Source organism: Gilvimarinus agarilyticus, from assembly GCF_000832015.1.
GTDB classification, from domain to species: domain Bacteria; phylum Pseudomonadota; class Gammaproteobacteria; order Pseudomonadales; family Cellvibrionaceae; genus Gilvimarinus; species Gilvimarinus agarilyticus.
In genome coordinates, this window is sequence record NZ_JXCJ01000001.1 from 630,703 (window position 1) to 688,373 (window position 57,671).

48 protein-coding genes and 1 riboswitch (2 of these 49 only partly in view) are annotated in these 57,671 nt (G+C 52.5%); of the genes, 28 read left to right on the forward strand and 20 right to left on the reverse strand.

Annotated features, from left to right (window positions below; genetic code table 11):
* From SD69_RS02845 to acnA, 5 genes are all read left to right on the forward strand, one after another.
* Positions 1-149, forward strand: partial view of an SCO family protein gene (locus SD69_RS02845; RefSeq protein WP_041522000.1) — the 3' portion only. Its footprint begins 514 nt before the window's first position; the window shows 149 of its 663 coding nt (coding positions 515-663); its start codon lies off the left edge, out of view; the stop codon is at positions 147-149.
* A gap of 275 nt (positions 150-424) precedes the next feature.
* Positions 425-2,731: a glycosyl hydrolase family 95 catalytic domain-containing protein gene (locus SD69_RS02850; RefSeq protein ID WP_232301144.1), complete on the forward strand. Its 2,307-nt coding sequence runs from the start codon at positions 425-427 to the stop codon at positions 2,729-2,731.
* A 293-nt stretch (positions 2,732-3,024) separates the two neighbouring features.
* Complete coding sequence (locus tag SD69_RS02855) at positions 3,025-5,988, forward strand: TonB-dependent receptor (protein WP_041522002.1); 2,964 nt, start codon at positions 3,025-3,027, stop codon at positions 5,986-5,988.
* An 86-nt stretch (positions 5,989-6,074) separates the two neighbouring features.
* Entirely contained in the window at positions 6,075-7,595 is a 1,521-nt protein-coding gene (locus tag SD69_RS02860) for a tryptophan halogenase family protein (RefSeq protein ID WP_041522003.1), read from the forward strand.
* Between the two features lie 344 nt (positions 7,596-7,939).
* Positions 7,940-10,675 (forward strand): aconitate hydratase AcnA, encoded by a 2,736-nt coding sequence (acnA, locus tag SD69_RS02865; RefSeq protein ID WP_041522004.1) that lies wholly within the window; start codon positions 7,940-7,942, stop codon positions 10,673-10,675.
* 30 nt (positions 10,676-10,705) lie between these two features.
* Here the strand turns inward: acnA and SD69_RS02870 are convergent, their stop codons facing one another.
* The gene (locus SD69_RS02870) at positions 10,706-11,725 is read right to left on the reverse strand and encodes an integron integrase (RefSeq protein WP_041522005.1); all 1,020 of its coding nucleotides are present in this window, start codon (positions 11,723-11,725) and stop codon (positions 10,706-10,708) included.
* Between the two features lie 769 nt (positions 11,726-12,494).
* Here SD69_RS02870 and SD69_RS02880 point away from each other — a divergent pair.
* From SD69_RS02880 to SD69_RS02890, 3 genes are all read left to right on the forward strand, one after another.
* Positions 12,495-12,803, forward strand: coding sequence for a hypothetical protein (locus tag SD69_RS02880; RefSeq protein ID WP_041522007.1), 309 nt, complete (start codon positions 12,495-12,497; stop codon positions 12,801-12,803).
* Between the two features lie 150 nt (positions 12,804-12,953).
* Entirely contained in the window at positions 12,954-13,358 is a 405-nt protein-coding gene (locus SD69_RS02885) for a hypothetical protein (RefSeq protein ID WP_041522008.1), read from the forward strand.
* A 46-nt stretch (positions 13,359-13,404) separates the two neighbouring features.
* Positions 13,405-13,839 carry a hypothetical protein gene (locus SD69_RS02890; protein WP_041522009.1) on the forward strand — a complete coding sequence of 145 codons (435 nt, stop codon included), beginning with the start codon at positions 13,405-13,407 and terminating at the stop codon, positions 13,837-13,839.
* Positions 13,840-14,449: 610 nt separating this feature from the next.
* Here the strand turns inward: SD69_RS02890 and SD69_RS02895 are convergent.
* Positions 14,450-14,857: a hypothetical protein gene (locus SD69_RS02895; RefSeq protein WP_041524373.1), complete on the reverse strand. Its 408-nt coding sequence runs from the start codon at positions 14,855-14,857 to the stop codon at positions 14,450-14,452.
* 488 nt (positions 14,858-15,345) lie between these two features.
* On the opposite strand from SD69_RS02895, the gene SD69_RS02900 reads away from it, so the two are divergent.
* Both SD69_RS02900 and SD69_RS02905 read left to right on the forward strand, forming a co-directional pair.
* Positions 15,346-16,248, forward strand: a complete 903-nt coding sequence (locus tag SD69_RS02900; RefSeq protein WP_041522010.1) for a diguanylate cyclase domain-containing protein — start codon at positions 15,346-15,348, stop codon at positions 16,246-16,248.
* Positions 16,249-16,365: 117 nt separating this feature from the next.
* Entirely contained in the window at positions 16,366-17,061 is a 696-nt protein-coding gene (locus tag SD69_RS02905; protein WP_041522011.1) for an alpha/beta hydrolase, read from the forward strand.
* Here SD69_RS02905 and SD69_RS02910 read toward each other — a convergent pair.
* Entirely contained in the window at positions 17,058-17,270 is a 213-nt protein-coding gene (locus tag SD69_RS02910; RefSeq protein WP_041522012.1) for a DUF3622 domain-containing protein, read from the reverse strand. The two genes, SD69_RS02905 and SD69_RS02910, sit on opposite strands and share 4 nt — an antisense overlap.
* 277 nt (positions 17,271-17,547) lie before the next feature.
* Between SD69_RS02910 and SD69_RS02915 the strand changes: the two genes are divergently transcribed.
* On the forward strand, positions 17,548-17,976 hold the full coding sequence (locus tag SD69_RS02915; RefSeq protein ID WP_232301145.1) for a DUF3010 family protein: 429 nt from the start codon (positions 17,548-17,550) through the stop codon (positions 17,974-17,976).
* A gap of 29 nt (positions 17,977-18,005) precedes the next feature.
* The gene (locus SD69_RS02920) at positions 18,006-18,233 is read left to right on the forward strand and encodes a VF530 family protein (protein WP_041522014.1); all 228 of its coding nucleotides are present in this window, start codon (positions 18,006-18,008) and stop codon (positions 18,231-18,233) included.
* A gap of 15 nt (positions 18,234-18,248) precedes the next feature.
* Here the strand turns inward: SD69_RS02920 and SD69_RS02925 are convergent, their stop codons facing one another.
* Entirely contained in the window at positions 18,249-19,682 is a 1,434-nt protein-coding gene (locus tag SD69_RS02925) for a DUF6895 family protein (protein WP_041522015.1), read from the reverse strand.
* A 51-nt stretch (positions 19,683-19,733) separates the two neighbouring features.
* Positions 19,734-20,165, reverse strand: a complete 432-nt coding sequence (locus SD69_RS02930) for a hypothetical protein (protein ID WP_041522016.1) — start codon at positions 20,163-20,165, stop codon at positions 19,734-19,736.
* Positions 20,166-20,734: 569 nt separating this feature from the next.
* On the opposite strand from SD69_RS02930, the gene SD69_RS02935 reads away from it, so the two are divergent.
* On the forward strand, positions 20,735-21,259 hold the full coding sequence (locus SD69_RS02935) for a lipocalin family protein (protein ID WP_332307907.1): 525 nt from the start codon (positions 20,735-20,737) through the stop codon (positions 21,257-21,259).
* A 67-nt stretch (positions 21,260-21,326) separates the two neighbouring features.
* On the opposite strand, the gene SD69_RS02940 is transcribed toward SD69_RS02935, so the two are convergent.
* Complete coding sequence (locus SD69_RS02940) at positions 21,327-24,686, reverse strand: ExeM/NucH family extracellular endonuclease (protein WP_041522017.1); 3,360 nt, start codon at positions 24,684-24,686, stop codon at positions 21,327-21,329.
* Positions 24,687-24,908: 222 nt separating this feature from the next.
* Here SD69_RS02940 and SD69_RS02945 point away from each other — a divergent pair, with 222 nt between their 5' ends.
* Complete coding sequence (locus tag SD69_RS02945; protein WP_041522018.1) at positions 24,909-25,421, forward strand: GNAT family N-acetyltransferase; 513 nt, start codon at positions 24,909-24,911, stop codon at positions 25,419-25,421.
* Here SD69_RS02945 and SD69_RS02950 read toward each other — a convergent pair.
* The gene (locus SD69_RS02950; RefSeq protein ID WP_041522019.1) at positions 25,391-26,401 is read right to left on the reverse strand and encodes an AraC family transcriptional regulator; all 1,011 of its coding nucleotides are present in this window, start codon (positions 26,399-26,401) and stop codon (positions 25,391-25,393) included. The two genes, SD69_RS02945 and SD69_RS02950, sit on opposite strands and share 31 nt — an antisense overlap.
* A 143-nt stretch (positions 26,402-26,544) precedes the next feature.
* Here SD69_RS02950 and lpxC point away from each other — a divergent pair, with 143 nt between their 5' ends.
* Positions 26,545-27,471: a UDP-3-O-acyl-N-acetylglucosamine deacetylase gene (lpxC, locus tag SD69_RS02955; RefSeq protein ID WP_041522020.1), complete on the forward strand. Its 927-nt coding sequence runs from the start codon at positions 26,545-26,547 to the stop codon at positions 27,469-27,471.
* Positions 27,472-27,493: 22 nt separating this feature from the next.
* Here lpxC and SD69_RS02960 read toward each other — a convergent pair whose 3' ends face one another.
* Positions 27,494-30,517, reverse strand: a complete 3,024-nt coding sequence (locus SD69_RS02960; protein ID WP_041522021.1) for a DUF748 domain-containing protein — start codon at positions 30,515-30,517, stop codon at positions 27,494-27,496.
* 182 nt (positions 30,518-30,699) lie between these two features.
* On the opposite strand from SD69_RS02960, the gene SD69_RS02970 reads away from it, so the two are divergent.
* From SD69_RS02970 to uxuA, 10 genes are all read left to right on the forward strand, one after another.
* Positions 30,700-32,055, forward strand: a complete 1,356-nt coding sequence (locus SD69_RS02970; RefSeq protein ID WP_041522023.1) for an MATE family efflux transporter — start codon at positions 30,700-30,702, stop codon at positions 32,053-32,055.
* 93 nt (positions 32,056-32,148) lie between these two features.
* Positions 32,149-33,978 carry a hypothetical protein gene (locus SD69_RS02975; protein ID WP_041522024.1) on the forward strand — a complete coding sequence of 610 codons (1,830 nt, stop codon included), beginning with the start codon at positions 32,149-32,151 and terminating at the stop codon, positions 33,976-33,978.
* 170 nt (positions 33,979-34,148) lie between these two features.
* On the forward strand, positions 34,149-35,447 hold the full coding sequence (fucP, locus tag SD69_RS02980; protein WP_041522025.1) for an L-fucose:H+ symporter permease: 1,299 nt from the start codon (positions 34,149-34,151) through the stop codon (positions 35,445-35,447).
* A gap of 345 nt (positions 35,448-35,792) precedes the next feature.
* Entirely contained in the window at positions 35,793-36,578 is a 786-nt protein-coding gene (locus SD69_RS02985; RefSeq protein ID WP_041522026.1) for an IclR family transcriptional regulator, read from the forward strand.
* Between the two features lie 269 nt (positions 36,579-36,847).
* Positions 36,848-37,177 (forward strand): UxaA family hydrolase, encoded by a 330-nt coding sequence (locus SD69_RS02990; RefSeq protein ID WP_041522027.1) that lies wholly within the window; start codon positions 36,848-36,850, stop codon positions 37,175-37,177.
* Positions 37,170-38,390 (forward strand): UxaA family hydrolase, encoded by a 1,221-nt coding sequence (locus SD69_RS02995; protein WP_198144048.1) that lies wholly within the window; start codon positions 37,170-37,172, stop codon positions 38,388-38,390. The genes SD69_RS02990 and SD69_RS02995 overlap by 8 nt, the downstream gene beginning before the upstream one ends.
* 83 nt (positions 38,391-38,473) lie before the next feature.
* Positions 38,474-39,712 carry a GDSL-type esterase/lipase family protein gene (locus SD69_RS03000; protein ID WP_052480839.1) on the forward strand — a complete coding sequence of 413 codons (1,239 nt, stop codon included), beginning with the start codon at positions 38,474-38,476 and terminating at the stop codon, positions 39,710-39,712.
* 604 nt (positions 39,713-40,316) lie between these two features.
* Entirely contained in the window at positions 40,317-41,216 is a 900-nt protein-coding gene (locus SD69_RS03005) for a VOC family protein (RefSeq protein ID WP_041522029.1), read from the forward strand.
* The gene (locus SD69_RS03010; protein ID WP_157471598.1) at positions 41,213-41,461 is read left to right on the forward strand and encodes a hypothetical protein; all 249 of its coding nucleotides are present in this window, start codon (positions 41,213-41,215) and stop codon (positions 41,459-41,461) included. The genes SD69_RS03005 and SD69_RS03010 overlap by 4 nt, the downstream gene beginning before the upstream one ends.
* Positions 41,462-41,581: 120 nt before the next feature.
* Positions 41,582-42,763 carry a mannonate dehydratase gene (gene uxuA / locus SD69_RS03015; protein WP_041522031.1) on the forward strand — a complete coding sequence of 394 codons (1,182 nt, stop codon included), beginning with the start codon at positions 41,582-41,584 and terminating at the stop codon, positions 42,761-42,763.
* A 76-nt stretch (positions 42,764-42,839) separates the two neighbouring features.
* On the opposite strand, the gene SD69_RS03020 is transcribed toward uxuA, so the two are convergent.
* The 8 genes from SD69_RS03020 to SD69_RS03055 form a co-directional block, all read right to left on the reverse strand.
* The gene (locus SD69_RS03020; protein WP_084591469.1) at positions 42,840-45,062 is read right to left on the reverse strand and encodes an alpha-glucuronidase family glycosyl hydrolase; all 2,223 of its coding nucleotides are present in this window, start codon (positions 45,060-45,062) and stop codon (positions 42,840-42,842) included.
* Positions 45,063-45,190: 128 nt separating this feature from the next.
* Complete coding sequence (locus tag SD69_RS03025; protein WP_041522032.1) at positions 45,191-45,964, reverse strand: phosphotransferase; 774 nt, start codon at positions 45,962-45,964, stop codon at positions 45,191-45,193.
* A complete protein-coding gene (gene pnuC, locus SD69_RS03030; RefSeq protein WP_041522033.1) occupies positions 45,957-46,592 on the reverse strand; it encodes a nicotinamide riboside transporter PnuC in 636 nt (211 codons plus the stop codon). The genes SD69_RS03025 and pnuC overlap by 8 nt, the downstream gene beginning before the upstream one ends.
* The gene (locus SD69_RS03035; RefSeq protein WP_041522034.1) at positions 46,589-46,852 is read right to left on the reverse strand and encodes a YkoF family thiamine/hydroxymethylpyrimidine-binding protein; all 264 of its coding nucleotides are present in this window, start codon (positions 46,850-46,852) and stop codon (positions 46,589-46,591) included. The genes pnuC and SD69_RS03035 overlap by 4 nt, the downstream gene beginning before the upstream one ends.
* Positions 46,853-46,888: 36 nt before the next feature.
* Positions 46,889-48,994, reverse strand: a complete 2,106-nt coding sequence (locus tag SD69_RS03040; RefSeq protein WP_041522035.1) for a TonB-dependent receptor — start codon at positions 48,992-48,994, stop codon at positions 46,889-46,891.
* A gap of 110 nt (positions 48,995-49,104) precedes the next feature.
* Positions 49,105-49,218: riboswitch (TPP riboswitch) on the reverse strand.
* Positions 49,219-49,263: 45 nt separating this feature from the next.
* On the reverse strand, positions 49,264-49,968 hold the full coding sequence (locus SD69_RS03045; RefSeq protein WP_041522036.1) for a cytochrome c biogenesis CcdA family protein: 705 nt from the start codon (positions 49,966-49,968) through the stop codon (positions 49,264-49,266).
* A gap of 1 nt (position 49,969) precedes the next feature.
* Complete coding sequence (locus tag SD69_RS03050) at positions 49,970-50,368, reverse strand: thioredoxin family protein (protein ID WP_041522037.1); 399 nt, start codon at positions 50,366-50,368, stop codon at positions 49,970-49,972.
* Positions 50,369-50,575: 207 nt separating this feature from the next.
* On the reverse strand, positions 50,576-50,902 hold the full coding sequence (locus tag SD69_RS03055; protein WP_041522038.1) for a hypothetical protein: 327 nt from the start codon (positions 50,900-50,902) through the stop codon (positions 50,576-50,578).
* Positions 50,903-51,349: 447 nt separating this feature from the next.
* Here SD69_RS03055 and SD69_RS03060 point away from each other — a divergent pair, with 447 nt between their 5' ends.
* The 3 genes from SD69_RS03060 (at position 51,350) to SD69_RS03070 (ending at position 53,133) form a co-directional block, all read left to right on the forward strand.
* The gene (locus tag SD69_RS03060) at positions 51,350-51,700 is read left to right on the forward strand and encodes a HopJ type III effector protein (protein ID WP_041522039.1); all 351 of its coding nucleotides are present in this window, start codon (positions 51,350-51,352) and stop codon (positions 51,698-51,700) included.
* Between the two features lie 126 nt (positions 51,701-51,826).
* Positions 51,827-52,645 (forward strand): alpha/beta hydrolase, encoded by an 819-nt coding sequence (locus SD69_RS03065; protein ID WP_052480840.1) that lies wholly within the window; start codon positions 51,827-51,829, stop codon positions 52,643-52,645.
* Between the two features lie 290 nt (positions 52,646-52,935).
* Positions 52,936-53,133, forward strand: coding sequence for a CsbD family protein (locus tag SD69_RS03070; RefSeq protein WP_041522041.1), 198 nt, complete (start codon positions 52,936-52,938; stop codon positions 53,131-53,133).
* 76 nt (positions 53,134-53,209) lie between these two features.
* Here the strand turns inward: SD69_RS03070 and SD69_RS03075 are convergent, their stop codons facing one another.
* From SD69_RS03075 to SD69_RS03090, 4 genes are all read right to left on the reverse strand, one after another.
* Positions 53,210-54,217: a family 43 glycosylhydrolase gene (locus SD69_RS03075; protein ID WP_041522042.1), complete on the reverse strand. Its 1,008-nt coding sequence runs from the start codon at positions 54,215-54,217 to the stop codon at positions 53,210-53,212.
* A 204-nt stretch (positions 54,218-54,421) separates the two neighbouring features.
* Positions 54,422-55,285, reverse strand: a complete 864-nt coding sequence (locus SD69_RS03080) for a hypothetical protein (RefSeq protein WP_041522043.1) — start codon at positions 55,283-55,285, stop codon at positions 54,422-54,424.
* Between the two features lie 389 nt (positions 55,286-55,674).
* Positions 55,675-57,135, reverse strand: coding sequence for an RICIN domain-containing protein (locus SD69_RS17955; protein ID WP_052480841.1), 1,461 nt, complete (start codon positions 57,133-57,135; stop codon positions 55,675-55,677).
* Between the two features lie 280 nt (positions 57,136-57,415).
* Positions 57,416-57,671, reverse strand: partial view of a UDP-2,3-diacylglucosamine diphosphatase gene (locus tag SD69_RS03090; protein ID WP_084591471.1) — the end only. Its footprint extends 620 nt past the window's final position; only the last 256 of its 876 coding nucleotides appear in the window; the start codon falls outside the window, past its right edge — the gene reads right to left on this strand; the stop codon is at positions 57,416-57,418.

Here is a 57,671-nt window from a genome sequence, read left to right on the forward strand (position 1 = left end):
CTATTGGCGACGACTATACGGTCGATCACTCGGGTAATATTGTCTTGATCAACCCGCGTGGCGATTACCACGGATTTTTTAAACCGCCCTTTGAGCTCGCCAAGCTTAAAGCCACTTATAGCTCTATCCAGCAGAGCTTTGAGCACTGATTGCATACCCCGCTATAAACTTCACCGCTTTTTGAACGTAATGTCTGGCCGGCTACTATAACGCCGGCGGGCGTCCTCGTGTTTACAATAAGCCTTTTTATATGGAAAATGCTTTGTGCTAGTAAAAATTAGCGCTTTGGCGAAGCCTCTGGCCGATAACACCGACATAAATAGCGAGGAGGCGGACTTTCCGTCACAACATCATGGCTCTAAGTACACGACGTAAAGCGGCACTCACTTGTCTTGCATTACTAGCGCTGTCTTTGGTCGGGCGCGTGGCTTTTGCTGCCCCCGTGCTTTGGTTCAACAGCCCGGCTCATGGCTGGGAGCGCGAGGGCATGCCCATTGGCAATGGCGCCATGGGGGCGGTTATCTTTGGCGGTGTCGAGCAAGAAGTGCTGCAGCTGAACGAAAAGACCCTGTGGGAGGGTGGGCCAGGCTCCAAACAGGGTTATGACTTTGGCGTGCCCCCCAAAGGTGACCAAGTCGCGGCACTGAAAAAAGTGCAGGGCATACTGGCAAAACAAGGTCGCATGTCACCGGAGGCTGCGGCTGAGCTGATGGGCCGTGACATCAAAGGGTATGGTAATTACCAGAATTTTGGTGAGCTGGAAATTGACATCGCCGGCCAAGGGGAGGTGAGCCAATACCGCCGCGAACTGGATTTGACCCGCGGTATTGCCCGCGTTAGTTATGCTCGGGGCGGTATCCGCTATAACCGCGAGTACTTTTACAGTTATCCCGATCAAACGTTGGTGGTAAACCTGAGCGCCGACCGAGCTGGTGCCATCAGTGTGAAAGCGGCTTTGGATATACCCGACAATCGCAGCGTCACTTTTAGCCGCCAGGATGGCTTGTTAACGGTGCAGGGCGCGCTGCATGATAACGGCCTTATCTATGAGGGGCAGTTGGTTGTGCGGGCTACAGGCGCCGAGGTAGGGCAAGGCAAAGGCAACAATAGCCTCAGCGTACAAAACGCCGACAGCGTGACCTTACTGTTTAGCGCTGCCACCAATTACCGCCAGCAATATCCGGATTATCGCGGGGAGCACCCGCACCGCGCGCTCAGCCAAACGGTAAATGCCGCGCTAAGCAAAACCTTGACGCAGTTGCGCGACGCCCACCTTGAAGATTATCAGGCGCTGTTTAGCCGCGTTAGTTTGGATATTGGCCAGATAGCGCCCAATGTCCCGACGCCGGAGTTGCTCGCCCAGTACGGTAAAGGCGATGCCGCGTTAGACCGGACGCTGGAGGCGCTGTATTTTCAGTTTGGCCGCTATTTGTTGATCAGCTCCTCGCGCGCCGGCAGTTTACCGGCCAATTTGCAGGGGGTTTGGAATCACTCCAACACGCCGCCCTGGAACGCGGACTATCACGTCAACATTAACCTGCAAATGAATTACTGGCCGGCGTTGGTGACTAATCTCGCTGAAACCGCGACGCCGTTGTATGACTTTGTCGATTCGTTAGTCGAGCCGGGCCGGGTGTCGGCGCAAAAGCTGGTAGGCGCCAAGGGCTGGACGCTATTTCTGAACACCAATATTTACGGTTTTACTGGCGTCATCGCCTGGCCTACGGCGTTTTGGCAGCCCGAGTCGGCCGCCTGGCTGATGCAGCACTACTACGAGCACTACCTGTTTACCGGTGATGAGGCGTTTCTCGCCGAGCGCGCCTACCCAATTATGAAGCAAGCCGCGCAGTTTTGGCTCGATGCGCTGGTGCAGGACGACGACTCGTTGGTCGTAAGCCCGAGCTTCTCTCCCGAGCACGGCGATTTTACCGTAGCCGCCGCCATGAGCCAGCAAATCGTGACCGAGTTATTTAGCAACACCCGCGCCGCGGCGCTCAAGTTAGATGACGGCGGGTTTGCCGGCAAGTTAACAGCGGCTCTGGCCAAGCTCGAGCCCGGCCTGCGTATTGGTAGCTGGGGTCAGCTGCAAGAATGGCGTGTGGATCTGGACGATAAAACCAGCCAGCACCGGCATGTTTCGCAGCTTTACGCGCTGCATCCGGGGCGAGTGATTAGCCCCGCGCAAACGCCCACGCTGGCCGAGGCCGCCAAAGTAACCCTTAATGCCCGTGGCGATGGCGGTACTGGTTGGTCGCAAGCCTGGAAGATCAACTTTTGGGCGCGCCTGCTGGATGGCGATCGCGCTCATAAAGTGCTGGGTGAACAATTTAAGCGCAGCACACTGCCTAACTTGTGGGACAACCACCCACCGTTTCAAATTGATGGCAACTTTGGCGCTACCGCCGGTATCGCCGAGATGCTGCTACAAAGTCACGCCGGTCATATAGCCTTGTTGCCGGCACTGCCAAACCACTGGCCCAAGGGCCGGGTAAAAGGTTTGCGTGCGCGTGGCGGTTTAACGGTGGATATACATTGGCGCGACGGCGCGTTAACCCAAGCAACGCTACGGGCTGATCAAACCGGTGAGTTTGCCTTGCCGGCCGGCAATTACCAACTTACCCGCGCGGATACCGGCCAGGCATTAGCGCTTAAGCCGCGCGATGGCCTCGTGCATTTTGTGCTGGCAGGCGGGCAGCGGTATCACCTGACGCCAATCTCATCTAAGCCCTAATCGCCTTCCGCTGGCTTAAGGGGGCCGCAAAGCTCCCGCCATTTGCCACCTAAGCCCATTGGGTGGCAATCGTTTTAATGACTGACGCCACCTGGTTTTTACATAGAAAAATATTTGCGCTTGTAAAAATAATGGGTTATAAAGCAATCATATATAAAAGTAGTTTTGGTGTTATGCGTGCGGTGGGCAAAGCCCTATTGTTCACCGCTTGTCATTGTTTTGCATAACGCCAATCGCAACAGTCTGATAAATGGCGGCGGCCAGCCGCACGATAATAAAAGAGGAGTGCTCACGTGATAGATGCTAACCCACAGCAAATTTTTGGTGCCCAGCGATTTGTTAAAACCAGTGTTTCGGCGGCGGTATTAACCGCGCTCGGTGTAGTTGCCCCGGTTATGGCGCAAACGGATGACAATAGCGCCGAGCAAGCAGCACTGGAAGAAATCGTCGTCACCGGCCAGCGCGCCAGTATTGAATCTGCCCAGGCGATAAAACGCGACTCTGAAGTGGTGATGGACTCTATCACCGCCGTTGATATTGGCGCATTGCCTGATCGCTCGGTGGCCGAGGCACTGCAGCGCGTACCGGGTGTGCAATTGCAGCGCACCAACGACGCCCGCGATCCGGCCCGTCTGGCGGCCGAGGGGGGCGATGTATTTGTACGTGGTCTCAACTGGGTGCGCACAGAACTTAACGGGCGCGATATTTTCTCGGCGTCCAATGGTCGCTCACTGGGGTTTGAAGATGTATCGGCCGATCTGATGGCGGGCGTGGATGTCTATAAAGCCCCCACCGCCGATATGATCGAAGGCGGTATTGGTGGCACGGTTAACCTGCGCACGCGCAAGCCCTTTGACTCCGACGATATGGTGGCAGCGGCCTCGGCTGACTACAACTACGCCGAGCTATACGAAGAGGGCTTCCCTTCATTTAACGGTTTATTTAGCAATCGCTGGGACACCGCCATTGGTGAAGTCGGGTTTTTAGTGTCGGCCAGTGTCGCCGAGATTGGTAACCGCACTGACAGTGTTCAAACCAGTCGATACATAGGCTACGACGCTGATGGCAATGCAACCAGTGCCGATGGCAACCCGGCCCAATACTATATGCCCAACGTGCTCGGTTTCCGGCGCATCGACTGGGAGCAAGATCGTGACTCTTATTCGGCTGCCTTGCAGTGGGCGCCAAGTGACAAGCTGGAAGTCACTTTACAAGCTATTCAATCATCTACCTACGCAGAAGACATCGAGCGCAATACAGGTATAGGCGGAGATTTTGGTGGTGATATAACACCAAACACGGGCGATTATAACTACGATGATAAAGGTTTCATAACGGGCGGCACCCTCTACAACGCCGGTATTAGCAACAACACCCGTCTTGGTAAGCGCGATGCAGAGACCACTGACTACTCGTTAGCGTTTGAGTATGCGCCCAATGAAAACTGGACTGTGTCGGGGGATTTGCAATATGTCGAGTCCGCTACCGATGTGGAAAGCAGTACCTTCTTTACCCAGTTAGCGGGTGAAGAACGCGGGCCTTCTTCTAACTCCAATGTCGAAGTTGATTTTGCTTTTGGAGGTGTTCCTAGTATCGACATTAGCGCCGATGAACGTCAGGCGATGCAAGGCGCTTATTGGTGGGGCGCCGCCATGGATCATATTCAGGATAATGATGCTGATTCACTGGCGGGGCGTGTGGACGTAGATTACCACTTCACCGACAGCGATTTTATGCGCAGCGTCTCGGTTGGGGTGCGCCGCTCAGACCGTGAGGCCATCACCCGTCAGTCGGGTTATAACTGGTCGTTGCTCAACAACCAGTTCTGGGGTGGGGCACCTACACCAGAAGATATTGTTTATCTGGACCAAGACACACAAGATGGTACTGAGCTTTACACCTTTGATAACTTTTACGGTGGCGATGTCACCGTACCTGGTGTGGGTTGGTTTCCGACATACGGATTAGTTTCAGATCGTGACGCTGCTTATGAGCAGCTCGCAGATGTGCAAAGAGCCGGTTGGGGTTGGGTGCCGTTGGACCCAGAAACCGCGTACGACTTAGATCCTCGTGGGGATAATGTGAGCGCCGGGATTAACAACCAGAACGAAGTTAACACGGCCGCTTATGTGATGGCGCGTTTTGGCGACGATGCCGGAGATTTGTTCGGCATCCCGTTTGACGGCAACGTCGGTGTGCGCTTTGTAGAGACTGAGCTCACTGCGCGTGGACGCTCGGCAGCCGGTGGGGCGGGTGACGCCTGTACAACAACCTCCCCTGATTGCGAAGGCACCCAAGCTTTTGCGGACGCTTACAACGCCTTGTACGGTGAATACGCCGATTACGAACACAGCTATACTAATGTGTTGCCTAGCTTAAACTTACGTTTCTCGTTAACGGATGAGTTGCAAATGCGTTTTGGCTTGTCGCGTGCAATGGTGCGCCCGAGCTTTACTCAAACGCAGCCCTACACCACTCTGGGCTTTGATTTCTTGGGTAACACCCTCAACCCTGAAACCACTTACGATGGCACGGGTACGGGGGGTAACTATCAGCTGGAGCCCACGATTTCAGATCAGATTGACCTAAGCTTGGAGTACTACTTCGGCAATGCCAACAGTATTACTCTGGCACTGTTCCATAAAGACATTGAAGACTATATTGGCACTACCACGCAGCTTGAAAGCATCAGTGAGGGTGGGCAAACCTACGACTTTGAAGTGACCCGCCAGGTGAATGCCGCCGAAGGCAAGCTGCAGGGCGCCGAGCTTGCCTACCAGCAGTTCTTTGATATGTTGCCAAGCCCCTTTGACGGCCTTGGTTTTCAAGCTAATTACACCTTCATCGACAACGAAGGCGGTATGAATCAGGCGGTGAACATCTTTGAAGCTCCACAGGTAGAAGGCTCTACTGACGAGTCGCTGCCCATCGAAGGTATTTCGGACAACAGCTACAACCTTACCCTGATGTACGAAAAGTACGATGTCTCGGCCCGTTTAGCCTACAACTGGCGCGAGCGCTATTTGTTGACCACCTCGGCCGCCAATATCAATCGCCCGGTTTGGTTTGACGACTACGGTCAGTTAGATGGCTCGGTGTTTTACAACATTAATGACAACGTCAAAGTGGGCATGCAAGTGACCAACTTAACGGCCGAGTCTACCAAGCTGGAGGTCGGTGATACACAAATCGCCGGTGACTACAGCTGGACTCAGGGCGATCGCCGCGTTGCCTTGGTGTTGCGCACTCAGTTTTAAGTGGCCTTTGGGTGCTCCTGGCTTGTGCCGGGGGCACCTTTTTTGGTTCACTTAAGCGGTGTTTCGAATTCCACTCTGCGGCCTTCATGACAACATCCGATTGCAAAACCTGGGTAATACTTGGCGGTGGCACCGCCGGTTGGATGGCGGCGGCCGCTCTTGCCCGCTTTTTTGGCTCGCACCCCACGTCTATTGTTTTACTTGAATCCGAGCAGCTGGGCTCCGTCGGCGTGGGCGAGGCAACGGTACCGGTGTTGCGCAAGTTTAACGACTACCTAGGCATTAACGAGCACGATTTTGTTCGCCAAACGGCGGGCAGCTTTAAACTTGGCATCGAGTTTTGCGATTGGCTTACACCCGGTAGCCGGTACTTTCATGGGTTTGGTGATTTTGGTGCGCCTCACGCGGGTGTTGCCGCACACCAACTGTGGTTGCGGCTGCGCGCTACCGGTGATCCATCGGCGCTACTGGATTACTCCTTCCCGGCCCAGGCCGCTTGGGCCAACCGTTTTGCGCCGCCGCCCGAGGATGATCGGCTAGCGGCGGTCGCCGCGTTTGATTACGCCTACCACTTTGATGCTGCACGCTACGCCGCCGTGCTGCGAGACTATGCGCAAGCGCGCGGGGCAACGCGCATTGAGGGGGTGGTCGATCAGGTAAAGCTTGCGCCAGGCGGCAATATTCAAACTCTACACTTGGCGGACGGCCGCACAGTAGACGGCGATTTTTTTATCGATTGTTCGGGCTTTGCCAGCCGTTTGCTGGGCGATGCGTTGGGGGTGGCTTATCGGGATTGGAGCGAGTGGTTGCCCTGCGATCGCGCGCTTGCCGTGGGCTGTAAGCGCCGCGAGCCGCTTACCCCTTATACCCGCGCCACGGCGCGCGAGGCCGGCTGGCAGTGGCGCCTCCCGTTACAACACCGGGTGGGCAATGGTTATGTGTACGCCAGTGCTTTTACCGATGATGCCAGCGCCGAGCGCCTGCTGCTGCAAAACCTGGAGTCCGAGCCTTTACATGAGGCGCGCAAACTGCGCTTTACCACCGGTCATCGCCAGGTGTTTTGGCAAAATAATTGTGTGGCGCTAGGGTTGGCGGCCGGCTTTTTAGAGCCGCTTGAATCCACCAGCATTCAGCTGATACAAACCGGTTTGCTGCGCTTTTTGCAGTTTCTTCCGGCGGGGCCGGACAACTCGGTGCGCGCCGCCGAGTACAATCGCATAACCGCCAATGAGTACGCCCGCTTACGGGATTTTTTAATACTGCATTACTGCACCACTGCCCGGAGTGACACCGAGTTTTGGCGCTACTGCCAGCGGCAACTGCCGCCCGACTCTTTGGCCCATAAAATAGAGGTGTTTAAAGCTACCGGCCAAGTGCCCATGTACGCTGAGGAGTCTTACTCCGAGGCGAGTTGGGTGTCGATTTTTATCGGCCAGCAGGTGTTACCCACGAGCTACTCGGCCGCGGCCGACTTTTTACCGTTAGAATCCGTTCGCCAGCTTATGCAGCAGCGCAAACAAGCCATTGCCCAGGTGGTAAAACGCATGCCTGAGCATCAGCAGTATTTATCACACACCTGCCCGGCACCGCCCGACAGCTCTCTGTAAAACTAGTTACCCGGGTAAAAGCCGTGCCATTGCCTGTCGGCGTCGTACCTAAAAGGCTTGGGCGGTATGAGCACGCGGATACGGTGATATTAACCCGGTGCTGTTAGCGTTTGCCGCTGCCAGCGCAGTGTAATGCTTGCCACCGCTTTGTACCTTTTTGCGCTTACCGGCGTAATTTACAAATCCTATCGGTGCCAATAGCTCTCTATTTATTCAATGTCGGCGTAATTTGGCCTACTCTAACTAAGTAAATGACAATCAGGAGCGATTTCGGGCCATCGCAGCCCGTAGGCGTAATCCTTGCTTAATCAATCGTGAGACAAACCAGTGACTTGGAGGTTGCAGTGAGCGACAGCTTTAAATCACGCAGTACGCTGCGCGTAAATGACACAGACTACACCTACTACCGGTTAGGTGCGCTAGCCGATCAGTACGACTTAAAGCGCCTGCCGTACTGCCTAAAAATCTTGCTTGAGAATCTACTGCGCAAAGAGGACGGTAAAAACGTAACGCGCCAGGATATCGAAACCCTGTGCCGCTGGAAGGGCTCGGATGAAGCCACCGAGCAGGTCAACTTTACCCCCGCCCGAGTGGTGCTGCAGGACTTTACGGGGGTGCCGGCGGTGGTCGATTTAGCCGCGATGCGCGCCGCCATGCGCGATTTAAAAGGCGACCCGGCCAAAATCAACCCGCTGGGGGCCGTGGATTTGGTCATCGACCACTCGGTGATGGTCGATTATTTTGGCAACCCCGACTCTCTGCAAAAAAACACCGAGAAAGAGTTTGAGCGCAACAACGAGCGCTACCAGTTTTTGCGCTGGGGCCAGCAGGCGTTTTCTAATTTTCGCGTGGTGCCACCGGGCACAGGCATTGTGCATCAGGTAAACCTCGAGTACTTGGCCAAAGTAGTATTGCTCGAGGAGCACGGCGACGAGCGCGTGGCATTGCCCGATACCTTAGTTGGCACAGACTCCCACACCACCATGATCAACGGCCTGGGCGTGCTCGGCTGGGGTGTGGGCGGCATCGAGGCCGAGGCCGCTATGTTGGGCCAGCCCATTACCATGCTAATTCCCGAGGTAGTCGGGTTTGAGCTAAAAGGCGAGTTGCCGCCCTCGGCCACCGCCACCGACTTGGTGCTTACGGTTACCCAAATGCTGCGCGAGCGCGGTGTGGTAGGTAAGTTTGTCGAATTTTACGGCCCAGGCTTGGCCAAGTTGCCGCTGGCCGATCGCGCCACCATCGCCAACATGGCACCCGAATACGGCGCCACCTGCGGTATCTTTCCGGTTGATGGCGAAACCCTGCGCTACATGGAGCTTACCGGGCGCGACCAAGAGCAAATCGATTTGGTCGAGGCCTACGCCAAAGAGCAAGACTTATGGCGTTATGATGACGACCCGGTAGCCGACTACAGCGATACCCTGCATCTTGATTTGGGCGACGTGGTACCTAGCCTGGCCGGCCCCAAGCGCCCGCAAGATCGCATCGCTTTAACCGACGCCAAATCGGCGTTTGACGCCTTGCTGCAAAGCGAGTTTGACGAGGCCGACGAGGTGATTACCACAGATGCCGATTCACGCTTTGTCGGCGAGGGCGGCCAAACCGCCATCGACAACACCAACCTGCACGAGCGTGGCGCGGTACCGGTCGAGATGAACGGCCAGGAGTTTATGCTCAATCACGGCGCCGTGGTGATTGCCGCTATTACCTCGTGTACCAACACCTCCAACCCCGCCGTGCTGGTGGCTGCCGGCTTGGTGGCTCAAAAAGCGCACGCACTGGGTTTAACGACCAAGCCGTGGGTGAAAACCTCGTTTGCCCCCGGCTCGCAAGTGGTGCCGGCCTACATGAAAAACGCCGGCTTACTCGACCCTCTGGCCGAGCTTGGTTTTGATATCGTCGGTTTTGGTTGCACCACTTGTATCGGCAACTCGGGCCCCTTGCCGCCCCCGGTGCAAAACGCTGTGCGCGCGGGTGACTTATTAGTCGCCGGAGTACTGTCGGGCAACCGCAACTTTGAGGGGCGCATTCACCAGGATGTAAGAGCCAACTACCTGGCCTCGCCGCCATTGGTGGTGGCCTACGCATTAGCGGGCAACATGAATGTGGATTTACTCAACGAGCCGTTGGGGCAAAGCAAAGACGGCGAGAATATTTATCTGCGCGATATCTGGCCCACCCCGCAAGAGGTGGCCGACACCATCGCCAGCGCCATGACCGAGGGCATTTACGCCGATAAATACGCCGATGTGTTTAAAGGCACCGAGGCTTGGCAAGCGTTGCCCGTGCCAGAGGACGAAATCTACTCCTGGCCCGAATCTACCTACGTGAAAAAACCGCCGTACTTTGACGGCATGACCATGGAGCTGCCCGAGCCGCCGCGCATCACCGAAGCTCGCTGCCTGGTAAAAGTGGGTGACTCGATTACCACCGACCATATCTCGCCCGCCGGCGCCATTAAGCCCGACAGCCCAGCGGGGCAATACCTGCGCGACAAGGGTGTCGAACCCGAAGATTTCAACAGCTACGGCTCGCGCCGCGGCAACGATGAAGTGATGGTGCGCGGCACCTTTGCGAATGTGCGGCTTAAAAACCAGTTGGCCCCCGGCACCGAAGGCGGCTGGACCACCTACCTGCCCACCGACGAGCAAATGAGCATCTACGAGGCCTCGCAAAAGTACCAAGCCGATAACGTGCCCCTAATTGTGCTCGCCGGTAAAGAGTACGGCACCGGCTCTAGCCGCGACTGGGCCGCCAAAGGCACTAACTTGCTGGGTATTAAGGCGGTCATCGCGCAAAGTTTCGAGCGAATTCACCGCTCTAACCTTGTGGGTTTTGGCGTGCTGCCGCTGCAGTTTAAAGACGGTGACAGTGTGGAATCGTTGGGGCTAGACGGCACCGAGAGCTTTGATTTTGAACCCATCGACGGTGAACCCAAAACCTTAAAAATCACCGCGCAAAAAGGCGGTAAAGATACAACGTTTGAGGTGCGGGTACGCATCGACACCGCCGTAGAGTGGGACTACTACCGTCACGGTGGCATCCTGCATTATGTGTTAAGGCAGTTGGCGGGCTAATTCAATTCGCACGCCGTATGCTCGCTATGCTTAGGCGTAGCGAGTATATTCTTCCCGAACACCATCAAAAGGGCTTATCACGCCTAGCTTTCCTTGCTTCACGACATGCGTATAAATTTCAGTAGTCCTTACATCCGTATGACCTAACAACTGCTGTATGGTTCTAAGATCATAGCCCTGCTCTAAAAGCCTTGTGGCAAATGAGTGCCGAAAGGTGTGGCAAGATATATGTTTAGCAATCGAGGAGCTATTAACACAGGTGGTTAAATGCTTTCGTACCGCGCTGTGGTGCAAATGGTGTCGACGAATAACGCCCGTGCGTGGACAAGGCCCTGGCCTACTGGATGGAAATAAATATTGCCACTTAGTTTGAAACGCTGCTCGGGGATACTTTCTGGCGAGTGAGTCGGGTAAATAAACCTCGCCAAAGCCCCGTTGCAAGTCCATCGCATGAATAGCGTTGACGTGTTCAATTTGCTGCTGGATATCAATTAGCAGCGCTTTAGGTAATAGGGTTGTTCGGTCTTTACGCCCCTTGCCATGGCGAACTACTAACATAAGATTTTCAATATCTATATCCAGTATTCGCAATGACAAACACTCTGCTTGTCGCAACCCAGCGCCATACATCAGTGCAAACATAAGCCGATAAGGGTTAGTGGCTAAATCAATAAGCGTTTTAGCCTCCGTATGTGAAAGCACGGTAGGGACGCGCTGCGACTGCTTAGCTCGCTTAAAATTCATATTCTCAAGTGGCTGACGTAAAAATTGACGATAAAGAAACACTATCGCATTAAGTGCAATTTTCTGGGTTGCCACCGCGTTGTTTCGTTCAGTGGCTAAATGAGTAAGCCAAGCTTCTACCGCTTTTTCATCAAGGGTCGATGGATGGGCCTTATTGTGAAAGCGTATAAATTTCAAAATCCAGTGAACATAAGTTTGCTCTGTACGGTATGAGAGCTGCCGGAACCGCATAAACGCTCGCAGCTGATCCATAAATCTGGCCGATTTTTCAGGTACATACACTGGGATATCTGAGGCTCTCTCCATGATTAGCTCCGCGCTTGTGCTGTGTTTATATACAGGTTAGTCGGGGTCTCAACTAAGTTCAAACCCGTGTTCAGGGGAAACCCTTGAACAAGGTGAGTAGATAACGTGAGTGGGATTGATATTTTTCTAATTAATTCAGTAGGTTGAAGGAAGCTTGCGCAGTACAGTAAAAAACATTACATTAGCTTTTCAATTAAAGCCAGTCGCACTTTCCCCCAGACAAGGAGCTGTCAAAAAATGCCTGTTTTTTCTTATTTTTCAAGCACCTCCGAGCATACTTTAAGCCAGCCTCTAGCGGTGATAGGGTGCCGGGACAAAGTGCGACTTAGTCGCATGAATTAGCTGTTATATGTAATCAGGAGCGACGAAAAGATGGATGATTTTGGAGACGACATCGGAAGGGGATTTGTTCGGGCAATTGGTTACTTTCTTGCTGAAATCTTCTTTGGAACAATCTGTTACTGGGTTGGTTGGCCTATCTGTAAAATAATCACCCTTGGTAAATATCCGGCGTCTAAGCAGGTGGTCTACCTTGATGACTACTCAGGTCGAAGAGAAGGTTTTTGGTGTAGTGCAGTTGGCCTACTTACAATAATTGCAGCATGCATAGTTTTGGCTGGTCACTTCGGGTCAGCTAGTGGCATATAACAAGGCCAGTAACAGCGAGCAATTTTTCCGTCGCTTTTTGGTGGCGGTCGCTACGCTGCCACCAAAAATCAACTCCAAAATTGCCGCGTTCTGGCGGCGTTATACGTAGTCGGAGATCACGATGATAGGGATAATTGTTCAAACAGACAAAGACGTTGATGATCTAGATAAAGACTGGGTGCCGTCCATTTTTAGTGTTTCCGAGCTGTCCAAGGCTTTCGAAAAAGTACTTGGATATGTACCAAGTACGGAAGAGTTCTGTCATGAAGAAGGTGAAATACTCATTTATTTCTCAATCGATGATTTGGCAGAGCCAAGAGCAATCACTTTCAACTGTACATTGACGGGTGCTCAAGCTGACATCGTTAAAAGGATTGCGGCTTTTATGGGCGCAAAAATCTATGACAGTGAGACTGGTACTTTTGTCTAAGCATCAAACGTATAACAAAGTTAACAACCCTCGCCAGCAAGCTGGCTGGACCTCCACTCCGTTGCTTCGTTTGCGGTTTAACGCTACGCTACCGCAAACAAATCAACTACGTTCCGGCCGGTTATAACGGCGTTATAACCGGAAGGAAGCATGATTAAATATTGCCTATTATTGACCTTTTGTTTTTTCTGTTCTTCAGTCTTTGGGTGTGGGGACGATAAAATTCCCATTAGTGTTGTTAACAGCTATGACAAGATTCCCACAGATGATAAACGAGTCGAAATGCTAATTGTTGCACCACTAGAATTTGAGGGTTTTGAATTAAATTCAGCTGAGTTATTTGTTGGGGAGTCCATGACAGTAATGCATAAGTTTACTGACTTTGACGAGTATCCGAGCAGTGGGGTTTATATTGTTGTGGGAACTTTACCTTTCCTGAAAAATAGCTACGCAAGCGTCACATACGTCAATAAGGCCGTAGCGGACGGAAATGGTAACGTAGTATTTTCTCCGTGTTTACATAATCAGCGGGTAGATTGGGGTTATAACAAGTAAAATCAGCGGATAAACCGCTGTTTTAGGCGTTAGCTGAGAAGGAAACATGAGCTTTGTATTAACTCTCACAGTGCTCGTCGCTCTTTTTGGATTGATCTATTGGTACAGAAGCCGTGGTAGCGGCAAGGTAATAAAAACGAACCATGAGTACTTCTCAAGACTGTGGTTGTGGCCAAAAGGTGAGCACACCCGCTGGGAGGCAGAATTTGATTTGGAGTCGGAGCTTTCAGCTAAAACTGTTGGCCTTTATGCAGAGGACAACTATGAAACCTGTGTAAATCCGGAGCCTACATCCGACGAAGTTGTTTTCGCTAAACACTATTTATCCGACCTTGAGTTGCTGTTTCCTTTAGTTGAGTCTAGTGTTCGGGAAGGTTGGAAAGACTGGTTCAAAGAGGATTTGCCTGAATGTTGGAAAAAGGAATTCGTGGTTGATGGGTTCTCTGTGCCTCGGGATGGAAATGCAATAGATGCCTGGTGAATAACATTATTCTGCGAAAAGGCGGGCCACTATTTTTGCTTGGCTGTCGAAAACGGTGTCTCAACGCTTGAGAGCATCGATGGATGACCAACTAACAATGCTATTAAGTCTGTTCCGGGCCGATTGCCTTCCACCGGACGCCCCTGTTGGTCCGCCGCTTATGGCTGGCGTTAAGCACGGAGCCCTAACTATGGTAGATATTAATGATAGGTAATAAAGCAACTGGCAAGCTTTGTATCCGCGGCCAAAACTGTCACTGATTTTTAGGTAACCCAGTACGTGGGAGCATCTTATGAATGCCGATACGATAAATTCTATTTTTTAGGGCCACGCTCGATGCTTTTCCTATTGTCATCGGAGACATCATTGCCGAGGGTGTTGAGTACGTGACGGGGAAGATTACGGTTCGGCCTGGTCGTCGCTAGTGTTCTCGCGCCGTTCGAAATAATTTTTTCGTCTTTTATGGGGCTGGCTCGAAAATTTCTGGGGTAGTGGGGGCGGCAGCCGGGGTGAATATCTCACCACCGGCTTACAATCGCTATACTCGAGTCATGAGTTGTTCCCGAGTGGGGCTAGCGACTTCATAAAGTATTGAGTCGACTATATTCGGCTAGAAGAATAAGCTTTCGACTTTTTCACCGGCAATTTTAATGTCACATTTGTCGCCAGATTTAGCGTTAGAGGACTGAATGGCGCCAGCCACTGCACCAAATACGCCGCCTTGGTTATTCAATACAGAGCCGAAGTAGCAATAACTGGAAATATCCAGGTTTTGATACTCACTGGCAAGGTTGAGGGTGGGTGTGTAGGGAGGGAAGCTGCCCTTCATGACGGGGTCGCCATTGACAGTAAGTTGCAGGTTGTTCCGGTCTACGTCGTACTGGCCACCTACTGTGTATTCCTTACCTTCGTGGGTAATGGTTTTTTCTTGAGCCTGGATCGGAGGTGTTGGTGTAGATGCACACCCGGTGAAGATAATCAAAGGCAGTGTGCTGATTAGTAAACTCTTCTTTTTCATGTTTTCGATTACATCCATATATTTAAATTGGGCGGGAAATATACCGTAACAAGTGTGCTTTATCAATGAAAGTGGGGGCGTTGGCTGTGAGAGTGGTAGCCAAAGTTTCCAACGGTTGGGTGGACAGCGATATGCTCCTGCGTCGTCAGTGCTTTACGGTAAAAAGCGTGGATACGTTCAGCCGACGTAGGTGACCGATTCGCATGGAGCGAAGGTTGACTTATAACACCGTCGCCAATAAAAGCTAAAATAAGCCGGTGGGATGATGAATGAGCTTAGTAAGGTTTTGTTAACTCTATAAAAAGCCGTATTCGGGATCGTCAGTTGACTGGCTGCTATGCTGGCGCGGATTGGGTGTGGAGGTTTGCCCGGTACTGGCGCGAAAGTCTTTAAGTGTCGTATATTGATGCTATAACTCAGTAAGCAGGTGAGTGCCTTTGAGCACTATTCACTTAATAACGAATAACGCGTACAGAGATTATTGCCGTATGAAGACCGGTGAGTTGATCGACCTGGCCGATGTGATGGATTTAATGCTTAATGCCGTCTGCGTGGTTGATCGGGCCGGAAGCTTTTTGTTTGTCAGTGCTGCGTTTGAGCAAATCTTTGGCTATAAACCCGAGGAGGTCTTGGGTACGCCGATGATTGATTTGGTGCACCCCGATGATCAGGCCCGAACCTTAAGCACCGTTGGCACCTTGCTGGCAGGCGAGCCGAGCCCGCATTTTGAGAACCGCTGGGTACGTAAAGACGGGCGCGTTGTGCATGTACTTTGGACGGCGCGCTGGTCAGAGAGGCACCAAGCTCGTATCGCTGTAGCACACGACATTACTGAACGTAAACAAATGGAAGATCGGCTTAGCCATATGGCAGCGCACGACCAGCTTACTAATTTGCCCAATCGTGTTCTATTGCAAGATCGGTTGTTAACCGCACTGGCTACGGCAAAGCGCGAGAAAACCTATTTGTCGCTGCTATTTATTGACATGGATGGCTTTAAACCGGTGAATGATAGCTATGGTCACGCAGTGGGTGATAAGTTATTGCAGGATATTGCGCAGCGGCTGAGTGCCAGTGTACGAGTATCCGATACCGTTGGGCGGCTGGGGGGCGACGAGTTTTTGGTGTTGTTAAATGGTATCCCTGAGGCTTCGCTTGTGCTTAGGGTGGCTGAAAAAATCCGCGCTGAGCTCAACCGGGGGTACAACATCGATGGCATAAGCCTGACACTGGCGCCCAGCATTGGTATCGCCCATTTCCCCGAGCACGGCAATAACGAGCAACAGTTGATTCAAAATGCCGACCAAGCGATGTACCGGGCGAAAAAGGCTGGTGGAAACTGCTCGGTGGTATTCTCGTCAGCCGATAATGAGCGGGGTGAAGCCCTCTAAGAGCTGCAGATACACCGGCTTTTGCCTCGTGTAGGGCACTGCTTTACTATGCGCTACTGAATTGAATGCGCCGATGGCCTGCGTTTAGGCACGCCCGGATTGATGTGGAGCCTTTTTATGCCGAGTAACCCGTTTGCCTCATTAGAATGCTTAACCCTGGAAAACCCCAACGCCGGCGATAGCGATGCCTGTGTTATTTGGCTGCATGGGTTAGGGGCCAGCTGTAATGATTTTGCCAACCTGTTGCCAGAGCTAAGCTTGGCGCCCGGTGCCCGTATTCGGTTTGTGTTTCCGCAGGCACCCACATTGCCGGTTAGTGTTAATGGTGGGTATCAAATGCCGGCTTGGTACGATCTACTGAGCTTGGACGTGGATCGCAAATTTAATGCCGAACATTTGGCCCAGGCCAGCGCGGCGATTGGCGATATTATTGAGCAGCAGGTGGCGGCGGGTATCAACAGCGAGCGAATACTGCTGGCCGGTTTCTCTCAGGGCGGGGCTGTAGCGTTTGATGCCGCCTTAAACTTTGCCAAGCCGCTGGCGGGCTTGATGGCGCTATCGACTTATTTTGCCACCAGTGAAACATGTAGCTTCAATGCGGCGAACCAAGCTTTGCCTATTTCGATCCAGCACGGGTTAAACGACGATGTGGTGGTGCCCGCACTGGCTGCGCGGGCTGAAGCGGTATTGCAGGCGCATGGGTATCAGTACGAGTCGCACCGTTATCCGATGGCGCATGAAGTCTGTCGCGAGCAGATAGCGGATATCAGTGCGTTTATTAACCGCTGTTTGCCTGTGCTGACCAGAGCCTAGCGGCTTTTGGCCTCTTGACGGGCGCGCACGTTGGCCAGCAGGGTTTTTAACTCCGCTTCGGCCCAAGTGGTTGCATCGGCTTGAGTGGCAAACCCGTCTTGCGACTTTGACACAAGGGTTTTGCGAGCGGTGGCGCGGCGGGTTAGCTCGGCGCGCCAGGCGCCATCTACTTCAGTGACGCGATAGTCAAATTTTTTGCCAGTGGCCATGGTTGCTCCTGCACCCCAGGGTGCTGTTGCGATACATTAATTGCAGTGATGCTAGCTCGCACCGGGTGGGGGCGTTAGAATTGCCCCAAACGCGTGGTGCGGCGTCAGTGTGTGCATTATGCACGCCTATAAGCGTCTGGCAACCGCTTTGACTCGCTTAGTGCTTGCGTGTGCAGCTATTTCTAAAGATCCATTCCGGCGCCATTGCATATTCCGGGTAATTTGCCGGTGTAGGCCTTAACATAGACGGCGCTAAAACCTGATAGCAGAAGGTGAAATGATGAGAGTTTGTGGTGTGGAATTAACCGGCAACGATGCCGTTGTGTGTTTATTGGAGCTGGCGCAACAGCAATTTACCCTGCCCGATTGTCGGGTGCGTAAAATTAGCTTGCCCAAAATGCACAGTCGGGATGACTTGCAAAAGTTTCAGGCAACTTTTGCCAAGCTTATGCAGGACTATCAGGTAGACAAGGTGGTTATTCGCGAGCGCCTGACCAAAGGTAAGTTTGCCGGCGGCGCGGTTAGCTTTAAGCTTGAGGCAGCGCTTCAACTGATGAGCGATATTGAGGTCGAGCTTTACTCATCGGCCGCCATCAAGCAGACGCTGGCCGATAAACCGTTACCGATTCCGTTTTCTGAGACAGGCCTTAAAGGGTTTCAGGAGCAGGCATTTGTTGTCGCCTATGTTGCTCATATGCAGGATTAGCGGACGAGTTAAAAGAAAGAGTAAAATCTATGAGCCAGGAACAGCCGAACAATCCGTTACACGGTATTACCTTAGAGCAGGTGGTAACCCGGTTGGTTGAGCACTACGGCTGGGAAGCATTGGCCGAACAGATAAATATTAACTGCTTTAAAAAAGACCCTTCGGTAAAATCATCCCTTAAGTTCTTGCGTAAAACCCCCTGGGCGCGGGACAAAGTCGAGGCGTTGTACGTCTCGACTTTGTCGCATTGCAAATAACGCTTGTAATGTTGCTTAGGCGGCTTTCGCTAGTGTTCGATCGAGCAATGCGTCAAAGGCATTAACATAGCCGTCGGTTAGGCTGGTGCGCAGTTCTTCGATATTCGTGGCCGCTAGCTGGCGTGACTCTTGGGTAAAGTAACCAATGCTGCCGTCAAGTTTTTGCTGTGCTAAAAGAAACTGTGCGATTGACGCCCAGCGTGGCTGAGTCAGGGTGACCTCAGGGCAATGTTCAACGATTTTCAATACGACCTCGAGGTCACCGTGGCGAGCGTAGCTCTCTGCTACTGTGCATATGTCGACGGAACCTTTGCTGTCGATCTTCCTACCGCTGGCGAGCCATTGCAGTAGTTGGTCGCGATCAAAAAGGACTTTAGTTGTATTGGGTTCTTCAGGATCATAGGGAAGATCTTTAGTTGTCGTTGGCTCTAACGGAATGACGGAGTCGCCTCTCGCACAAACATCGTTCAAATATTCTACGGCACTGTTTCGTGATTGAACGACAGTATGAAGAAGCGGCTCTAGCGGTATGTGTGATAATCCAGCGAGGGTAAAATCAGTGACGTATTGAGTTGGCGTAAAAGAGGTTGAGCAGGATAAGAGGGCGGATACCAATGTTGTATGGTAGAGCGCACCAAAAAACTCCTCTCTTGATAAATTATCGGATATTACTTGCGCGGTTTTCTCAGATGGTGGAGTGTAACCCAGAGGTGACATCTGGGCCTGGAATACTGTTCTATAAAATTCAAACGTACACGAATTAAAGCCTTGAATGCTGTTGGCCACGATTAATAGCTCACCCAGAACATCCCAATCTTTATTGTTTGTGTACTCCGCCAAGAGACTTTCGATAATAGTTTCACAAAACCTTTTAGCGGGGTGCTCGTCCTTCATAACTTTTAAACCGAAGTCGTTGGCGTAGAAAAGAGTGTGGGTGATGCTGTAGGCGGTTTCTCGGTTGATGGATAATAGGTTGGTACAGTGGCCGATAGAGGTGGGCTCGATCAGTGAAGATATGTCAAGTTCGTTTTCGGTCGACAACGATAGAAAATAAAGTTGATCCATTCTTCGGTATGGAACTACCTCTGATACCTCTGGGTATCCGCGAGACCGTGCGTAGCGTAGTGTTCTTTCATGCTCTTCGATATTCATACCGTGAATGTCTTTAAAAATAAAATAAGGCATAAGCCATGCCCACGAACGCTCTGGTGTTTTACGGGCGACCTCTATTAGTTCATTGCTGTTTAAGTAGTCGAAGAACTTGCCTTTCCAGTTGCGCATCAGGTCAGTTGGCCCCAGGTTGCTTACCCAAAGCGAACGATATAGAATTGCGAGCTCGCCGGTACGTTGCAAAAGATTGCTATCAAATGTAGCAGTATCTAAGGGCGGGAAAAACAAATCGATATGTTGATCTAGCCATAATACGGGCAGTATTCCATTACAGGACATTGTGTGTCTCCTTTGAAAGTAAGGCGGTAACCCGCCTTACTTATTATGCTGTTACATTTTGGTAATATCACCAACGGTTTCTATTGCATTTTTACCCTCTTTTAGAACAAACCAAGGGCCAACAAGCTCGCCACCGGCCGCTAGGCTTGGACCAGAAAAGTCTTGCCCAACCTTAACGAGCTCGCTTAATGATACCTCTCGGTTAATGGCTCCCGCTTCTACCAATACTTTGATTTGGTCTTCGCTAATGGTTGCGCCAATATCAGCGGTCAGTTCTTTGTAGATGTACCAGGGGCCAGCGAGTTCGGCACCATCGGCGGCGCTGCTTCCGCCAAGATCAATAATTTTTCGGTGTGCGTCAAGCAAGTTTCCTACCGTAACTTTTGTGTTGATAATGTTACTTTGTGCCAGGGGGGTGTAGTTCTTTTTAACGCGAACCAACGAGGTATTGGTGGGTGAGGGTAAATCCTTCAAATCGGGCATGATAAATCTCCTTTTGCTGTAAGCAATTAGTAAAAAATAACTCTTAACTGTTTGTCAGATAAGAGGTTGATTAATTTAGCTCACATAAGCTAGATGTCAATTTGTCATGTAGAGCGACATACTTTGTGATATAAAGCCAATACATTTTTTAGGATTATATTCCAAGCTGTTGAAACGACTGAAAATGAAAAAATAAGTGGCGCGTTAACGATTGTTTGGGAATGTTGAGAGGATTTTACTCTGTCGCGTAAACACTCTGAATCTGTTTAGTGAGGCGTCAAGAAAAATACAAATAGAATAATGGTTGTGTCGATATAATTATAAATAATCTAAAAAAACGAATATTTTTTTTCGTGGTTGTTAAATAGGGCGACAGAAATCCGGATTCTGAATTTATCTGAGCCGTCAATATAAACCTGTAAAGAGCTATTCGTTAGTGTTTGCTAGTATTTTGGGTTCATTTAAATTAGCAACCCATTTCATAGAAGAGTGATCTCGATGGTCGGTGGGAGCGTATATCTTAATAGATCTGTATGAAATGTTATTTTAATCTTAAGGGAGATCGATATATGTTGATGCGTGGGCTACTACTTATAGTATCGCTCTGGATGGTGTCTTGTGTAAGTACGCCCGACGGGGTTAAGCCTGTAGAGAATTTTGAGCTGCAGCGCTACCTGGGTAAATGGTACGAGATTGCTCGGTTGGATCACAGCTTTGAGGAGGGGTTAACGCAAATAACGGCAAACTATAGCCTTAACGATGACGGTAGCGTGAAAGTAATCAATCGCGGCTACGATGCGGATAAAAATGAGTGGGATGAAGCAGAAGGCAAAGCTAAATTTGTCAACGATGACGACACCGCCTTTTTAAAGGTTTCTTTTTTTGGGCCTTTTTACGGATCTTACATCGTGTTTGAGTTAGATGATGACTATCAGTACGCGTTCGTGTCTGGGCCCGATACCGGATATTTATGGTTACTGTCTCGCACTCCGACTGTATCGGCAGAGGTTATTAACCGGTTTGAGACGCGGGCGAGCGAGCTGGGTTTTGCGACTGACGAGCTTATTTACGTCGAGCATAATAACGAGCAATAGTGACTTTTTTGAGTTGTTAAAAAAGCCCCGGCCGTATCGCCGGGGCTTTTTTATGGTCTTGTTGCTACTAGGATGAGCAGTTGCTTTGTCGAGTAGTACTCAGCAGTGTCTGCCATTGGCCTAAGCCACTGCCGGCAATCCAATCCGTGGGGTGGGCGTCGCCATCGGAACGCTCTTGAGCTTGCTCCAGATAACGGCAGGCTGTGTTGAGGCGGCCATGCTGCTCATGCCAGGCGGCTTTTTGCAACAGGCCGTAATACAGCAATGCGTGTAATGGCTGTAAAAAGTGCCAGCGCCCGGTACCGGTTATGGTTTTATTTTGTAACAAAGTGCGTAACTCTGCGCTGAGCATAGCGATGCTAAGCGCAGGCGTTTGCGTGACATTAAAGCTGACGATCAGTGGGTCGTGGTCGGAGGCGCGCACGGCGCTGGCGTCATTAAAGTAACCGGGGTCGCGGCTGTAATCCAGGTTATAGTCCAGCGCGTCGGCTTCATCGGCGTTAATATGCCACACAGCTGCTTCGGAATATTTATCGCTAAAGTCGCCGCTAAGCAAAATGTAGTCGAGCGTCCCCACCTGACCGTCAAATACGTAGGAATACCCCTGTTCACTCTCTGGGTTGACGAAGCCCTGGTTTAATAAGTATTGCACCGGCGCTTCGAGGGCGTAGGCGTTAAGATCACCGGTGATGGCGATGTCGCTATCGGCTAGCCCCGTTGGCGAAGTGTCGAGCCAGCTGACCAAGGCGTTGGCGGCATCCAGGCGGCGTTGGTTCCAAAAGCCCGCGCCATCGTTCTGATCGAAATCTGGGCTATTGGTATCGCTTAGGCTAGAGCTACCTTTAGATTTAAAGTGGTTAGCCGCCACGGTAAACTGCTCGCCACTGTCTTTATGGGTAAAGCTTGCCGCCAGCGCTACGCGGTTGGTGGCAGGGCCGTTAAAGATTGGATTGGCGGTAAAATCGCGGCTGGCAAATACATCGAGTTGCGCGGCGGCATCATCGTCCAGCAAAGCGGGGCTGCTGTCTGCGGCAAGCTCTGTGGTTTGCGTATCGTAAATTAAGGCGACGGCGATGGCATCGGTGCCGACAAAGCGCTGCCCCGGATACACATAATCGTAGCGCGGGCTGCCAAGCTCGGCGTTAATGGCATTTACCAGCGTTTCGATCGCGGTCGAGCCATCATTAACCGAGTCAAAATCGTTTTCGATTTCCACCAGTGTTAGTACGTCGGCATCCAGCCCGATAATGGCATTGATGAGTTTAGCTTGTTGGCGGGCAAGTTCATCAGGGTTGTTGGCGCCGCGCGGGCTTAACCCGACGGCTGTGGTCGCGCCATTATCGAGGGTGGTGAAGTAGTTAAGTACATTGAGTGAGGCTAGCGTCAGCTCACCGTTAAGTTCTGGCGGCGCTGAGCGGGGGTTAGTTGAGTTGCCTTGCGCTACGGAGCTAAACAGGTTGCTGCCGTTTTGGTGTGAACGAACACGCCAGGTGGCCCCCGAGGCGCTGTTGCCCGCCCACTTGTAATCGAGCACGCCACTTAAACCGCTAATGGTATCACCCATGCGTTTGGCGTTGGCCTCGTCGTACGGGGCATAGCCATCGAGGTTATTGATGCTGGCGTTTTGCGTGTTTAAACCATCGTCGTAGGTAATGGTGCGCGCACCCACTGATTGTAGGTGTTGCGCCAGGCCTGTAACGCTGGGGTTATTTTGCTGAGTAAATTGATAGGGGCGTGCGCCGGCCACTAATTTTATCTCGTTAAAACGGTCGAGTTGATACTGCTCGGTTACCGTTAAAGTGTCGGCGAAGGTTACCAGCATCCCCTCGTAGGCTTCGAGGTCTGGTTGCACATTACCGTTTTGCCCCGTTGTGGTGGCGGTGTTGGTTGTTAACTGAATGGTGGCGGGTGTTACGTCGGCCAGACGATCGCTGTCGAGTACTGTTAACTCGGTGATGTTGCTAAGCTGAGTCTCGCCATAGTACTGATCGACACGAGCGGTTAAGCGTACTTTATCGCCCAGGGCAATATCGGTACTCTCGCCAAATACAAAGATACCTTCGGATGACAGCGGGTCGCCGTCTTCATCGCTGGTTTCTTCTTGCAGATAAAAACCGTTTAAGTTGCGAGCGGTGTCGGCGTCATCGTCTTGAAAATCGCCCACTACAATAGCCTCGACGGTGACGACGCTGCCCTGCATGGGGCTTACGTCGGTCTCGCCAAAACTATTACTGGCGTAAGAGCTGGGGTTGCCTTGAATGGTAGAAATTAATGTTAGTTCGGCAACGCTTGGGGTGCAGTTGTTGGCCGTGCCGGGGCTAGGTTCGGCCTGAATGAAACTGTCGGTATTGCGTGCGCCGCCGGCGCCGTTTGCGCAGCGTTGGTTGGAGTCTAATGCGCTGCCACGGCCGGCACTTTCATTGACTTGGGGTTGGTTGGGGTTGAGCAGCGCTAGCAGCTCGGTGTCGTCGGCATCGTTAGTGCCATACACCAGGGCATCGACAATCTGGTCGGTTGGCAGGGCGCTGCCATTGGCAAACGCGGCAGCACTAACCAGCACAGCGGCATCGGCACCATTTTGTAGGCCGTTATCGGACAAAATAAGGTCGGCGCTCGGAACGGCGGCATTGCCCAGCACAAAATATCCTTCTGCATCGGTGGTGTAGCCGGTTAAGTCGACACTGTAATAGCTGGTATCGCCGTTGCCATTAAACAAAACCAAGGCCAGGCCGCTGAGGTCGGTATGGCCAACACCACCGTCGAATAGTTCGATAAACTCGGCGGTATCTGCCCCCTCCGTGTCGGCATCTAACTCGTTGATCAGTACCGTCGGCGGAGTGGGCTCGGGTTGGCTAAAGGTGAAACTGGCTAAGGGGATGGCGTTAGCGGCACTGGCGTTGTCGCTGGCGCCGTCCAGTGCATTGGCGCCGCTAAACTGCCAATCGCTGGCGTTAAAGCTTGCGGCGGCAGAAGTGCCACTTTTGCGGTACGCCCATCCGTCGAGGTATTCCCACTCTTGACCGCTACCATCGACATCTGGCTGGCCAAACTGATCAATAACAACGCCGTTGTAAAACAGCTCAATGGCGTCATCACCGTTGATGCTCATGGCGCTGGCGGCGATGTAATCCGGGGCAAAGCCGAAAAAGTCGCTAAAGCCGTCGGCCTCGCTAGCCACGGTAATGTAGCTGCCAGCGGTAATGGCCTCGAGCGGAAAGACAAATTCTTCACCATTACTGCCGCCGCCATTGTTGGCGCTGCCCAGTCCATAGGCGCTTAAGTCGGTAATGTCTTCGCTAACGTATAGCTCAACGCCTTTGGGGAGGCCGCCGGGCAACGGGCCATCGTAAACCCCGGTAATCGTGAGTTGTGCGCTAGCATTGGCCGCGAGCAGCCCCAGTAAAGAGGCAAGCAAACTTTTCTTCATAACAACCTCGGTTATTTATAGTGAGTAATGGGTGGTGCAATGTGACAAGAGCGCTTATGGAAGCAGAGGAAGGTGACAAACACTTAACGAAGTTGTGGCAGTTTTAGGTGACTTTTATGACAGCACCAGCAGTAGGGATGGGAATTTGCTATGCTGTGTAAAACAATAAAAAATCTGTGATCCCGGTACTGGAAAATCACTGAAAAGGGTGCTGAAAATACAATGACAAAATTTAGCATACGACAAGAAGGCTCTGATGATATAGATGCCATTAGCGAATTGTTAAGACAGGCCTTTAGTGATGTGGCGGAGTCCGATCAAACAGAGCAAGAAATAGTACTGACATTGCGCGAGGCGGGCGCACTTACTGTTTCTTTAGTGGCTGAAATTCAGGGGCGTTTGGTGGGGTACGCGGCTGCTTCGCCGGTAAGCTTTAGCGATGGCAGCCGCTACTGGTATGGCTTGGCGCCCGTGGCCGTTGCGCCACAGTATCAAGGCCGGGGCGTGGGCTCGCGTTTAATAGAAGGTGTGTTGGATAACCTGCAGCATCATGGTGCCGCCGGCTGTGCGGTATTGGGTGACCCTAATTATTATGGCCGTTTTGGGTTTCAATCGCTGCCGTATCTGAGGTTTCCCGGTGTGACGGGTGAGTATTTTCAGGTATTGCCGCTTGCCAATTCCACACCCAAAGGTGAGGTGAGCTATCACCGAGCTTTTACGTTAGCCAGTGCCTGATGCCGATATTGCAGCGGAGTTTCCTTAAACCATCGCTTAAATGCCCGGTTAAAATTTCCCTGATCGGCGTAGCCCAATAAGTAACTCACTTCATTTAAAGAAAGCTGCGATTGTTGTAGGTAATCGCTGGCAAGGTGCTGTCGCACCCGATCTAATAAATCATTAAAGCTCGTGCCCTCGGCGTGCAAGCGACGCTGTAATGTGCGGCCACTTAGCGCAAGCTCCTGCGCGATGAGCGATGCGCTAACCTCACCGGTGGGCAAATACTTTACGATCAGCTCGGCAACCCGCGCCGGCAGGTTATCGAGCATTAGGCGGTTGAGATTCTCGAGTGCGAGCTTTTCATTTAACTGTGCGAGTTGGGCGTTAGCGCCGGGTAACCGAACATGCGCCTGCTGAGCGTCCAGTGCAATAGTGGAGTGCTGTGCGTGAGATTGAACTGGGCAGCCAAAAAAATCACTGATGGCGTTTTGTGGGTCTTGGTAGGTGTGTTTTAAGTCGATAGCGACCGGTGCAAAGCTTGAGCCCAACAAAGCGCGGCACATGGTAACGGTGGCAGTAACAGCCGCTAGATTGGCTGAGCGCTGCGGGGTTAGCTCGGCATCAAAGCTTAATAGATATAAGTTTTGTCTTTGCACGATATCAACGTGTACGCCGTTGCTAATTAAGCGTGCATAGCGCACTAAACGCTCCAACGCGTCGTGTAAGGTATCGCTGGCGAGCCAGGCAAACCCCAAGGCGTTAAAGGTGGTGCTGTGCCAGCGCATCCCGGCTTTTAATCCGAGTAGGTCATCGCTTTGTAGTTGCTCGGCCAAATCCCACAGTTGGTGCATTTGGTCGGTTGGGTAGCGGGCGTGGCCGTCGCCTAGTTGCGCAGGGTTAAGCCCCGACTGGGCAAACACAGGGCGCGGATCGATGCCATCGTCTTGTAGGGTTTCCCACAGTAATTGAGCCCAACTGGTAAGCGTGGAATAACGCATGACTGACTCCTTTTAAGGGCTTAATTGTACGCCAGCCGCCGCAGGGCGCAAAGTGGCACGCAAAGCCAATACATTGGCGTGAGCGGCGAAAAAAGCCATGTCTAAAGCTCTTAATCTGGTTATACCAGCAAGGAGATAAGATTATGAGCAAAGACATTGAGTATTTCCAGCATACCTTAAACGAGCCCGTAACCTGTTTTGGCCGGGGGTTGCACACAGGCTTGTCTGTGGTGATGCGAATACTGCCGGCCGCGCCTAATACCGGTTGGACGTTTATCCGCCGTGACTTGCCTCAGGGTGAAAATGAGATCAGAGCTATTTGGTTTAACGTGCGCGACACACAGTTGAGCACGACTCTGGGCAACCGTTTTGGCGCCACCGTCAGCACTGTGGAGCATATTTTGTCGGCATTGAAAGCGCACGGGATCGACAACGCCCGCATTGTGTTAAATGCACCAGAGGTGCCTATTTTAGAAGGCAGTGCCCGGACATTTTCGGATTTAATCTTGTCATCCGGGCGCCGGGTGCAGTCGGCCAGACGCCGGGTTATTGTGGTGCGTAAAACCATTGAGGTGGTTGAGGGAGACAAGTTTGTTCGCTTAACACCGGCACCAGAGGCAACCGCTGATGTGGAGATTGATTTTCCCTCAGTGGCCATAGGCCGACAAAAGCTAACGGGTATTAAGCTCGACGAGAAAACATTTGTGACTCGGATTCGCGATGCCCGAACCTTTACCATGAAGAGTGAAGTTGACAAGATTATGGCCGAAGGCTTGGCGCAAGGGGCATCGTTAGCCAACGCTATTTTGGTGGACGATGAAAAAGTGATTAACCCCGAAGGACTGCACTACCCGGATGAATTTGTGCGTCACAAAGTATTGGATTTGTACGGCGATTTGGCTTTGGCCGGTGCACACATTATTGGTCATTTTAGTGGCCGAAAAATCGGCCACACATTAAATGCGCGGTTGGTGGCAAAGCTTGTGAGTAATACCAACAACTTTACCTTTACCGATCGCGAGTACGCCGAGACTTACTGGACGACGATTAACTATCGAGACAGTGCCTAATTGGCGTCAGTTAAATCCCTATTTACTCTGGGGCCACGGTTAACTCGACCGTGGTTCCACTAAGGGAGGCACTGTAAGCAGCTTCGCGGTTAATGCGCTCACTCGATAATTTATGGTCGGTTAAATAGTTGATAATGGCCTGAGCACGAAGCTCGGCCAATTGCTCAAAATCCTGTTCCGAAAACGGTACTTCTGAAGCTAGCTCGTTGAAGCCTTGCTCGGCCACAATAACACGCGCCTGCTCTTCATCCACACCTTGCTCTTGCATGGTAATGTCAATCTTGTCACTGAGTTTTTTATCGGTGTTTTGCCGATAATAACGCTCGATTTGTTTCAGGGTGTTGGGGTTGTCGAGTGCCGCGGCTAAATCAAAGTCCAGCGCCGAGAGGGTAGCGATATCCGTCTCGGCGTCTTCATCGTTTAGCCTGACGAGTAAATGGCGGCCTTGCAGTGCAGGGCGATCGGCTAATTTATCGGCGTTGCCACGCACGACAAGGTTCAGGTTAGTCTTTTTGTTTAATGCTTTCACCAGCTGTTGCAATTTGTGTTGGTTATCGCCGCTTAACTGGGCCGACCCACTGGCAAAGGTTATTTCACCCAGGTCTTCATCGCTGTCCACCAGCGAGCCCAATAACGTAAAGGGCGACGCGGCTGCTTTGACGATAATGTTAACAAAGGTTTTGGCAATTAAGCCTGGGATATTAAAGCTCGGGTCTTGCGTGTCGCCGCTGATGTCTAAATCCAAATCAATGTTGCCGTCCAGATCCCGCAGTAGTGCCAGCCCGAGTTTGATTGGTGCGTTAATGGCTTGATCGCTGTCCACCGACTGACCCAAATGAAAGGACTCAGCCAGTACGTTGTTTTGTCCGTTCAGTTGGCTGCCATCAATGGTGTAATCAAAATCGTAATTCAAATCACCTTCAGCAATTTTATAGCCTATGTAGGTGCCGCTATAACTCGACATGGGCGCTAGCTCTAAGCCCTTCAGATTGCCTTTTATCTCAATGTCTAGGTGCTCGGGGTTAAGCCCTAGCTCGCCCTGCATTTTAAACGGGGCGTGCTGATTAACCAGCGCGCTTAATTCGACTTTTGTCGGCTCTGTAGCCGCCGTGCTTAGCCCACTTATCTCGAGCGTCATGTCGTTAACGCTGGAGACAAACTTAGGGTTTTGCAGTTGGTCGGTAAAACGCAACTCACCCTGAGTGACGGTTAAGCTGTTTAATGCAAAAGTTGGCGGATCGCTTTTAGTGGCATCGTCAGAGTTATCGGTTGATTCCTCCGCGTTGGTTTCTGGCGGTTTGGGCTCTGGCTCCTCGGGTTTCGCCTCTTCACTGGTAGCGCTGCTTTGTGCAAGCACCGACCAATTAGGTTGGGTGTCGCGCACCAGCGTCATGATGGGTTGGGTAATATTGATCGTGTCGATGCGGGTGTTAAAACTTGGAATATTAAACTGCGCGTTATTTACTTCCAGCTTACTGACCTTAAGTAGCTCGCTGTTGCTGCGGTTGTTGATAAAGCTGAACGACTCCACCGTTGAGTTGGCTTGCATATCGATAGTAAGTTCTGGCTTTAGCGTGAGCTTAAGTTGGGTTTGACTGGCGATGTTGCCCTCGGCGATGGCTGCTTGCAGGCCAATGGCAAGGTAGGGGTTAAACACCGTTAAATCTAGCGGCCCATGGTTCACTTTAACATCCATCTCAAGCGGCACAGGGGTCAGTGCCCCCTCGATAGTAAGCGGTGTTTTTTTATTAACGAGCGCACTAACGCTAATGTTGGCTTGTTGTGTTTCGGTTAAATGCAAGGGAGCGGCGTGTATGTTTATCTCGCTTAAGTTCCAGTCGACACCCGGGTTAACGTGCTGGTCGTTAAAGTGCATGCTGCTTTCACTTAACGAGAAATCATCAATCACAAAGGACCACTGACCACCTTCGGGTTGCTCTTGTTCAGATTCGGATTTTAGGTTGCTGTCCGTGCCGGTTTGTACCAACAATGAGTCGTAACGGAACACGCCGTCTTTAGTCTGCCACTGATTTAACCGTACGCCGCGATACTCCAGAGCGCCGATACGCAGACGGCGCTCGAGCAGATCTAACGTGATATCGCTGGCGCCGAGCTTGCTGATGCGCACCATGGGTGGCTCCTGCACGGCGTCATCCAGGGCCAGATCGTCGATTTCTATCGCGCCCTGTTTGAGCGTAACAGAGGTCTTCTCGCTCTCGGCATCGTGGGCGATGTGTATTTGACCGCTGGCGGCGAGGGTGCCATGGGTTAGGTGGGCGTTGATGGTGTTGCGCAAAAAATCGGCAAATTCGGTCAGGTTGAGCTGTTCGGCGTTAACATTAATATCAAACAACAGCGGTTGCAGGCGGTACTCACCCGTCAAGGCTAACTGCCCGCCATCGCTTAGGGCGGCATTAATGGTAAACGGGTTGAGCAGTTCATCGCCGGTGGCAAAATACAAATCGTTAAACGTGACGGATAGATCATCAATATTCACGTCAGCGTTCACATCGCCGCTACTGTCCCGGTACAGGGCGTCGCCCTCGTTGATCACTAGCAGCAACACGGTAAACGCAAAATTTGATGGCTCGGCCTGCTCAGGTTCAGGCTCGGGAGTAGGATCATCGCTGGGCTGGCTTAGCCGCGCGATAATAGCGTCAAAATTAAAGCCGTCTTCGTTTTGGTGGATGTAGGTGCCGGGTTGGTTTAGCTCAATCTCCTGGACAACCAGATGACGGTTCCAGAGCGTCGCCCAGAAGCCCGCGTTGACACGCAATTGTTGCCATTGCAGCAGCGGGTGCTCGGGCTCATCAGCTATAGCAAAGTTCTGACTGGTGAGCTCAAAGGTAAATGGGTTGTACGAGAACGCCTCGGCGCTGACGGTGCGCCCGAGCAATTCACTGCCTTCGGTTTCGGCGAGCGACTTTAATTTGCCCGGCAGGTAAAAGTAGCCCAGCAGCACGTAAAGTAAATACAAAACAAGTAGGACGACGAAAAAGACCTTGGCGCTTAAGCGCAGCAAGCGTCGGCGTTGTAGGGCATCCATGACAAAACCTCAGTAACAGCGGTGGCCGCTTGGGCCGGTAGTTGGGTGGCGCGGTTGGCGGCGCGTTTGCGCGCCTTAATCGGCGGGAACAAATCTTTACGCGCCGGCTCCCGCTGGCCGTATGCGCCAATGGTTACACTGTACTATAGTTCGCCGCTCACCATTATTAAACTGGATCTTCCATGTCTGCACCGGCTGTAAGTGTATCGCTCTGGCGTCGCGTATTGCTATTGGCACTGCCCGTGGCGGTGCAAATGCTGTTGCAGTCATTTCTGGGTATGGCGGATGTACTGATGGTGGGCAGCCTGGGCGCCGAGGCGGTAGCCGCGGTGGGCATGGCTGCCAAGCTGCACTTTTTAATGCTGGTGACCATGATGGGGGTTGCCACGGCCTGCGCCATACTAGTGGCTCAGTATTGCGGCGCTGACAACCAGGCCGAGGGTAAGCGCACCTTAGCCATGGCGCTGGTGGTGGGTGCTGTATTTATGGCGCCTTTTACGCTTGCCTTTGCTCTGGGTGGCCAATGGTTGGGGCTAATTAACCCAGACGCGGCTGTGGTGCAGCTGGCGGTAACCTTTTTGTTGATTACCGCTCCGGTATTGCTGCTGACACAGCTGATCACGATCTATGAGGCCGCCTTAAGGGCGCTGGGCAATACCACCGTGCCTTTGTTGATGGGCGCACTGGGGGTTTTGCTCAATATTGGCCTTAACTATGTGCTGATTTTTGGCCACTTTGGTTTTCCGGCGCTTGGTGTTGCCGGGGCCGCCTGGGGCACTTTAATCTCGCGCATTGTGCAGTTAGCCGCAACCCTGCTGTGGTTGTACGGGGTAAAGCATGACTTTGCCCTGCGCGCTCAGGACTTTATGAAGGCGCTGAACTGGGTACCTCTTAAACGGTTTTTATGGTTTGCGTTGCCGTTGTTGGTGAACCACGTGGTCTGGGCGGTGGGTAATACCGTGTATCACATAGCCTCGGGCTATGCCGGTACAGATGCTTTGGCGGTTATGGGTGTTATGGTGCCCATCGAAAGCAGCTTTTTTGCGCTGTTTGTGGGGCTCGCCAATGCCGCGGCCGTGCTGGTGGGGCAAACTTTGGGCCGTGGTGATATGCCGGGTGCCTGGCAGCTGTACCGGTTTTTTAATCGGCTAACCCTGGTGTTGGTATTTAGCCTGGCGGGCGCCCTGTGGCTGGCCAAACCCTGGGTGCTGGCGGCGTTTGACCATGTTGATGCACAAACCACCTTGCTGCTCGAGCAAACCATTGCGGTATTTTGCCTGGGCGTGTGGGTCAAAGTACTAAACATGCTGCGGATATTGGGGATTTTACGCGCCGGTGGTGATACCCATTACTGCTTGGTTGTTGATGTGATCGTCATGTGGGTATTTGGTGTGCCCATCTACTTGGCCGGCGTGTTTTGGACGGACTACTCGTTTGCGCTGCTGTACGCGCTGACCTTTACCGAAGATGCCCTCAAGTGGCTGCCCATCCGCTGGCGTATCGGGCGCGGGGTTTGGGTTAAAAATCTTACGCATTAACGTCATTTACGTGGGTCGTTGTACATGGTTTAACAATTTTTGCGATAAATTTTGCTACAGTACGCGCACCTATTGATTACATGGATCGTTACCATGGCAACCGCACTTCGTTACGGTATTACTTGTTGCTTATTACTGCTCAGCCTGGCGCTGTTGGTGCTGGCCAATAATAGCTCGCGCCTGGCTGTGCAAAACTTACAGTTAGAGCAGCACAATCGCACCACTGATCTTGCAACTTTGCCGTTGCAGCAAAATATCATTGGTCGCTACTGGGTAAGCCTGGAGCTCAACCCCGGCAATCGCGCCGAGTTAGCTCTGCGGGTGGTCCCCGATGACGAGCTGCTGGCCGTAGAGGTAAATGGCCAGTCGGTTTCATTGCAGGGTATTAGTCGCCAAGCGCTGCGCGACTACAGCAAGGGTGTGGTGTTGCCACTTAGTGGGTTTACCCCCAATCGTTTTAACCAAGTGCGTTTTGAGCTGCGCAACCAGAGTAATCCCGCCGGGTTTGATTTGCGCGCGGCGTCCCGATTGGGCTTTGGGCAACTGCTTTTGATGCTGCCGGCGTTTGCCTTATTGCTGTGGGCGCTGGCGCGCCATTTACCGCTCAGCCGGTGGCAAGGGGTTATCCTGCTGGGAAGTTTGGCGGCCTCCATAACCTACCTAAGCGTAACGGACTCTTATACCCGCACCTTTGATGTGTACGAGGGCGGTGGTCACCGCGACTACATTCACTATCTGGTGGAACATCGCAGCTTACCGCTGGCCTCCGAGGGCTGGGAGTATCACCAACCACCGCTGTACTACACCATGGCCGCCCTGGCGAAGAGCCTGCTACCGGATACCGAGGTGGTGGATGATCGCTGGGCCCAGTGGCTGGCGTTGTGGTTGTGGGTAGTATTTTTGTGGGCCTCGCTGGCGACGCTGCGCATCGCGTTGCGCGGCCACCGCTGGGCGCTGTGGCTGGCGAGCTTTAGTGTGTGTTTTTGGCCGTCGGGCATCGTGCACAGTATTCGCATTGGCAACGATGTACCTGTGTACGCGTTTTACGCGTTAGGGTTTTATTTTACTTTGCGCTGGTGGCGTACCGGGGCAAGCAAGCCTTTATTGTGGGCCGCTGTTTGGGCCGCGGCGGCGCTACTGACTAAATCTAACGCGCTGGCGCTGTGGGCGGTATTGGGTTGTTTGTGGTGGGCCCGTACGCTGCATTTGGGGCGTAATCCGCTCAAGCGTGCTTACCTTAAGCGGCGCAGTAGTGCGTCGCTGGCGATTTTAGCGGTGTTTTTTACGGTGGCGGTGGCGCTCAATCTGGGCGATAACATTTGGCACTACTATCAGGGGCAGTCGTCTGATTGGCTGCTCTCTAACGTTAGCACCACCATTCACAGTGGCCTAAAAGTGGGTAACGAGCCCGAGAACTACCTGGTGTTTGATTTGGCCACGTTTTTACAACAGCCGTTTATCAGCACCTGGGAGGACCGTTACGGTCGGCAATACTTCTGGAATTTTGTGTTTCGCTCAAGTTTGTCGTCGGAGTTTTTTTATACCGGAGATACCCTGCAGTGGTGGGGCAAAGTGTGCGGTATCTTGCTGCTGGTGATGCTCGTGGGGCAGCTGTACTTTACCGCCGTGAATAATGCCTTGTTAAGCGGGCGCAGCCGTTTGCGCCGTGTTTATCGCGCGCTGCCGTGGCTGTTGGCCGTTGTGTTTCCGCTGCTGTTATTGCTGGCTTATCGCATAAAAGTGCCGCTGTCGTGCAATACCGATTTTAGGTACATCTACATGGCGTTGGTGCCCTTGGTGTACTGGTCGGTATTGGCTTTTAAACGGCGGGGACGGGGGGTGGCGACGCTATGCGCGTTAAGCGCCCCGGCTATTGGCGCTTTAAGTGTGCTGTGGTTGTCGCTGCTGGTTAGCCAGGCGTGAGGGCGCTAGGGTTGTGGCTGGCGAGGTGGATTCGCTAAAGGCGCCATCATCGATGTATTTAAATATAAACTATATTTTGCATGCAAAGTGTATCATGGTGTACAAAGTAGCGTATTAATGGCCGCTTGCACGGCGTTATGGCTGCCAGCGCGAGACTCCCGGGAGGAGCAATGCCTTATAACAATAATCAGGCACCCCTTTTAACCGGCGTTATGTTGTGGATACCGCTGTTTTTAATTGTCAGCCTATTTTTTATGTGGGGTGTGGCAAACAACTTAAACGATATTCTGATTACGCAGTTTAAAAAAGCGTTTGTGCTGAGTGATCTGCAATCGGGCTTGGTGCAGTCGGCTTTTTACTTTGGCTATTTTGTCTTTGCCATCCCCGCGGCTTTAGCCATGAAACGCTTTGGCTATAAGGCGGCGGTTATCGTGGGGTTGTTGTTGTACGGCGCTGGGGCGCTGTTGTTTTATCCGGCGGGCCAGGCGCACGAATATGCATTTTTTTTGGCGGCGCTGTTTGTGATTGCCAGCGGTTTGGCGTTTTTAGAAACCTCGGCCAACCCATTGATTGTTGCCATGGGCGATGCCAACACCGCCGAGCGGCGACTTAATTTTGCCCAGTCGTTTAACTCGTTGGGCACCATAGCGGGGGTTTTGATCGGCCGCGAGTTTATTTTATCGGGCGTTGAGCACAGCCCAGAAGAGCTGGCGGCCCTGTCGAGCGCGCAGCAAACGGCGTTTTACACCGCCGAGGTGCAAGCGGTGCAGGGGCCCTACCTGGTGATTGCCGCCGTCGTTATAGGGTGGGCGCTGTTGGTGGCCTGGGTAAAATTTCCCGCTGTCGCTAAAGAGCACGACGACACCGAGCAGGGATTGCGCCGGGGGGATTTTTGTTCGCTGTTACAGCGCCGCTACTACCGCTCGGCGGTTATTGCGCAGTTTTTTTATGTCGGCGCCCAGGTGTGTATCTGGAGCTTTATGATCCGCTACGGGCAGGAGGCGATGCCCGGTACCGGGGAGAAGGCATTGGCGGTGTACCTGAGCTTTTCGCTGGTAGCGTTTATGGTCGGGCGTTTTGTCGCCACATGGCTTATGGGGTATATCGCGCCGGCCAGGTTGATGTTTATTTACGCGCTCATCAATGTCGGCCTGTGTGCGCTGGCCATGTTCTGCGCCAATCACACAGGCCTAGTGATGTTGGCTGCTACCAGCTTTTTTATGTCGCTGATGTTTCCAACGATTTTTGCCCTGGGCATAAAAGGTTTGGGGCGCGAGGCCAAGGCGGGCTCGTCGTTATTGGTGATGGCGATAATCGGTGGCGCGGTTTTGACGGCCCTTATGGGCTGGGTCTCTGATCTGACGAGTATTCACTCGGCGGTTATCGTGCCGTTGGTTAGTTTTGTGGTTATTGCCCGCTTTGCGCTTATCAGTGAGCAACACTACCGTTTGCAGTCTACTAGCAAGTAATTGGCGCAGAGAGTGAGGCAGCCTAGCCGTTGAGAAACGAGCGAAATGATACCGGATACATGATGGTTGGCACTGGTATTTGTCGCTTAATTCGGCGATATTGACGCGAGCGCTACGGATCTAGACCTTCGGCGCGCTGAGTGATTAAACGAAGGCAGAACAGCACGGCCGTTTATTGAGCGACAGGTGGATCGCCCACATCCGCCTCGATAGTCGCTGCGGCCCATAAGCCGGGCGGGCTGGTATTGGCTTAGCCCTGCGGCGGCACATCAGAGCGCCGCTATTGATCCTGCATTTGTTGTACGGGATTGATTAAAAACACAAGAGACTAGTTGAGCACACATAATGACTGATAACGCACAAGAACAAGCCGGCGATACTGATAACCGCAAATATAAAGCACCGGCGCTAGAGAAAGGGCTGGATATTCTCGAGCTACTGGCCGCAAGCGGCGAGCCGTTAACCACGTCGCAAATGGCTGCGCAGTTAGGCCGCTCGGTGAGCGAGCTGTTTCGCATGGTGTTGGCGCTGGAGTATCGCGGTTACATCGTGGCGGCGGAAGATGGCCGTGACGGTTACACCCTAAGCAATAAATTGTTTACGTTGGGTATTGCCCGGGCTCCCACTAAAACCTTGCTCGAGGTGGCCCTGCCGGTCATGAGCGAGCTGACCCGCCAAATCGGCCAGTCCTGTCATATAGCCGTTAGCTCAGGCGATCAAGTGGTGGTGATTGGCCGTATTGAAAGCCCTGGCGATTTGGGCTTCTCGGTGCGCGTTGGCTACCGTCGCCCGCTGCTTCAAGCCACGTCGGGCCGTCCGCTATTTGGCTTTCAGTCACCCGAAACGCGGGCCTTAATGTTGGCTAAAATTGACGCTGATCCGGCCGATATCGACGCCTTTGTACGACAGGCCGACCAGACGGTGGAGCGTGGCTACGTCAGCAATGCCAGTGACTTTGTCGATGGGGTAACTGACTTATCCGCTCCGGTACTGGGTTCGCGCGGCGCGCTCGCAGCCATTACGGTTCCCTACGTTAAAACTAAGCCCCAGGTGTGTACTTTAGAGCAAGCACTGGAGCACCTGCGGGTGGCGGCCGAGAAGGTGTCTCGGCAGATGTCTGAATACAGCTAGTTGCAGCGCCTAGAGCGCGCACCGCGGGCACACCAAAACGGGTGGGTACTCTCAGGAGGCCCACCCGTTTTTTATGCTTAAAGCGATAACGTTGCTCAATCATCAGTTTTTATTTATGATCTTGTTTTCAATTATAAAATTCAGTGTGTGGTGGCGAATGCCGCGATAAACCGGTTAATCCGGCTGATAACAACGGCGCTTGCCTCCGGTTAGGCCTTAACACACCCAGTGCTTGCGGTAGGGTTAACTGTCTATGAGTTACACAGTCTATGAGTGATGCGTCCGGCCGTCCCCACGTGCTGCTATTGCACCCCTCGGACAATGTTCTGATTTGCGTTCAGAGCCTCGCTGTTGGCCAGCACATCGACATCGAGGGCGAGCCCTACGTTGTTGCCCAGAATGTGGCGGTGGGCCATAAAATCGCTCGTTACGACATGCCCAGCGGTGAAAAAATACGCCGCTACGGGGCCCCGGTGGGCTCCTTGTCACAGCCGGTTAAAGCGGGTGAATGGGTCCATATGCACAATTTGCAAAGCGATTATTTAGCCACCCATACACGGCAAAGTGTCGCGCGCCAAAGGAGTCTGAAAGGTGAGTAAATCCGAGCCAGCTCTGCAGGGTTTTTTGCGCAGCGATGGTCGCAAAGGGATTCGCAATGTGGTTGTGGTCGCCTATTTGGTCGAGTGCGCGCATCATGTTAGCCGCCGCATCACCAGCCATTTTAACGATCTGGACATTCACCTTATCGGTTTTCCCGGTTGTTACCCCAACGAGTACGCCAGCCAAATGATGCAGGCGGTGTGCACCCACCCTAATGTGGGGGCGGTGCTGCTGGTCTCGCTGGGGTGTGAGAGTATGGATCGCGATGCCCTGCGTGAGCACGTAGCGGCCAGCGGCCGGCCGGTAGAGCTGTTGGTGATTCAGGAGCGTGGCGGTACCCGCGCGACCATCGACCAAGGCACTGCTCTGGTCGACGGTATGCGCCAGCAGCTGGCGCAGCAGCAACCGGTGCCGATGGCGTTAAGTGAGTTAATCGTGGGCACTATTTGTGGCGGCAGTGATGGCACCAGCGGGATTACGGCCAACCCGGCGGTGGGCCGCTGTTTTGATCGCTTAGTCGAGCAGCAGGTAGCCTGCGTATTTGAAGAGACCGGCGAGTTGATTGGCTGTGAAAACATTATGGCCGAGCGGGCGGTAAATGCAGAGCTGGGTGAGTTGATTCAGCAGTGCGTGGCGAAAGCGGAGCACTATTATCGCACCATGGGGTTTGGCAGCTTCGCGCCGGGTAACGCCGATGGTGGCCTCACCACGCTCGAAGAAAAATCCATGGGCGCTTACTCCAAGTCCGGCTCGTCGCCCATCACGGGTTTAATTAAACCGGGCGATATACCGCCCACGGGTGGTTTGTATTTACTCGATGTGGTGCCCGATGGCGAGCCACGTTTTGGCTTTCCCAATATTGCGGATAACGCCGAAATTGTCGAGCTGATTGCCTGTGGTTGTCATTTAACGTTATTTACGACCGGGCGGGGCTCGGTCGTAGGCTCGGCGATATCGCCAGTTATTAAAATTTGCGCCAACCCCGAGACCTATCAGCGCCTGGCTGACGATATGGATATTAATGCCGGGCGTATTCTAACGGGTGAGGCCAGCCTCGATGAGCTGGGTGATGAAATTCATCGCGCCGTGCTGGCGGTGGCTGGCGGTGAGCGTAGTGTGTCAGAGGCGCTGGGGCATCAGGAATTTATTTTAACCTACAAATCGTTTGAGCCTATCGGGCCTGGCTGTCTACCCCTGAGGCCTGCTTTTTAATACCATAAATTGAGTGGGCAGTTGTACCCGCTTGAGTGGCGGCAAATGACAGGAGCAATATGTTTAGAAGATTACTTATTGGTATGGCTGTATTGACATTAGTTGCGTGCTCGAGCGTGAGTAAAAATGCTCAATCCGACGCTGTCGCATTACTGCAAAGTGATACCCGCCTAACACTGTTTACCCACAACCAGCGCGAGCTGATGACATCCAGCTTGTTAACACTGGGCGACGAGGAGCGTGCCATCAGTGTAGAACAAACTGCTGGAGGTCTTCTTGCGAKCTGGCACGACAGTTGGTGGGCGGGGTTCGAGGTGGACTTCTCAGCGCCGAAAGATCTAACGGACTATCGCCATGGCGCCTATGTGTTTGATCTTCACCTAGAGCAGTTTGAGAATGCCGGCTTTGATTTTGCCCGCTTGTGTGGTGGCGGTTGTGAGCGTCGGGTATCGCTTGCTAACCAGGTGCAGTCGCTGTTAAATCAGGGGCCACAAACGGTGGCGCTACCTATGTCGTGTCTGGTGCGCGATAACGACACATTGTTTGTCGAGCGCACGCCACTGCGATTTGCCACCAGTGGTACCGGCCAGTTAACGCTAAGTGATATGCGCCTTGAGGCGAGCGTGCCGCCGGTGGATATTGTCTTGAGTTGCCCCGATTACAAAACCGCATCGGTCACCCCCGCACCGCTGGATGCGCACTGGGCTAAAAGCTGGTGGATACCCCGGCATGAGCAAAAACTAAAAATAGCGTCCAAAAGCGATCCGCAGCTGGTGTTTATCGGTGACTCGATTACTCAGGGTTGGGAAGAGTCTGGTAAGCCTGTTTACGAGCAAGCTTTTGCCGAGTGGTCCAGTTTAAACCTGGGGTTTAGCGGCGACCGAACGGAAAACGTGTTGTGGCGTTTAGAGCACGGAGAGGTGGCCGATATTGACCCGGAGCTGGTTGTGATGATGATCGGAACTAATAATACTGGCCACCGCCAGGATGAACCGATTGCGATTGCCCGCGGTGTGGAGCAAATTCTTACCGAGCTAAAGCGCCGTTTACCCGACGGCAAAATACTGATGTTGGCGATATTCCCGCGCGGCGCCACCGCCGATGACTACGCCCGGCGCAATAATACGCTTGCCAATGCAAGGCTGCGCAACTTTGCCGATGGCGAGCAGGTGTTTTTTACTGACCTTAACAGCGTGTTCTTAGATAAAGACGGTAATTTATCGGAAGAGATCATGCCCGATCTACTTCACCCTAATGAGTATGGCTATCAGTTGTGGGCGAATGAATTAGTGCCGCTTATTAAGCGGCATATAGAAAACTAATTTTCTCGGGGCGTGGTCTGTCGTTGTATTCTTAGGCCATCGTTCGAGTACCAGAGGACGGATCGTACGCGCTTACCTACTACTTGAGCACCGCGGTTGATGGCAGTGCCATCGAGCTCGATGTCGATGGTATTCATTGGGTACGGACAGCGCACCTAACAACGGCAACTGGGATCAATTTCAGGCGATAATGTCTGCGCCTGTCTTGCTGACTCGGGGTGAGCACACCTTTCGGGTAACCGGTGCTGGCAGTCAGGGCTGGGAGTGGAATCTGGATAAGTTTACGCTTCAAGGCCTTTAACCAATAAAAACAGCTCGGTAGAGCTGGTGCAACCGAGACGGTCTGGGTAACACCAGGCCGTTTTTTATGGATGATGTGAAATAGGCAACGGTATTGATAGGCTGCTAGCCTGGTTTAAGGCGTTTTTGAGGAGGGCGGCTGTTTCAGTGATGTTGTCAGCTGCTTGATATGCTACCGCAACACAGGTGAGATTAACGAGATGCGACAACGACACCATAACATCGGGCTGTTATCATCGAGGGACAGCAGAGCACATTCGATGTTCAACCCACACCGTGCGCTCGGGCGTAAAGAGGAGTCATCATGAAAAAACGATGGATAGGGGCGTTAGCAGCGCTAACATTAACCGGCTGCGCCCAGATGCAGGTAGATTTGCCTGCGGTGGGTGAGTCGAGTAGCCAACGGTTGCCGGGCAAAGTGATTTGGCACGACTTAATCAGTGCTAAACCCGCTGCCAGCCAGGCGTTCTACGAGCAGCTGTTTGGCTGGGAGTTTGAGGCGATCTCGATCCCCACAGGAATGTTCAGTCACGCCAGCTACCACGTGATTTCCCATGAGGGACGCGTGATTGGCGGTATGGTCGATCAGGACGATTTAAAAGCCGATAGCAACTTATCCCAGTGGGTTGTGGTGTTGGCCAGCGATAATATCGAGCAGAGTGTTGCCAGCATCCGCTCAGCAGGCGGCACGGTGTTGGGTGACATTGTCGATCTAAACGCCCGCGGTAAAATGGCCGTAGCCAAAGATAAGCAGGGTGCCCTGTTTGCATTGTTGCAAACCCCCGATGGCGACCCTGCCGACCGCACCAGCATTGCTGCCGGTGACTTTTTGTGGAATGAGCTGTGGACCACCGATGTGGGCGATGCCAGCAACTTTTACAGTGACTTAATGCCCTATACCGAAGCCGAGCATCCGGAAACCGGTAAACAAGATTACCGGGTACTCAAGGCTCACAATCACCCCCGCGCCGGTGTGATGAACATGCCCGTTAAGCAGCTGGACCCTACCTGGGTGAGCTATTTACGTGTCACCGATGCCGAGGCCCTGGATAATATTTTGGCCCGGGTCGAAGCGTTAGGTGGTGCGATTTTACTGCCAGCCCAGGATCGTTTAGCCGGGGGACGCGCCGCTTTAATTGCCGGGCCATCCGGTGCAGGTATCGCGTTGCAAACCTGGCCCGTTAATCCGGAGGCTACGCCATGAGACAACACACTATGACAAAAAGCGTTACGCGCAAAGCCGTCGGTAAAAAACTCAGTAAAGGCCTCGTAGCCGCCATGTTGGCGTTTGCGATGCTGTGCGTCTCCGGTTGCGACCCGCAGGTGTACGGCAGCGTGGGCGTGTCCTCAAGCTTTGGCTCTTACGGCGGCTACCATGGCGGTGGCGGCTATTACGGCCCGGGCCCGCGGATGCACGGCAGCATTTCGGTCGGGGGGAGAATCCACTAGTAAGCGCGAAACAAACCACGCCTGGGTTAACTTTATTTAACCCAGGCGTGGTTTACTTCGTCAGCAACAAAGCCTATACAGAACGGCTGGTAGTAATCGATAAACGGTAGGATAAAAACAATGCAAGAGTCCTGGAGATGGTTTGGCCCAACAGATTCCATATCATTGGAAAAAATTAAGCAGGCGGGGGCAACGCATATCGTTACCTCGATGCACGAAATCCCCACCGGTGACGTGTGGCCCGCCGCAGACGTTATCGCCCGCAACGAGCTGATTAAATCCTCAGGGTTACATTGGAATGTGGTGGAGAGTATTCCGCTGCACAACGATATTAAAACCCGCAGTGGCGATTACGTGCAGTTGATTGAAAACTACAAAGAGTCCATCAGAAGCGTGGGCAAAGCGGGCATCCCGGCGGTGTGTTACAACTTTATGCCCGTGGTTGACTGGACTCGCACTAATTTAAGTTATCGCCTGCCCAATAGCAGCCAGGCCCTGCGATTTGAAATTACCGATTTTGCCGCCTACGACGTGTACCTGCTAAAGCGTGACGGCGCCGAGTCTGATTACACCCAGGCGGTGCTCGATAAAGCCAAAAGCCGCTTTGAAGCCATGAGCGAGCAAGAGCAACTACTGCTGGAGAAAAACATTATCGCCGGTTTGCCCGGGGGGGAAGGCTCTTACACGCGCGAGTCCATTAAAGTCGCGATCGAGCAATTTATCGCCCTTGGTACCGAGGGCATGCGCGACAACTTAATGGAGTTTTTAAAAGCCGTGGTGCCGGTGGCAGAGGAAAGCGGCGTTAAGCTATGCATTCACCCCGATGACCCGCCGTTCTCGCTGTTTGGTTTGCCCCGCGTCGTCTCAACGGCCGAGGACGCCCGTAAAATTCTGACTACGGTAGACAGCCCGGCCAATGGTTTAACCTTATGCGCCGGTTCTTATGGTGCACGCTGCGACAACGATTTGGTCGCTATGGCCGAAGAGTTTGGCTCGCGTATTTACTTTGTTCATTTACGCAATGTTAAGCGTGAAGAAGACGGCTCGTTTTTTGAGTCTGATCACCTTGATGGCGATAACGATATGGTCGGGCTGATCAGCGCGCTACTAAAAGAGGAGCGTCGCCGCCAGCAGGCCGGTGAAGATATGCCCTCCATCCCCATGCGCCCCGATCACGGTCACCTAATGGCCGACGAAGAAAAAGCCGAGGGCGTAAAGCCCGGTTACTCTTACAGTGGCCGTATGCGCGGTTTGGCTGAGTTGCGCGGGGTGATTCATGCCTTAACCCGCGTAAACGCATAGTGCGGTAGCCAACGCGATAATCTGTTGCCTAATAAATAAAAAGCCCAGCAAATGCTGGGCTTTTTATGGCGTGCCATTAATGCCCGGTTGGAAATGGATACCAAGCGTCGGGTACGTAGCGGATTTTCTCCTGGCTTTTGTAAAACTCTAGCGAGTGCGCCGGCTCGGGCGAGCCTTTGGGCAGTGCTAAACCATTAACGCTGGCAAAGTAGCTGATGCAGGCGTCGCGCCAGTAAATGGCGTCGCGCAATTGTACTTTTAATTGCGCTTGTACCTGGGCAAAACGCTCGGCGTCAATGTGACCTTCGAGTGATTGCCACTGGGTTTGCATGGCGTGCACCTGGGCTACGCCCTCGTCGTATTTGCTTACCAGCTCGTGCCACAGGGTGTTGCCCGACTGCATGGTGTAGTCCCACGGTAAATGATGGAACCAAAGCATTAAGTCTTCGGGGGTGGTTTCAGGCTTGGCAAACTGCTGGGTTATTGGCCCAAAGTATTGCTCGATGGCGTTAGAGCCGCGTTCGGTGCGATCGTAACCAATGCCGTTTTTATCGGCCTTGTGATAGTAAAAGGCTGTCCAGTCGGGGCGGCCTGATTTGTCGTGCCACGGCGCCGGGCCGTAGTGGTGGCCCTGAGCGTAAAGGTGGGTTAAGCCAAGCGGCATGCGGTAGTTAACACCGGCCTCGCGGCTTATGGCCATGATGTCGCTAAGGGGGTTTAGCACAGTTTTTTGATTGTTAAAGGTCATGCGCGCCCATTCATCGGCAGCGGCGGCAGAGCTTAAATCAAGGTTCCAGGCCATACGACCAAACGCGTACCAGCTGGCTTGCACAAACGTGTGGCCGGTCCAGTTGCGATCGGTACCGGGGTTGATCACCGCGGCCATGCCGGTGTGTTTATAGTCGAACACATCACCGGCTAAAATTTTACTAATGGTGCTGCCTTTGCCCTGGGCGTAAGTGTCGGCCTGCAGCGTTTCTTCAAACAGTGGGCCTTGATAGGCTAAATGATTGGAAAAACCAAAGTACTCTTGGGTAACTTGCAGCTCGAGGGCGATATTGGTTTTTTGCAAAGCGCCAAATAACGGCGAGAACGGCTCGCGCGGCTGAAAGTCGATGGGACCGTTTTTAATTTGCACAATTACATTGTCGCGGAATTTGCCATCCAGCGGTTTAAACTCGTCGTAGGCCTCGCGAAACCGGTCGCCTTGCTCGGGCGCATACACAAAGGCGCGCCAAAACACCAAGCCGTTGTAAGGCGCCAGTGCGTCGGCAAGCATGTTGGCGCCTTCAGCGTGGTTGCGGCCAAAATCTTGCGGGCCGGGTTGCCCCTCTGAGTTGGCTTTAACCAAAAAGCCACCAAAATCGGGGATGTATTCGTACACTTTTTTAACGCGCTCCTGCCACCATTGCTGCACCTTGGGGTCGAGTGGGTCGGCGGTGTCAAAGTCATCGAGCAACATGGGCGAGTTAAACTTAACCGACAAGTACAGCTTAATGCCGTAGGGGCGGAATACCTCGGCCAGCGCGGCGGCCTTGGCTAAAAAGGCATCGCTTAAGATGCGCGCGTCGGCGTTGACGTTATTAATAACGGTGCCGTTAATACCTAGCGAGGCATTGATGCGGGCGTAATCAATATAGCGCGGGTTGTTTTGGTACTCGGGCAGGTTGCCCCACTCCCACAGGGACAATCCGGCATAGCCACGCTCGACGACCCGGTTGAGGTTGTCCCAGTGGTTTACCACGCGGTGTTGCACCGAGGGTGACGACTGCACGTTAACGTCGCTGATATCGCTGTGGGTTTGCAGCAGGCGCAGTAAGTGAAATGCGCCGTAAAGCGCGCCGGCATCACTGTTGGCGGCAATCACCGTGGCTTTGTGGTTATCGGCTAGCGTCGCGCGCTGGATGATATAGCCCTCGGGCCCCACGGCGTTAAGTTGCGCATCCAGCTGGAGCTTAGCAATGACGGGCGAGCTGGCTGGGGTGCCGATAATCAGGCTACCGCTGGCATCGGCGCTTTGGTTGAGCTTGGTGTTTTGTGCCAGCAAGCCGTTAAGGCCACGCACAAGCTCATCGCGGGCCGCTAGTTGGGTGGCCGATTGCGCGCTGCCGACAATGTGTTGCAGCTGCTCGCGGTATTGCTGTTGCCGGCTGGTGTCGCTGATGGCGTCGTAGCGCAACCACATTCGGTAGCCGTCTTCGGCCTGAGCGGTGCTGCACACAAGCGTCAGTATCACACATACAAACAGCGTCAAACGTGCACGGCTGCGATCTAACAGGGGCAGGCGTTGTGGGTACATGTTAGGTGTCCTATGTCATTTTGTTATGGTCATTTTGACTATCATAGCATTGGGTAGGGTTTGGTGGGGCGTATTGGGCGATCGTTGACAAAAATTGACGTTACTTCAGTGTAGCGCCAGAACAACGCCTATGCCGGGGCGTTGGGTTGTTGGTTGGCGGGTAGGGCCAGCACGCGCTCCCATAAATCGTTGGTCCAGCGGGCTAGCTCGTGGATAAAAGGCTCGTGTACCAAAGCGGGGTCGATGCACCATAAGTCGATGTCGGCGTGGCCGATGGCGGCGTACTCCCAATCGATAAGGTACAGGCGGCCACCGGTATCGAGTACATTCTCGGGGATCAGGTCGTGGTGGGTGAGCTGTGCCGGCCAGGGCGCGGCATCAAAGGCTTTTAGCGGCGGCACAAACTCACTCCAGCGCTGGCGTAGCTCTGGGGTGACGGCATTGGCGGCCTCGAGTTGCTGTATATAGTGGGAGAGGTAGGCGTGATAAGAGCGGGTGGCTGTTGCCGGGCTGAGCTCGCGCACTGAGCGCAGCAGGCGCAGCAGCCGCGCCCGTTGCTGGCTGTTGGCAAAATCCGCCGCCTGCCATACCCGCGCCTTAATAAACGGCAACAGGGCAAAGCGGTGTTCTGGGTCTTGGTGTAGCGGCGCGGGCGCAATACCGGCGTTGGCGGCGCTAAACAGAATTTGCGCCTCGGCGTCGCGGTCAATACCCAGCGCCGCGCTGCGACGGTTGTTAAGGCGCAATATCAGTGGCCCGTCAATACCCGGCGCTTCGATTTTAACGTTGCGGTTGGTGCGCCCACCGGGTATCGGGCCCAGCACTTTGGGCGGGGCGCTAATGGGTAGTGGCCACTCGCGCCAGCTGGCCAGTACCGTTTGCAAACCGACTGTATCAGGCACGTGCCGCCCCGGTGGTGGCATCGCAGTGGTTATTGTAGTCGCGCCGCCAACTGATAAAACCAAACACCGAGATCACTAAGTATGTCACCAGCAAACCGGCGGTTAGGTACAGGCCACGGTCGATAAATAAGAAGATTGAGGTGGTGTTGATGATCATCCAATACAGCCAGTTCTCTAACACTTTGCGGGCCACCATAAAGGTGGTGATGACGCTGGCCCAAGTGGTGAACGAGTCGACATAGGGCCAGGCGGCGCCGGTGTATTGGTGCAGTAAGCTGCCCGAGGTGAGGGTTAGCAGCGCAATGGTTACAATGGTCAGGGCGTGTTTTTTGCCGCTCCAGCGTTGCACCGGCAGCTCGGTATCGCGCGCGCCGCCGTGGTGCCACTGCCACCAGCCGTACACAGCCATTAACATATAGTAACCGTTAAGGGCCGACTCCATCAGCAGCTGTACATCCCAAAACAGGGCGGTGTAAATCGCGGTGCTGGCCAACGCGCAGTACCAGCACAGGCTGTTTTGCCGCACGGCCAACAACAAATAGGCAATCGCCAATATAACGGCCGCGATCTCCCAGCCCGACATCGCCTGCCAGGCGCTGGCCACTTGCTCGGTTACGCCCTCGCTCATGCGTCCTGCTCGGGCAGGGCGGCAAAGCCCGGCAAAAACTTGGCGACAAATACCGCTTTACCGTGTTGCTCCATACTGACTTTAAAGCCGTCGCGCAGCACGTCCATTACCCGGTCGTAATCGCCGGTAATGATGGTGCAGGTGGCGACGGTTTGCAGCCGGATACCCGGCTGCTCATTGAGCCAGTCGATAAACCCTTTAATCGGCGGCAGATAATCGCCGTTAAACGGGTACATGCTGAGTTCTACGGATAATTGCATAGTGGCTCTCTGATGGTTGGGTTTGGGTCAGTTTACTCAAAACCGATAGCTGGCAGTGGCGGCAATGACGCGTGGCTCGCCAAACTGATAATACGGTTTGGTGGTGTAGCCATCGCGTGGGTCGTTGCCAAAGCTGCCAAAACCGCGGGTTTGAGTGTCTTCATCGGTGAGGTTGCGGCCGTAGAGGGCAAGTTCCCACTGCGCCGTTTGGTAACCGATGCGGGCATTTAACAGCTCGTAGGACTCCGACTGTGCCTCGTGGCGGCTGGAGAAATAAAAGCTATCTTTGCCCTCTACCTCGACACGTGCGTACCAATGCTCGGTAATATTAAATACCGCGCCGGTGGTAAATTGGTAGTGGGGCGCGTGGGGTAAATCGTGGCCGCTAAGATCGTACGGGATACCCTCGGCCGGTTTCGCCTCGGCGTGGGCGAAGCTTACAAAGTCTGTAAACTCGCTGCGTAACAGCCCTAAGCTGGCAAACACACTCAGCATATCGCTGGCTTGCCAGTTTAATTCGGCCTCTAAACCGTAGGTGGTACCTGCGGTGGCGTTGGTGGTGTAGTCGATAAAGCTACAAGGGCAAATATCGCCTTCGTCGGGTTGTACTAACGATTGCTTGGTTTGCAGGTCATCGCGGTCTTGATAAAACAGCGCGATCTGGCTTTGCAAGCGGCCATCCTGGCTGGTGGTTTTAAGGCCGGCTTCGTAGTTCCACAAAAACTCGGGGTCGTATTCACGGTCTTCGGCAGGTATGTCGCCATTAGCGTTAAAGCCGCCGGCTTTGTAGCCCCGCGAGACTAGCCCATACCACAGGGTTAATTCATCCGGGCGGTATTCCAGCGCCACTTTACCGCCCAACATATCTTCGCTGGGCTCGTAGCTAACGCCATCGCTATCGCGGTAATTGGCATCGCGTTGTTCGTAGCGCAGGCCGGTGACCAGTTGTAGCGTCTGGCTAAAGGGGACCTCGAGTTGTCCGTAAAGCGCGGTGTTGTCGCTGCTGAAGTCGCTTAAAAAGTCTTCGCTTAAATACGTGTATTCGCGGCGTAAATGCTCGGATTGATCGCGGTAGTAAGCCCCCGCCACCCAGCCCAGCTCGCCGGCCTCGTGATCCGATACCAAGCGTACATCGAGCGTGCTGTTGTCGATTTGGCGCTGGTAATTATCAAAGGAATTGTAGCCGTCGTAAACACAGGTGAAATCGACACAGATATCGGGATAGGCCCAGTCTTCGTCGTAACCGTATTCGGTGTCTGAGTTGGCGTTGCTGGCCAGCACCTCGGCGTGGAACGCATCGCTGACTTGCCAGTTGGCTTTGACGGAGAAGGCCACAGTCTCTTGGCGATCGTGACCGGGGTTGTCGGATAGCGTGGTGCGGGTATTATCCAGCGAGAAGCCGTCGTAGCCGTTATCTACATTGACGTACATAGCGGTAAAATCCAGCGCCAGGGCGTCGCCGACTTGCCAGTTGAGCTTGCCGCGTGCGGTTTGCTCGTCGATGTTGGCGTTGTCGTCGATATTGAAAAAGGCATTTTCCTGGTAGCCGTCGCTGCTGTGCTGCTCGAGTGCTACCCGAAACCCTACATCATTGCTAATGGGGCCGCTTAATATCGCGCTGGTGGTGTAGGTGTCGTAGTTGCCCACAGTGGCGGACAGCTCACCGCTAAAGTCTTGGGTGGGGGTGCCCGATACCATGTTGATTAAACCGGCCAGCGCATTGGCACCGTAGAGAGTGCCTTGCGGGCCGCGCAAAATCTCTACTTGCTGGATATCCAGCGTCGTGGCGGCGGCACCAATGCCGGTGAGGTCGATACCATCGACCAACAAGCCGACCGAGGGGTTTACCGGCTCGATAAATTGGCTGCGCTCACCGATACCGCGAATCTGAAAAAACCGCCCGCGCGAGGCGCCGGTCGAGAAGTTTACATTGGGAGCGGTGTTTAGGATGCCGGCTAAGTGCTCGGCGCCGCGGGCTTTAATGGTGTCGGCACCAATCACGCTGGCGCTGGTGGATATATCTTGCAGTGGTGCAGCGCGAAAATCGGCGCTGACGATAATTTCTTCGATGGCCTCTGGCGCAGCGTGGGCTTGCGTGGCTATGGCCAGGGTGAGGGCACTTAAGCTCAGTGTATTTGTCATGGTTGAGTCTCCGAGTAATGAGTTGGAGACCCGGTCTGCATTTGATAGCGTTGTAATTGGGGCACGTTATTAGTGCTTGACGCTAATTGATTAGCGGTGGGCGTTTTATGGTTGTGCGAATAGTCCAATCCCTACGCCGGCATTAACCGGATCAGGTTCAACGGGTCCGCATTGGCTGCGTCTCAGGCTGACGGCGAACCGTCTGGCCACCCCGAGGATGTCGCTATTTTACGATGTTTTATCTGCCGTTAATACCACTGAATTGCCGCTTACAAGCTCGTGGCGATATCGGGGAGCCAACCAACGGCCCAAGCCTCGAGCACTTTATCTAATCCGGTTAGGGTTAACAGCGCCAACACGATCAACATATAGCCTAAAATTAGCTTGCCCCGGCTGGCACTGGTACTCAATTTTCCCGAAAAGCGACTCAGTAATTTGCCGGACAGCATGCCCGCCGCGAGCAGCGCCAGCGCGGTACCCAAACCAAACGCGAGCATGATGATAAAGGCCGTGCCCATTTGCTGACCAAACGATGCCAGCGCGATTGCCGCACCCAGGGTTGGCCCGACACAGGGCAACCACACCATACCGAGCAAAAAGCCCACGCCAAACTGGCCGCCCCAGGCGTTCTCGGTGGCACTGTTAAAGCGGCTGGTTAGCAGCGACAGGCGCAAACTGATCCAGTCGCCCAGTGGTTTGATCACCAAAATCAGACCGACCAGCAACAATAAAGTGGCCGCGATGTAGCGAAACAACTCCGGGTCGAGCCCGGCACTGACCAATACAAAGCTCAGTAATGTGCCGGCAATGGCAAACGACAAGCTCAACCCCGCCGCCAGAGCGTAAGGCCCGTAGCGGCTTTCACCGGCAGCCGAGCCCATCACAATAGGCACCAGCGGCCAAACGCAAGGCGAAAGCACACTGAGGATGCCGGCCAAAAAGGCCAGCGGCAGCGCGGTTAACTCTAGTGTCATATTATGGCTCCAACAGCTCGTCTAGTGCGCCAAAGATTTTCTCTTCGCGGGTCTCGGCAACGCTAAACCACACCTGTTCGCTGCCATCAAACAGCACCAGGGTAGATTGGCGCGGAGCTTTAAAATGCTTTACCCACTCTTTTTGATCGTCATAGTCCACCTCTAAAATCACCAGCTCGGTGTCGGGGTTTTGTGTTTGATAGGCGCTTAACACTTCTCGCTGCTTTTTGCAGGTGGGGCACCAGGTGGCGTAAACGTCTACCAAAATGGGCGCCCCCTCCGCCTGTAAGGCGTCAAAGCGCTCCTTGGTAAAAGATTCTGCCTCTAGGGCGTGTGCTTGCAGGCTGGTAAACAGCACTAGAATGGTAATTAGGGGAGCTAAAGAACGCAAAACTTTCATACTAAGCCTCGTAGGTATTAAACCGGTGTTGGTTAAGTGGTTGTTAACAGACTCATGAAGATCAAGAATGTTACAGGCGTTTACCGCTTAAAGGGAGGCCGTGGGTGAGCTCTGGCTTAGCGGGGGTTCTGGAGGGCAGCTTGGGCATTAAAAAGCCGCCTATTGCGAAGGCGGCTTTGGAGGCATCGCTGTAAAAGCTAACCGGATTTAATCTATATCGTCTAGGGTAAGGATTAGGTCGTACTTTTTTACATTGATATTTTCGATGGTGTAGGTATCACCGTCTTCATCCTCGGCTTGCACATCGAATTTTGGGTTGGAATAGCCGGTTAAGTTTACCGTCACTGTCTCGCCATCTAACAGTACGTCAACGTCCAGTACGTCCTCTTCCCATTCATCACTGCCAACGCTACTGACATACAGGTGGTAAATGTCGCTACCGGTATTGTTGGTTACTTTTACATACATATTGTCGGCATGGGCACTCAGTGAACCCAAACACAATAAAATCCAGAGAACCGCGAGTTTCTTCATCAATAGAAATTCCCAAAATGTTATGGTGGGTGGCGTCGCATTCAACACCTGCGTGTAATATAAGTCAGTTCAACGGTGATGGCGACAAAAACTTAAACTGGCCTACTCAACGATGGAGGCCGGAGCTGTGTCAGAGTGTGGACTATGGTTTAGGGGGGCGGGCCGTTATAATATTGGCTTTAATGGTTACCCAATGTTTAGCGTCCACTTCACTATTCGTGAAGCTTGGCAAAGGATTATCGCAAGCCTCTGATCAGCTGTAAAAACGAGTCTTATGCCCAGCTTTTAGGTGGTCTAAACCACTCATCCGCTGAGTTTGCTGTTAACGACTTGGCGTTCGACGAGAGGGTGATCAATATGTGATCGATCCGGCAGCAAGGCAAGGTCAATTATACCCGGCTGCACCTTTGGGTAATGCCCTTCAAACGCAACAGCGAAGACTGAACTATGACCCCCGAGATTCTTGTAGAAAAAATATCGAGTGAGCCACTTAGCGTCGAGTTTTCTGAAGTTATGCAGATAATAGACGCGTTTTATGATTACGAGCCCACCGCTTTTGGTAACGGTGAACTGCAAAATGCGGCGCGTAGCAATGAAGGCTCATGCAAAATTTTTGCTTTTGCCAAACTCCACGGTTTAACGGAGGCCCAAACATTAGCCTGCTTTGGCCATTATTACCGCGACGATGTGTTAGCCCACCCAGAGGGCACAGATCACGGCAATATCCGCAATTTTATTCAGCACGGATGGGCTGGCATCGAGTTTGAGGGCGAGCCGCTGATTCGCAAAAACGTCTAACGACCTAAGCGGGGCAATCCAAAGCGGTAGGTCAGACGTATGGTTATAAACGCTGCGTAATCGCGAGATAACGGGTAGGAGGCTTGCTTGCCGCATTTATACACTCGAGTTGGATGCTTAATACTTATGGTTTTACTGGCGGGCTGCAGTGGTACCGATGTTTTAAATACCGTAAATGGTGCCGCTGGCTATCGAGCTGAATCCGATGTTCGCTATGGTGAGCATTCACGCCAGCAGCTGGATATCTACCGGCCCAAGCAAAACGATAACGCCTGCCTGATCGTGTTTGTCTATGGTGGTAGCTGGGATAGTGGCACCAAAGAGCAATACGGTTTTGTCGGCGCGGCGCTGGCCCGCAAAGGCTACACGGTCGCCGTCCCCGATTACCAGCTCTACCCCGAGGTCACTTACCCGGTATTTGTTGAAGATGTCGCCCACGCGCTGGCCAGTAAGCCGCTCAGCGAATTGCGTCAAAAGCGTCGCTTAATCATGATGGGGCACTCAGCGGGGGCGATGATTGCCGGCTTGATCAGCTATGATCCGAAATATTTGAAGGCGGTGGGGCTGTCCAGCGATATTATCGATGCTTATGTGAGTCTGGCCGGCCCGCATGATTATTTTTTACCCACCCAAAAACAACGTTGGACGGACATTTTTGGTGACGATGAATCGAAACAGGTTGACGCGCTAACCGTCAATCATGTCCGGCCTGAAAACCCACCCACGTTGATTTTACACGGCGTCGACGATGAAACCGTCACGCCTAAGTCGGCGATCTCGCTTGAGCAAAAACTGCAATCTGCCAGTGTACCCGTGACACGTAAAACCTACGAGGGGGTCACGCACGTAAAACTTTTGGCTGCGATGGGCCGCCCGTTAGGTTTTTTGGCGCCGACTTTAAATGATGTGGACGAATTTTTGCGAAAAACCTGTGGCAATCAGTAACGTTTATTAAACATCACTCGCGTCGGTCTATCCGTAAAAATTACAAATGCATAAGGTTTTACGTAAGATAAATACAAAGACCGATACTGTATGGCTTTAGAAAAAGTTGTTTCCCCTCTCAGACGGGCCGCCATTCGCGGCCTCAACCAATTTTTTACGGGTTGCCTATGCTTGGCACGCCACATGCAATGCCTCATGTACAACCCCGAAAGGGTTTTTAGTAAAGCAACAGGAATAATCACACCAGTTTTAGTGTGATTTTTAAAGCTTAATCATCATGAGGAATTACCATGAACAGCGATCAATTTGAAGGCAAGTGGCATGAACTGAAAGGCGGCGTAAAAGCCCAGTGGGGCAAGCTGACCAATGACGATATTGACCGTATCGAAGGCAACCAAGAAAAGCTTGCCGGAGAAATTCAGTCCAAGTACGGAAAGTCTAAGGAAGAGGCTAAAAAAGAAGTGAATGATTTTATTGATAGCCTCTAGTCTTACATGGCTATCTAAAAAATGGCCGGCGGTGTTCACATCGCCGGCCATTTTTTCGTCAAAATTAACACAGCGATTAATTAGGTTTTACTTTTACAGAAAAATCACTAACACCTTTGTCAGTACGTGTAATCGGTTGTATCGTCCCGTCATCATTAAAATACAGGTATTCAGCGGCGCTGTGACGCTGAGGGCCGCAGGCTGAATCGATGTCTAACCAGCGGTGATAAAATAGAATCCACTGGCCTTGATACTCCACGATGGAGTGGTGATTATTGCTGTTGTGCTCTTGCCCCATGATCTCGCCTTTGTATTCCCAGGGCCCGGTGGGCGACTTAGACATATAGTAGCTGAGCACACGGTTATTTTCTGGCATGGTGAAGTAATAGTTATCGCCGCGTTTGAATACCCAGGGGCCTTCCATTTTTGGCTCGTAACCACCCATGTCCATTTTGACTAAATCGCCTTTTGTGCTGCGCATGTCGTCCGCCATTTTGACGACATGGTAATCGTGGTCTTTGGCGTGCACGTACAAATACGCCTGGCCGTCGTCGTCAATAAATAGGCTTGGATCATTGGCGTAGGGCGATGTCCACAGCGGCGCATCTATCATGTCTTTAAACGGCCCGGTGGGTGAGTCGCTTTCGGCAATGCCAATGCCCATCCACTTGGTGCTGTTTTCTGGGTTCACTCTATCTTTATGGCCGGTACCGGCCGGGAACACTAAATAGTATTTGCCATTTTTATAGGCGGCATCGGGTGCCCAGGCGTAATTGTCTGCCCAGCTTAAGTCGTCAACCGACAGCAATGGCCCATGAGTTTCCCAGTTTTGTAGATCCGTAGAGGAAAACGCGTACCAGTCTTTCATCCAAAAATCTTCTTGACACTCCTCATCGTGTGAGGTGTACACATACATTTTGCCGTCGTTCCAGACATGGGCAGAGGGGTCGGCGGTACGTAATCCTTCGCCAAAGTTAAGGGGGTTGCCTTGCACCGCTGTATCATTGTTTTCGGAGTGGTGGGCGCAGCCGACTATCGTTCCTGCCAAAAAGGCAGAGGTTATTGTTGTTGCTAATTTTTTCATTATCAGTTTTCCTTCAGTGTATAGCTTGTTTTCTAATTTTAGATTTTATTTTCTGAATAAAAATTGAAGAAAATTGTCAATATTTTCAAGGCGGCATCTTACAGGAAGTCTACGGTAGACGCTTATGTCCTTAGGCAAGGGGTATTTCTAGTGATCGTTAGCTCGTTCTTTTCCACCAATTCTAAAGATTACAAACAGCGTCTTTTATAGTGGTACGAAGTCTTGTTCTCGCTCCTTTATATTTTCACCTAGTACATTTAAAGGGCAGCCGTTAGGATTTAGTCCGATATTATCGATTCTTCGGTTTATCATGCAGAAAGAAGATAGATTTTCTAAGAGGTTTTGATAGCTTTTTATACAACGAATAGGGTTTTCTAGTAGAGTCCGTCTTTTGTCATTACTGACTGACTCCAGAGAGTCTATATAGTTTTCGTCAATTTTTATTAGAATATTTGGTTCGGTTCGGACACTCAACATTAGTCTCAGAAAGTCTCGAATTAGAGATATATATTCATCGTGTTCGTCGCCTTCGCTAGTTGTTAGGTCGTTAGGGATTTCTTGACAAAATATTAGGGCTCTATCAATCCATTCGTTGTAAGAGTCAATGGCGGTTTCTAGAAAATTATTTCTGTTATCTATAGGTGAGAAATCTATGTGTGAGTTTGAAGGAAAACACTTTCCGTAAAGTTGGTTAGAATCGTAAACGTGTAAGTCCTCACTCTTCTCGTTGAAGTTTTCTATTAGTTTGTAGAAATTATTTTTATGTTCCAAGTAGTTTCTAAAAGTGTTGTTTATTTCTGTTTGGTTAAGCATCTCGGCTGTTTGATAACTTCTGTATATGGTTGCGTAGAAGCCTAATATTGATAGGGTAATCAAAGCCGCTACTTTTGTAGTTCCTTCGCTTAAAAAACTAATGAAATATTGGTAGCACCCCGGCTTATTAAAGCAGACGTTAGGATAGTTTTCTGCAGACCAATCTACTAATATAGCTCCGGCTATCAATACTACTAATGTAGCAGATGCGCCTACAAAAAATTTATCTGAAAGTAATCCGTTCTTACGACTCATTAGTTGGTCTCATCCATATATGTAGTCAATCACTCTAAAGCTTGGGCGAATCGCGGAGGGTTACACCAGATATTACGCTTTGGATTGAGAGATAGACCCTGCACGCAGCGTAAAAGCCGATTCGGCAAACCGGCATGAAGGAGGGGACGTACACTGAATCCTGAGCGTTACGCTGTTATATTCTTCCTGACTAGATCATTGGTTTATTGTTATTAGCTTCATCAGGAGGCGATAAACCATGCATACAATGTAGTAAAGGGTGCCATGGGTGTTTGGTTTTGGCAACTGCTGATCGGTGAAGTTAAAGGTGGCAGGGAGAAGGAGTTATGCGATACCTAGAAAATATGGGCCGTGTCTCGGCCCATATTCGTTGGTTTCCGTAGAAAGTTTTACTGCGCAATCAGCTGATACTGCTGATTGGTCGCCCCGGGCAAACACTCCCATTGGATCAGGTTAGCGCCATCGGCGGTGTCATTGGCGTCGACGTCGAGGCATTTCTGGCTCAGGCGGTTGATGATTCTCCAGCGGCCTTCTCCTGCACTTTGAAAGCGGTATTGTTGGTTCTCGCCGCCCCAGTAATTCCAGAGCATGGCGTTGGCGCCATTGGCAGTGGAGAGTGAGTCGATATCCAGCCCCAGCGCGGGGGCATTGACCGGAGATATCCGGTGGTAGTCGCCATCGACCTGGGAGATGTTCCATTTTTGGCAGTCGTTATTGAGCCAGCTCCACTGTTGCACATTGGTGCCATCGGCATTGCCGCAATTGGCGGTGTCAAGTGCTTTGCTGCTGTGCAGCGGCACGATTCGGTATACGCCGTTGACGGTGCCGTTGTTGGAGCCGCCATCACCGGGTGGCGTGCCCACTTGCGAGCAGCCAGAGACATTGATGCTGGAGCTATCGGTGCGCACTAACTGGCAGTTGGGGTTACCGTTACTTACACTGCCGCTTAATACGTGAGTGTTGCTGGCGTCTTCCAGAAAAATACCCTGCGACGTAGTGGTGTCGATATCCACATAGTTGATGGTGGTGCCATTGCTGCCGGTTACGCTAAAAAAACCGCGCCCTGAGTTGCGCGAGTACACGCTATTGACCGAGACGTTGGGGCCATTGTTATTGGCCACGCGAAATGTAGCGTAACCGCCGCCCCAATTATTGTAATGGCCGGTAACATTGCCCACGGTGCCGTTGCGCGAGTTGTTTAACAGCACGCCCGAGCCTCCGTTGTTGGTGACCGTAACATCGCCGATGGTAAAGCCGTCGATGCCATAGGTTTCCAGGCCATGACCTTTGGCGCCGTTAATATTGATGTTGCCGGCTACCGTTAAGTTGCTGGCCGGTGCGGTAGAGGAGTCTACCCGGATACCGAGGCCCACGGGATTGTTGTTGCTTAAATCCATGGTGATGTTCTCGAGCGTGACGTTAGAGCAGCCGCGGAACCAAACACCATAGCGCGGGTTACCCACCACATGCAGATTGCGCACGGTAATGTTGTTGCGCCGGTCGCAGTACACGGGTACCACCAGCTCGCCGCCGTTGGCGTTTAACTGATGGCCGTGAAAATCCAGCGTTTGTCCGGCTTGGGGGCGTATTGCATAGACTTGGCCGCCATCGCTGCCGCTGGCGCCCGAGTTGCGAATGTTGACGGTGCCAGAGCCCATATTGTTGATGGCGGCATTGATTGCATCAAAGTAACGGTTGCCGTTGTAAACACTGTTGCCGTCGACGCGCGCGAGCCAGCTACCGTTGGTGTAAGTGACTTCGGCGTCGGCCAGTGCTTGCGCGGAGATCGCCGCTAGCGTTGCGGTGAGAGCAGAGCGAATAAAAAGCGAGTGATACATTTTGCGAGACATAAGCTATCCCTATCATGATCGGATTTATGAGCCCGGTGAGAGCTTGGCCAATCATCCTTAGCGCCCAAAGGKCTAGGTACTGCGATTGTTATTGTATTTCCCACTGGGAATTATTGTGATGCCGGGGCAGCCGGCGGAGACAGGCTATCTTATGGGGAGATTTACTTATAATATTATAGTTTTAATGTGTGACGCCGCGCACAAGACGGTACGCGAGCTGAGAACCGAGCCGCATTTAGGCGGCCGGTTCATCGTTTTCAAGGGATCAAGCTGTGACTTATTACGCAACTTGCTCCACCTCGAGCGCTTCTTTTTGATCTCGCCACTGCACCTGATCGCTAAAGTGTAACAAGCGCATATGGCCAGAGTAATCCTCGACCAGCGCGGTGCAGTTTTCGATCCAGTCGCCGGTGTTGCAGTAGCGAATACCGTTGGTTTCGGTTAGTGCGGGGTAGTGAATGTGGCCGCAAATCACACCGTCAAAGCCGCGCCGGCGCGCTTCGTCGGTAGCTTCTTTTTGGTAAGTCTCAATGGCG

Excerpts from the sequence above, each read along its gene's own strand:
- SD69_RS02860 (WP_041522003.1), top strand. The coding sequence starts at position 6,075 with ATGACAACATCCGATTGCAAAACCTGGGTAATACTTGGCGGTGGCACC.
- SD69_RS02870 (WP_041522005.1), bottom strand. The coding sequence starts at position 11,725 with ATGGAGAGAGCCTCAGATATCCCAGTGTATGTACCTGAAAAATCGGCC.
- SD69_RS02880 (WP_041522007.1), top strand. The coding sequence starts at position 12,495 with ATGATAGGGATAATTGTTCAAACAGACAAAGACGTTGATGATCTAGAT.
- SD69_RS02885 (WP_041522008.1), top strand. The coding sequence starts at position 12,954 with ATGATTAAATATTGCCTATTATTGACCTTTTGTTTTTTCTGTTCTTCA.
- SD69_RS02890 (WP_041522009.1), top strand. The coding sequence starts at position 13,405 with ATGAGCTTTGTATTAACTCTCACAGTGCTCGTCGCTCTTTTTGGATTG.
- SD69_RS02895 (WP_041524373.1), bottom strand. The coding sequence starts at position 14,857 with ATGAAAAAGAAGAGTTTACTAATCAGCACACTGCCTTTGATTATCTTC.
- SD69_RS02900 (WP_041522010.1), top strand. The coding sequence starts at position 15,346 with ATGAAGACCGGTGAGTTGATCGACCTGGCCGATGTGATGGATTTAATG.
- SD69_RS02905 (WP_041522011.1), top strand. The coding sequence starts at position 16,366 with ATGCCGAGTAACCCGTTTGCCTCATTAGAATGCTTAACCCTGGAAAAC.
- SD69_RS02910 (WP_041522012.1), bottom strand. The coding sequence starts at position 17,270 with ATGGCCACTGGCAAAAAATTTGACTATCGCGTCACTGAAGTAGATGGC.
- SD69_RS02915 (WP_232301145.1), top strand. The coding sequence starts at position 17,548 with ATGATGAGAGTTTGTGGTGTGGAATTAACCGGCAACGATGCCGTTGTG.
- SD69_RS02920 (WP_041522014.1), top strand. The coding sequence starts at position 18,006 with ATGAGCCAGGAACAGCCGAACAATCCGTTACACGGTATTACCTTAGAG.
- SD69_RS02925 (WP_041522015.1), bottom strand. The coding sequence starts at position 19,682 with ATGTCCTGTAATGGAATACTGCCCGTATTATGGCTAGATCAACATATC.
- SD69_RS02930 (WP_041522016.1), bottom strand. The coding sequence starts at position 20,165 with ATGCCCGATTTGAAGGATTTACCCTCACCCACCAATACCTCGTTGGTT.
- SD69_RS02935 (WP_332307907.1), top strand. The coding sequence starts at position 20,735 with ATGTTGATGCGTGGGCTACTACTTATAGTATCGCTCTGGATGGTGTCT.
- SD69_RS02940 (WP_041522017.1), bottom strand. The coding sequence starts at position 24,686 with ATGAAGAAAAGTTTGCTTGCCTCTTTACTGGGGCTGCTCGCGGCCAAT.
- SD69_RS02945 (WP_041522018.1), top strand. The coding sequence starts at position 24,909 with ATGACAAAATTTAGCATACGACAAGAAGGCTCTGATGATATAGATGCC.
- SD69_RS02950 (WP_041522019.1), bottom strand. The coding sequence starts at position 26,401 with ATGCGTTATTCCACGCTTACCAGTTGGGCTCAATTACTGTGGGAAACC.
- lpxC (WP_041522020.1), top strand. The coding sequence starts at position 26,545 with ATGAGCAAAGACATTGAGTATTTCCAGCATACCTTAAACGAGCCCGTA.
- SD69_RS02960 (WP_041522021.1), bottom strand. The coding sequence starts at position 30,517 with ATGGATGCCCTACAACGCCGACGCTTGCTGCGCTTAAGCGCCAAGGTC.
- SD69_RS02970 (WP_041522023.1), top strand. The coding sequence starts at position 30,700 with ATGTCTGCACCGGCTGTAAGTGTATCGCTCTGGCGTCGCGTATTGCTA.
- SD69_RS02975 (WP_041522024.1), top strand. The coding sequence starts at position 32,149 with ATGGCAACCGCACTTCGTTACGGTATTACTTGTTGCTTATTACTGCTC.
- fucP (WP_041522025.1), top strand. The coding sequence starts at position 34,149 with ATGCCTTATAACAATAATCAGGCACCCCTTTTAACCGGCGTTATGTTG.
- SD69_RS02985 (WP_041522026.1), top strand. The coding sequence starts at position 35,793 with ATGACTGATAACGCACAAGAACAAGCCGGCGATACTGATAACCGCAAA.
- SD69_RS02990 (WP_041522027.1), top strand. The coding sequence starts at position 36,848 with ATGAGTGATGCGTCCGGCCGTCCCCACGTGCTGCTATTGCACCCCTCG.
- SD69_RS03005 (WP_041522029.1), top strand. The coding sequence starts at position 40,317 with ATGAAAAAACGATGGATAGGGGCGTTAGCAGCGCTAACATTAACCGGC.
- SD69_RS03010 (WP_157471598.1), top strand. The coding sequence starts at position 41,213 with ATGAGACAACACACTATGACAAAAAGCGTTACGCGCAAAGCCGTCGGT.
- uxuA (WP_041522031.1), top strand. The coding sequence starts at position 41,582 with ATGCAAGAGTCCTGGAGATGGTTTGGCCCAACAGATTCCATATCATTG.
- SD69_RS03020 (WP_084591469.1), bottom strand. The coding sequence starts at position 45,062 with ATGTACCCACAACGCCTGCCCCTGTTAGATCGCAGCCGTGCACGTTTG.
- pnuC (WP_041522033.1), bottom strand. The coding sequence starts at position 46,592 with ATGAGCGAGGGCGTAACCGAGCAAGTGGCCAGCGCCTGGCAGGCGATG.
- SD69_RS03035 (WP_041522034.1), bottom strand. The coding sequence starts at position 46,852 with ATGCAATTATCCGTAGAACTCAGCATGTACCCGTTTAACGGCGATTAT.
- SD69_RS03040 (WP_041522035.1), bottom strand. The coding sequence starts at position 48,994 with ATGACAAATACACTGAGCTTAAGTGCCCTCACCCTGGCCATAGCCACG.
- SD69_RS03045 (WP_041522036.1), bottom strand. The coding sequence starts at position 49,968 with ATGACACTAGAGTTAACCGCGCTGCCGCTGGCCTTTTTGGCCGGCATC.
- SD69_RS03050 (WP_041522037.1), bottom strand. The coding sequence starts at position 50,368 with ATGAAAGTTTTGCGTTCTTTAGCTCCCCTAATTACCATTCTAGTGCTG.
- SD69_RS03055 (WP_041522038.1), bottom strand. The coding sequence starts at position 50,902 with ATGAAGAAACTCGCGGTTCTCTGGATTTTATTGTGTTTGGGTTCACTG.
- SD69_RS03060 (WP_041522039.1), top strand. The coding sequence starts at position 51,350 with ATGACCCCCGAGATTCTTGTAGAAAAAATATCGAGTGAGCCACTTAGC.
- SD69_RS03065 (WP_052480840.1), top strand. The coding sequence starts at position 51,827 with ATGGTTTTACTGGCGGGCTGCAGTGGTACCGATGTTTTAAATACCGTA.
- SD69_RS03070 (WP_041522041.1), top strand. The coding sequence starts at position 52,936 with ATGAACAGCGATCAATTTGAAGGCAAGTGGCATGAACTGAAAGGCGGC.
- SD69_RS03075 (WP_041522042.1), bottom strand. The coding sequence starts at position 54,217 with ATGAAAAAATTAGCAACAACAATAACCTCTGCCTTTTTGGCAGGAACG.
- SD69_RS03080 (WP_041522043.1), bottom strand. The coding sequence starts at position 55,285 with ATGAGTCGTAAGAACGGATTACTTTCAGATAAATTTTTTGTAGGCGCA.
- SD69_RS17955 (WP_052480841.1), bottom strand. The coding sequence starts at position 57,135 with ATGTCTCGCAAAATGTATCACTCGCTTTTTATTCGCTCTGCTCTCACC.